59 protein-coding genes (1 of these 59 running past the window's edge) are annotated in these 57,671 nt (G+C 44.8%); 15 read left to right on the top strand and 44 right to left on the bottom strand.

What is annotated here, in order from left to right:
- The 4 genes from FFM78_RS01275 to FFM78_RS01260 all read right to left on the bottom strand — a co-directional run.
- Positions 1 to 589: the 5' portion of a response regulator transcription factor gene (locus FFM78_RS01275; protein ID WP_137636629.1), read on the bottom strand. It extends 98 nt beyond the left edge of the window; 589 of the gene's 687 nt are visible here — the first part of the coding sequence; the start codon lies at positions 587 to 589; its stop codon lies off the left edge, out of view.
- Positions 590 to 801: 212 nt separating this feature from the next.
- Positions 802 to 2,226 (bottom strand): NADP-dependent phosphogluconate dehydrogenase, encoded by a 1,425-nt coding sequence (gene gnd, locus FFM78_RS01270; RefSeq protein ID WP_137636628.1) that lies wholly within the window; start codon positions 2,224 to 2,226, stop codon positions 802 to 804.
- Positions 2,227 to 2,385: 159 nt separating this feature from the next.
- Complete coding sequence (gene rpmF, locus FFM78_RS01265; RefSeq protein WP_137636627.1) at positions 2,386 to 2,574, bottom strand: 50S ribosomal protein L32; 189 nt, start codon at positions 2,572 to 2,574, stop codon at positions 2,386 to 2,388.
- A 35-nt stretch (positions 2,575 to 2,609) separates the two neighbouring features.
- The gene (locus FFM78_RS01260) at positions 2,610 to 3,164 is read right to left on the bottom strand and encodes a YceD family protein (RefSeq protein ID WP_137636626.1); all 555 of its coding nucleotides are present in this window, start codon (positions 3,162 to 3,164) and stop codon (positions 2,610 to 2,612) included.
- 296 nt (positions 3,165 to 3,460) lie between these two features.
- Here FFM78_RS01260 and FFM78_RS01255 point away from each other — a divergent pair, with 296 nt between their 5' ends.
- Positions 3,461 to 3,835 carry an iron chaperone gene (locus FFM78_RS01255; RefSeq protein WP_137636625.1) on the top strand — a complete coding sequence of 125 codons (375 nt, stop codon included), beginning with the start codon at positions 3,461 to 3,463 and terminating at the stop codon, positions 3,833 to 3,835.
- 94 nt (positions 3,836 to 3,929) lie between these two features.
- On the opposite strand, the gene FFM78_RS01250 is transcribed toward FFM78_RS01255, so the two are convergent.
- The 8 genes from FFM78_RS01250 to FFM78_RS01215 all read right to left on the bottom strand — a co-directional run bounded on the left by FFM78_RS01250 (position 3,930) and on the right by FFM78_RS01215 (position 9,644).
- A complete protein-coding gene (locus FFM78_RS01250) occupies positions 3,930 to 5,087 on the bottom strand; it encodes a nucleotidyltransferase (protein ID WP_137636624.1) in 1,158 nt (385 codons plus the stop codon).
- 80 nt (positions 5,088 to 5,167) lie between these two features.
- The gene (locus tag FFM78_RS01245; protein ID WP_137636623.1) at positions 5,168 to 5,905 is read right to left on the bottom strand and encodes a class I SAM-dependent DNA methyltransferase; all 738 of its coding nucleotides are present in this window, start codon (positions 5,903 to 5,905) and stop codon (positions 5,168 to 5,170) included.
- Complete coding sequence (rsfS, locus tag FFM78_RS01240; RefSeq protein WP_171001810.1) at positions 5,902 to 6,261, bottom strand: ribosome silencing factor; 360 nt, start codon at positions 6,259 to 6,261, stop codon at positions 5,902 to 5,904. Before rsfS ends, FFM78_RS01245 begins: the two co-directional genes overlap by 4 nt.
- A gap of 53 nt (positions 6,262 to 6,314) precedes the next feature.
- On the bottom strand, positions 6,315 to 6,896 hold the full coding sequence (yqeK, locus tag FFM78_RS01235; RefSeq protein WP_373280659.1) for a bis(5'-nucleosyl)-tetraphosphatase (symmetrical) YqeK: 582 nt from the start codon (positions 6,894 to 6,896) through the stop codon (positions 6,315 to 6,317).
- A gap of 13 nt (positions 6,897 to 6,909) precedes the next feature.
- Entirely contained in the window at positions 6,910 to 7,524 is a 615-nt protein-coding gene (locus FFM78_RS01230; RefSeq protein WP_171001809.1) for a nicotinate-nucleotide adenylyltransferase, read from the bottom strand.
- A 126-nt stretch (positions 7,525 to 7,650) separates the two neighbouring features.
- Entirely contained in the window at positions 7,651 to 7,965 is a 315-nt protein-coding gene (locus FFM78_RS01225) for a YhbY family RNA-binding protein (RefSeq protein WP_137636619.1), read from the bottom strand.
- Positions 7,966 to 7,999: 34 nt separating this feature from the next.
- Complete coding sequence (gene yqeH / locus FFM78_RS01220) at positions 8,000 to 9,121, bottom strand: ribosome biogenesis GTPase YqeH (protein WP_137636618.1); 1,122 nt, start codon at positions 9,119 to 9,121, stop codon at positions 8,000 to 8,002.
- Entirely contained in the window at positions 9,114 to 9,644 is a 531-nt protein-coding gene (locus tag FFM78_RS01215; RefSeq protein ID WP_137636617.1) for a YqeG family HAD IIIA-type phosphatase, read from the bottom strand. Before FFM78_RS01215 ends, yqeH begins: the two co-directional genes overlap by 8 nt.
- A 301-nt stretch (positions 9,645 to 9,945) precedes the next feature.
- On the opposite strand from FFM78_RS01215, the gene FFM78_RS01210 reads away from it, so the two are divergent.
- Positions 9,946 to 10,860, top strand: a complete 915-nt coding sequence (locus FFM78_RS01210; RefSeq protein ID WP_137636616.1) for an NADP-dependent oxidoreductase — start codon at positions 9,946 to 9,948, stop codon at positions 10,858 to 10,860.
- Positions 10,861 to 10,939: 79 nt separating this feature from the next.
- On the opposite strand, the gene rplT is transcribed toward FFM78_RS01210, so the two are convergent.
- The 15 genes from rplT to FFM78_RS01135 form a co-directional block, all read right to left on the bottom strand.
- Entirely contained in the window at positions 10,940 to 11,299 is a 360-nt protein-coding gene (rplT, locus tag FFM78_RS01205) for a 50S ribosomal protein L20 (RefSeq protein WP_137636615.1), read from the bottom strand.
- A gap of 91 nt (positions 11,300 to 11,390) precedes the next feature.
- Entirely contained in the window at positions 11,391 to 11,591 is a 201-nt protein-coding gene (rpmI, locus tag FFM78_RS01200; protein ID WP_125548663.1) for a 50S ribosomal protein L35, read from the bottom strand.
- 93 nt (positions 11,592 to 11,684) lie between these two features.
- Complete coding sequence (infC, locus tag FFM78_RS01195) at positions 11,685 to 12,185, bottom strand: translation initiation factor IF-3 (protein WP_137636730.1); 501 nt, start codon at positions 12,183 to 12,185, stop codon at positions 11,685 to 11,687.
- Between the two features lie 235 nt (positions 12,186 to 12,420).
- Positions 12,421 to 14,376, bottom strand: coding sequence for a threonine--tRNA ligase (gene thrS, locus FFM78_RS01190; RefSeq protein WP_137636614.1), 1,956 nt, complete (start codon positions 14,374 to 14,376; stop codon positions 12,421 to 12,423).
- A gap of 363 nt (positions 14,377 to 14,739) precedes the next feature.
- Positions 14,740 to 15,669 carry a primosomal protein DnaI gene (gene dnaI, locus FFM78_RS01185; protein ID WP_137636613.1) on the bottom strand — a complete coding sequence of 310 codons (930 nt, stop codon included), beginning with the start codon at positions 15,667 to 15,669 and terminating at the stop codon, positions 14,740 to 14,742.
- Positions 15,669 to 17,042: a replication initiation and membrane attachment family protein gene (locus FFM78_RS01180; protein ID WP_137636612.1), complete on the bottom strand. Its 1,374-nt coding sequence runs from the start codon at positions 17,040 to 17,042 to the stop codon at positions 15,669 to 15,671. Before FFM78_RS01180 ends, dnaI begins: the two co-directional genes overlap by 1 nt.
- 44 nt (positions 17,043 to 17,086) lie before the next feature.
- A complete protein-coding gene (gene nrdR, locus FFM78_RS01175; RefSeq protein ID WP_137636611.1) occupies positions 17,087 to 17,578 on the bottom strand; it encodes a transcriptional regulator NrdR in 492 nt (163 codons plus the stop codon).
- Positions 17,579 to 17,715: 137 nt separating this feature from the next.
- The gene (coaE, locus tag FFM78_RS01170) at positions 17,716 to 18,318 is read right to left on the bottom strand and encodes a dephospho-CoA kinase (RefSeq protein ID WP_137636610.1); all 603 of its coding nucleotides are present in this window, start codon (positions 18,316 to 18,318) and stop codon (positions 17,716 to 17,718) included.
- Complete coding sequence (mutM, locus tag FFM78_RS01165) at positions 18,315 to 19,163, bottom strand: DNA-formamidopyrimidine glycosylase (RefSeq protein ID WP_137636609.1); 849 nt, start codon at positions 19,161 to 19,163, stop codon at positions 18,315 to 18,317. Before mutM ends, coaE begins: the two co-directional genes overlap by 4 nt.
- An 8-nt stretch (positions 19,164 to 19,171) precedes the next feature.
- Positions 19,172 to 21,838: a DNA polymerase I gene (polA, locus tag FFM78_RS01160; RefSeq protein ID WP_137636608.1), complete on the bottom strand. Its 2,667-nt coding sequence runs from the start codon at positions 21,836 to 21,838 to the stop codon at positions 19,172 to 19,174.
- Positions 21,839 to 22,124: 286 nt separating this feature from the next.
- Positions 22,125 to 22,832, bottom strand: coding sequence for a Bax inhibitor-1/YccA family protein (locus FFM78_RS01155; RefSeq protein WP_137636607.1), 708 nt, complete (start codon positions 22,830 to 22,832; stop codon positions 22,125 to 22,127).
- 163 nt (positions 22,833 to 22,995) lie between these two features.
- Positions 22,996 to 24,327 carry a UDP-N-acetylmuramate--L-alanine ligase gene (gene murC / locus FFM78_RS01150; RefSeq protein WP_137636606.1) on the bottom strand — a complete coding sequence of 444 codons (1,332 nt, stop codon included), beginning with the start codon at positions 24,325 to 24,327 and terminating at the stop codon, positions 22,996 to 22,998.
- A 44-nt stretch (positions 24,328 to 24,371) separates the two neighbouring features.
- The gene (locus FFM78_RS01145; RefSeq protein WP_137636605.1) at positions 24,372 to 26,693 is read right to left on the bottom strand and encodes a DNA translocase FtsK; all 2,322 of its coding nucleotides are present in this window, start codon (positions 26,691 to 26,693) and stop codon (positions 24,372 to 24,374) included.
- 20 nt (positions 26,694 to 26,713) lie between these two features.
- The gene (ytpR, locus tag FFM78_RS01140; protein ID WP_137636604.1) at positions 26,714 to 27,370 is read right to left on the bottom strand and encodes a YtpR family tRNA-binding protein; all 657 of its coding nucleotides are present in this window, start codon (positions 27,368 to 27,370) and stop codon (positions 26,714 to 26,716) included.
- A gap of 95 nt (positions 27,371 to 27,465) precedes the next feature.
- A complete protein-coding gene (locus tag FFM78_RS01135) occupies positions 27,466 to 27,903 on the bottom strand; it encodes a universal stress protein (RefSeq protein ID WP_137636603.1) in 438 nt (145 codons plus the stop codon).
- Between the two features lie 49 nt (positions 27,904 to 27,952).
- On the opposite strand from FFM78_RS01135, the gene FFM78_RS01130 reads away from it, so the two are divergent.
- Positions 27,953 to 28,264 (top strand): hypothetical protein, encoded by a 312-nt coding sequence (locus FFM78_RS01130; RefSeq protein WP_137636602.1) that lies wholly within the window; start codon positions 27,953 to 27,955, stop codon positions 28,262 to 28,264.
- On the opposite strand, the gene trmB is transcribed toward FFM78_RS01130, so the two are convergent.
- From trmB to FFM78_RS01110, 4 genes are all read right to left on the bottom strand, one after another.
- Positions 28,254 to 28,895 (bottom strand): tRNA (guanosine(46)-N7)-methyltransferase TrmB, encoded by a 642-nt coding sequence (gene trmB / locus FFM78_RS01125; RefSeq protein ID WP_137636601.1) that lies wholly within the window; start codon positions 28,893 to 28,895, stop codon positions 28,254 to 28,256. The genes FFM78_RS01130 and trmB overlap by 11 nt on opposite strands.
- Positions 28,896 to 29,073: 178 nt before the next feature.
- Positions 29,074 to 29,865, bottom strand: a complete 792-nt coding sequence (locus FFM78_RS01120) for a phosphotransferase family protein (protein ID WP_137636600.1) — start codon at positions 29,863 to 29,865, stop codon at positions 29,074 to 29,076.
- A gap of 91 nt (positions 29,866 to 29,956) precedes the next feature.
- Entirely contained in the window at positions 29,957 to 31,168 is a 1,212-nt protein-coding gene (locus FFM78_RS01115; protein WP_137636599.1) for an ABC transporter permease, read from the bottom strand.
- A complete protein-coding gene (locus tag FFM78_RS01110) occupies positions 31,165 to 31,899 on the bottom strand; it encodes an ABC transporter ATP-binding protein (protein WP_137636598.1) in 735 nt (244 codons plus the stop codon). Before FFM78_RS01110 ends, FFM78_RS01115 begins: the two co-directional genes overlap by 4 nt.
- A 268-nt stretch (positions 31,900 to 32,167) precedes the next feature.
- Between FFM78_RS01110 and FFM78_RS01105 the strand changes: the two genes are divergently transcribed.
- The 5 genes from FFM78_RS01105 to FFM78_RS01085 all read left to right on the top strand — a co-directional run bounded on the left by FFM78_RS01105 (position 32,168) and on the right by FFM78_RS01085 (position 35,610).
- Positions 32,168 to 32,599, top strand: a complete 432-nt coding sequence (locus FFM78_RS01105; protein ID WP_137636597.1) for an HIT family protein — start codon at positions 32,168 to 32,170, stop codon at positions 32,597 to 32,599.
- 66 nt (positions 32,600 to 32,665) lie between these two features.
- Positions 32,666 to 33,016 carry a YtxH domain-containing protein gene (locus FFM78_RS01100; RefSeq protein WP_137636596.1) on the top strand — a complete coding sequence of 117 codons (351 nt, stop codon included), beginning with the start codon at positions 32,666 to 32,668 and terminating at the stop codon, positions 33,014 to 33,016.
- A 292-nt stretch (positions 33,017 to 33,308) separates the two neighbouring features.
- Positions 33,309 to 34,343, top strand: coding sequence for a peptidylprolyl isomerase PrsA (locus tag FFM78_RS01095; RefSeq protein ID WP_137636595.1), 1,035 nt, complete (start codon positions 33,309 to 33,311; stop codon positions 34,341 to 34,343).
- A gap of 239 nt (positions 34,344 to 34,582) precedes the next feature.
- A complete protein-coding gene (locus FFM78_RS01090) occupies positions 34,583 to 35,287 on the top strand; it encodes an AzlC family ABC transporter permease (protein ID WP_137636594.1) in 705 nt (234 codons plus the stop codon).
- The gene (locus FFM78_RS01085; RefSeq protein WP_137636593.1) at positions 35,278 to 35,610 is read left to right on the top strand and encodes an AzlD domain-containing protein; all 333 of its coding nucleotides are present in this window, start codon (positions 35,278 to 35,280) and stop codon (positions 35,608 to 35,610) included. The genes FFM78_RS01090 and FFM78_RS01085 overlap by 10 nt, the downstream gene beginning before the upstream one ends.
- 57 nt (positions 35,611 to 35,667) lie before the next feature.
- On the opposite strand, the gene FFM78_RS01080 is transcribed toward FFM78_RS01085, so the two are convergent.
- From FFM78_RS01080 to FFM78_RS01060, 5 genes are all read right to left on the bottom strand, one after another.
- Positions 35,668 to 36,618, bottom strand: a complete 951-nt coding sequence (locus tag FFM78_RS01080; RefSeq protein WP_137636592.1) for a 3'-5' exoribonuclease YhaM family protein — start codon at positions 36,616 to 36,618, stop codon at positions 35,668 to 35,670.
- A 37-nt stretch (positions 36,619 to 36,655) separates the two neighbouring features.
- The gene (locus tag FFM78_RS01075; protein ID WP_137636591.1) at positions 36,656 to 39,334 is read right to left on the bottom strand and encodes an ATP-binding protein; all 2,679 of its coding nucleotides are present in this window, start codon (positions 39,332 to 39,334) and stop codon (positions 36,656 to 36,658) included.
- A complete protein-coding gene (locus FFM78_RS01070; protein ID WP_137636590.1) occupies positions 39,324 to 40,538 on the bottom strand; it encodes a metallophosphoesterase family protein in 1,215 nt (404 codons plus the stop codon). The genes FFM78_RS01075 and FFM78_RS01070 overlap by 11 nt, the downstream gene beginning before the upstream one ends.
- Before the next feature lie 106 nt (positions 40,539 to 40,644).
- Positions 40,645 to 40,989, bottom strand: coding sequence for a YlbF family regulator (locus FFM78_RS01065; protein ID WP_137636589.1), 345 nt, complete (start codon positions 40,987 to 40,989; stop codon positions 40,645 to 40,647).
- Between the two features lie 219 nt (positions 40,990 to 41,208).
- On the bottom strand, positions 41,209 to 43,347 hold the full coding sequence (locus FFM78_RS01060; RefSeq protein ID WP_137636588.1) for a PBP1A family penicillin-binding protein: 2,139 nt from the start codon (positions 43,345 to 43,347) through the stop codon (positions 41,209 to 41,211).
- Between the two features lie 350 nt (positions 43,348 to 43,697).
- Here FFM78_RS01060 and FFM78_RS01055 point away from each other — a divergent pair, with 350 nt between their 5' ends.
- Complete coding sequence (locus FFM78_RS01055) at positions 43,698 to 44,579, top strand: RluA family pseudouridine synthase (protein WP_137636587.1); 882 nt, start codon at positions 43,698 to 43,700, stop codon at positions 44,577 to 44,579.
- 151 nt (positions 44,580 to 44,730) lie between these two features.
- Here the strand turns inward: FFM78_RS01055 and argR are convergent, their stop codons facing one another.
- The 5 genes from argR to FFM78_RS01030 all read right to left on the bottom strand — a co-directional run bounded on the left by argR (position 44,731) and on the right by FFM78_RS01030 (position 49,708).
- A complete protein-coding gene (gene argR / locus FFM78_RS01050; protein ID WP_137636586.1) occupies positions 44,731 to 45,189 on the bottom strand; it encodes an arginine repressor in 459 nt (152 codons plus the stop codon).
- A 322-nt stretch (positions 45,190 to 45,511) separates the two neighbouring features.
- On the bottom strand, positions 45,512 to 45,811 hold the full coding sequence (locus FFM78_RS01045) for a hypothetical protein (protein WP_137636585.1): 300 nt from the start codon (positions 45,809 to 45,811) through the stop codon (positions 45,512 to 45,514).
- Between the two features lie 163 nt (positions 45,812 to 45,974).
- A complete protein-coding gene (argS, locus tag FFM78_RS01040) occupies positions 45,975 to 47,666 on the bottom strand; it encodes an arginine--tRNA ligase (protein ID WP_137636584.1) in 1,692 nt (563 codons plus the stop codon).
- Between the two features lie 387 nt (positions 47,667 to 48,053).
- Positions 48,054 to 48,764: a VIT1/CCC1 transporter family protein gene (locus tag FFM78_RS01035; protein ID WP_137636583.1), complete on the bottom strand. Its 711-nt coding sequence runs from the start codon at positions 48,762 to 48,764 to the stop codon at positions 48,054 to 48,056.
- Between the two features lie 152 nt (positions 48,765 to 48,916).
- Complete coding sequence (locus FFM78_RS01030; protein ID WP_137636582.1) at positions 48,917 to 49,708, bottom strand: hypothetical protein; 792 nt, start codon at positions 49,706 to 49,708, stop codon at positions 48,917 to 48,919.
- Between the two features lie 407 nt (positions 49,709 to 50,115).
- On the opposite strand from FFM78_RS01030, the gene FFM78_RS01025 reads away from it, so the two are divergent.
- Entirely contained in the window at positions 50,116 to 50,853 is a 738-nt protein-coding gene (locus FFM78_RS01025) for a MarR family winged helix-turn-helix transcriptional regulator (protein WP_137636581.1), read from the top strand.
- A 21-nt stretch (positions 50,854 to 50,874) separates the two neighbouring features.
- Entirely contained in the window at positions 50,875 to 52,638 is a 1,764-nt protein-coding gene (locus FFM78_RS01020) for an ABC transporter ATP-binding protein (protein ID WP_137636580.1), read from the top strand.
- 54 nt (positions 52,639 to 52,692) lie between these two features.
- On the opposite strand, the gene FFM78_RS01015 is transcribed toward FFM78_RS01020, so the two are convergent.
- Positions 52,693 to 53,289, bottom strand: a complete 597-nt coding sequence (locus FFM78_RS01015; RefSeq protein ID WP_223876975.1) for a type IV toxin-antitoxin system AbiEi family antitoxin domain-containing protein — start codon at positions 53,287 to 53,289, stop codon at positions 52,693 to 52,695.
- Between the two features lie 363 nt (positions 53,290 to 53,652).
- On the opposite strand from FFM78_RS01015, the gene FFM78_RS01010 reads away from it, so the two are divergent.
- The 4 genes from FFM78_RS01010 to FFM78_RS00995 all read left to right on the top strand — a co-directional run bounded on the left by FFM78_RS01010 (position 53,653) and on the right by FFM78_RS00995 (position 55,388).
- Positions 53,653 to 54,063, top strand: a complete 411-nt coding sequence (locus FFM78_RS01010) for a DUF1648 domain-containing protein (RefSeq protein ID WP_137636579.1) — start codon at positions 53,653 to 53,655, stop codon at positions 54,061 to 54,063.
- Between the two features lie 27 nt (positions 54,064 to 54,090).
- Positions 54,091 to 54,258, top strand: a complete 168-nt coding sequence (locus tag FFM78_RS01005) for an SdpI family protein (RefSeq protein WP_137636578.1) — start codon at positions 54,091 to 54,093, stop codon at positions 54,256 to 54,258.
- Between the two features lie 338 nt (positions 54,259 to 54,596).
- Positions 54,597 to 54,803: a helix-turn-helix transcriptional regulator gene (locus FFM78_RS01000; protein ID WP_137636577.1), complete on the top strand. Its 207-nt coding sequence runs from the start codon at positions 54,597 to 54,599 to the stop codon at positions 54,801 to 54,803.
- A gap of 111 nt (positions 54,804 to 54,914) precedes the next feature.
- On the top strand, positions 54,915 to 55,388 hold the full coding sequence (locus tag FFM78_RS00995) for a hypothetical protein (protein WP_137636576.1): 474 nt from the start codon (positions 54,915 to 54,917) through the stop codon (positions 55,386 to 55,388).
- 96 nt (positions 55,389 to 55,484) lie between these two features.
- On the opposite strand, the gene FFM78_RS00990 is transcribed toward FFM78_RS00995, so the two are convergent.
- Together FFM78_RS00990 and FFM78_RS00985 are read right to left on the bottom strand one after the other, a co-directional pair.
- Positions 55,485 to 55,817, bottom strand: coding sequence for a DUF1648 domain-containing protein (locus FFM78_RS00990; protein ID WP_137636575.1), 333 nt, complete (start codon positions 55,815 to 55,817; stop codon positions 55,485 to 55,487).
- A 128-nt stretch (positions 55,818 to 55,945) separates the two neighbouring features.
- On the bottom strand, positions 55,946 to 57,316 hold the full coding sequence (locus FFM78_RS00985) for an MFS transporter (protein ID WP_137636574.1): 1,371 nt from the start codon (positions 57,314 to 57,316) through the stop codon (positions 55,946 to 55,948).
- Positions 57,317 to 57,671: the final 355 nt, after the last annotated feature.

The raw sequence follows: 57,671 nt of genomic DNA, 5'->3' as shown, positions 1-57,671 counted from the left end.
CGACTACGTTGGTCTCAACTTCACTTTCGTAACCCCAAACTTTATTTAAGAGCACATCCCGACCTAAAACAACATTCACATTCTCCATTAAAGTCAGCAATAACTCATATTCACGTTTTGTCAGATCGATAGTTTCACTACCGCGCTTAACCACGCGATTTTCCTTTTCAATCTGTAGGTCACGATACGAAACCGTGGTTTGCTTAGCGTTATTCTGTTCGCCTTCGATGTCGATACGCCGCAATAATGCCCGTAGCCGCGCTAGTAATTCCTCAATAGCAAAAGGTTTAACAATGTAGTCGTCAGCCCCATGATCAAGACCCGAAACACGATCAATCACCGAATCACGCGCAGTCATCATAATGATCGGTGTGTTTTTGACCTGACGCACACGCCGGCAAACTTCTAAACCATTTAATTCAGGCAACATTAAATCAAGTAAAATGGCATCCCAGTCATTATTTAGCGCCGCATCTAACCCAGTTCGGCCATTGTAATGAACCGTTGTTTCATAGCCCTCATGTTTCAGTTCAAGTTCAACGAAGCGGGCTAGATTTTTTTCATCTTCAATAATTAGAACTTTACTCATCCAGTTTGACAACTCCTTGAAAAAACGTTATTTATTTCTCACTTTATTATATTTACACTTAAAGCTTGCTGATAAGCATACTCATACAGCTAAGTATTTTACCATTCTTTAGCCGAAAAAGCTACTACTGACTTCGATCAGCGCTTTTAGCAAAATCTCATAAATAAAAAAACACAAAGCTAAAACTAGCCTTGTGTTCAGTAAAAATTCACTTATTGTTCTTCATACCATGGATAATGGAAGCTGCCTTCACGGTCAGTCCGTTCATAGGTATGCGCACCAAAGTAATCCCGTTCTGCCTGAATGATGTTAGCCGGCAAACGTTCAGCGCGGTAGGAATCAAAGTAAGAAATAGCAGCAGCAAAACCAGGCACAGGAACCCCAGCCTTAACAGCCAAGCCAACTAAGTCACGAACTGATTCTTGATATTGTTTCGTAATATCCAAGAAATAGTCATCTAACATTAAGTTTTGTAACTTAGGATCCTTTTCGTAAGCATCCGTAATGTTCTGCAAGAACTGGGCCCGAATAATGCAACCGGCACGCCAGATCCGCGCAATATTAGCATAATCTAAATCCCAATCATAATGGGCCGAAGCAATCCGCATTTGTTCAAAGCCTTGCGCGTAACTCATGATCTTACTGAAATACAACGCTTTGCGGATCATTTCCACAACCGCTTTTTTATCAATTGCAACTTTACCAGCTGGCTTAGGTAAAACCTTGCTAGCCTTGACGCGTTCGTCCTTCATCATCGAAATATAACGGGCATAAACAGATTCAGTGATCAAAGACTGGGGGATCTCTAACTCTAAGGCGTTACCGGAACTCCATTTACCAGTTCCTTTATTAGCCGTCCGATCTAAAATCACGTCAACAATCGGTTTGCCAGTACCAAGATCATCCTTACGGGTCAAAATATCAGCCGTAATCTCGATCAAATAGCTATCTAGTTCACCTTTATTCCAATCAGCAAAGATATCAGCAATTTCGGCAACTGACAGCCCCACTAAATCATGCAATAAATGATAACTTTCAGCAATCAGTTCTTCATCGCCATATTCGATCCCGTTATGGATCATTTTAACGTAATGACCAGCACCATTGGCACCGATATAAGTAACACAAGGAGCACCATCTTGGGCCTTAGCAGCCATTTGTTCAAAGATCGGTGCAACTAAGTCGTAAGCTTCCTTCTGGCCACCAGGCATCATTGAAGGACCTTGTAAGGCACCTAGTTCACCGCCAGAAACACCCATCCCAATAAAGTTAATGCCTGATTTATCTAATTCAGCATTCCGCCGCATAGTGTCCTTAAAGAAGGTGTTACCACCATCGATCAGGACATCACCTTTATCCAATAATGGCAGTAATTCTTGGATCACCGCGTCAGTGCCAGCACCGGCTTTAACCATTAAAATAATCCGCCGTGGCTTTTCCAATGACGCAACGAAATCTTGAATACTATAACTTGGCACTAATTTTTTATCGGCATGTTCTTTAGCCACCGTTTCTGTCTTCGAACTTGTCCGATTGTAAATGGCGACGGTATAACCGCGGCTTTCGATGTTTAAGGCTAAGTTTTTGCCCATAACCGCCATACCGACGACACCAATTTGTGGTGTTTGCTTTTCCATATTTCTTTGTGCCCCCTTATCTATTTAACAACTTCTATCCTATCAAAAAAGCCTACTAAATAAAAGGTAAACTGCTTTTGAATTATTCTATGCAAACCGTTTTAAGTATACAAAAAGCATTAGCGCCATGGCCGCTAATGCTTTTAAAACAGGTCTGTTTTAGTTTTCACTTTTACCTGTATTGACAACTTGTTTGCCATCGTAGAAGCCACAGCTTGGGCAAACGTGATGAGATACGCGTAATTCACCACAGTTTGGGCATGGGCTTAAGTTAGGCGTTGCTAATTTAATGTGTCCCCGACGCATACGTTTCTTCGTCTTTGAGGTTTTTCTTGCTGGTACAGCCATTAAATTCCACCTCCTTAAAATATTATCGTTTTACATTACTTATCGGTTGATTCGTTGAATAAACCTTTTAGTTGAGCAAAACGTGGATCAACTTGTTGTTTACGCGCTTCCAGTAACTGATCATAGTCATCTTCAGAGATCACTTGCCAATCATTACCTTTAGGCATATCAGCTTCATCCTCACATTCATGAGGAGTCAACACCTGCATTGGGATATTCAGCAAGATATTATCCACTATCGCCGTATCTAGATCCAAAGTCTCATGCTCTAAAACGATCACGGTATCTTCACGATCAAGTTCTGCTTGTTTACGCTGGCTAGCTGGCACGTAGAATTCAGTAAAATCAAAATCTAGCGGCAGTGTCACTGGCTTTAACGAGCGAGTCGACGGTAGCGTCAAGCTCCCTTTTACCTTAACATAAGTTGTGATCGTCTGCTGATCTAATGAAATCAAACCAGTTACTTTGATCGGGCTTACATCAATAATTTGCGGATCACGTTCAATCAAAGTTGCCTTTAAATCAAGCGTTTCTGCTAATGGTAACGGTTCTTGCCGATACTTTTCTAATTCAAGTAAAGACCATTTCATTGAAGTTTCCTCCTAATGCAACGAGAATAATTATAACTTTCCCGAAAATCTTTGTCAACCTAATTTACTTTACAGAAGTCAACGCCGGTATTACGCGCTTTTTACGGTTTCGCAACCTCTGTTTAACCATCAATTCACCAAATTTAATTACCAAGGCGCAGATTTGATTATAGCTGATATAACCCGTAGTTGCTAGGAATTTGTTGAATTTTCTGAAATTAATATTAAGTCATAAAACTAGCCTGATTTGCCAAGTTTTTTTATAATAAACTTAAAACGAATAAGCGAGGTTACCTATGACAACTGCGATTTTTTCCGCTTATCTAGCTAAGATCCCATCACAACAACAAGACCGTACTGCTACAGTGCTTGACTGGGTCAGCACAACTTATCCGCAACTTGTGCCCAGAATCGCGTGGAATCAACCAATGTTCACGGCCCACGGCACCTTTATCATCGGTTTTAGCAACGCACAAAAACATTTAGCGATTGCACCTGAAGCTGCAGCAATTGAACATTTTTCCGCTGCAATTGTGGCGGCCGGCTACACGCATACCAAACAATTAATCCGTCTGCCATGGTCGCATGATGTGAATTACCAACTGTTACAACAAATAATTGATTTTAATTTGGCCACTAAGGAAGCGACTACAACTTTTTGGCGCAAATAATAATATCAAAATAGGCGGCTAGGACAATAGGTTCTCGCCGCCTATTTATTCCGCATATAACGCTAGAACTGCGTCCCAAGGCAGCACAGTTATTTTATTTTGCTCGTAATGGTGGCCGATTAAAGTTTTGTTCATGCCCATTTAACTGCGCATAAACATCATCGACCCGCACCTCTAAGCCAAGTAAGCCTGATTCACTACCACTTTTTTGACTGACCCGCGCGATCACTGGAAGCTCTAGCTGTGACTTGATCTGATGCAAATAAGCCTGACCACGCTGATTAAAACCTAATAAATGAATATAGGGATGAGCAAGTGTTTGCTGGATCGCTGCCCTTTGAATATTTAACAAAACGTATAAACATAAGCGCTGTAAACGGGTATACGTATAGCGTTTTGTTTTCAACGCCTGCAATAAACTAGTAAAATCATGAACCTGTTTGATCACGCTGTGGAAACGATATTCTAATCCTTCCGTCATTTGATAGATCTGCCCAAGTTCGGCCCGCGGCGTACTTAAGATCCGGTAACGCAAGTACGGATAAAAATCCGCCCAAGCTAATAATTTTTGCTGCCGCAATGCTTGCGCGCTTTCTGGTGGCACTACAGCAGCTAAGGATTGAACTGTACTAGTCTGACCTAAAGCCACACGCCGAATTGCGGTTGCACTGGCGATCGGACCACCATTTAACGTCGTATCTTGATACTGGGCGGCTTTGCGGGCCACCGGGATCAACTGTAACGGCTGCGTCAGTCGTGCGTTAGCAGTGGCATAGCTCAGTCCCAACAACTGATTTGGCGCGTTAATATTTAGCTGCAGCGTTTCCTGATAAAAATGATTCAACTGAGTCGCGTAGGTTTGCCGATAATCGCGAAAATACTCGTGGAGTTCCGGCAAGGCCGCCAGCTGCTGACCAACCTGCTGATAGTTGATGCTAGTATCCTCGGTGCCAAAAGCCAAACTGCGGCACTGCAACGCAGCCAATAGATTTAAAGCACCGTGCGCAAATTGATCCGCCGGCGCAACGGCCGTTGCAAAAGGTAGTTCCACTACTAGATCAACGCCGTGAGCTAAGGCCACCTGTGCCCGCGTCCATTTATCTAGTAGCGCTGGTTCGCCTCGTTGCACGTAATTACCACTCATCACTGCCACTACAACTTCAGCTCCAGAGCGCTTTCGAGCCTGTTGTAAATGATATAAATGGCCGTTGTGCAACGGATTATATTCCACCACTAACCCTACTGCTTGCATCCGCTACTCACCTCAATTTTCCATCTTAAATAGTTCTGAAATGTAAAAAAAGACAGGCTTACCCGTCTTTTTAACGCTGTTTAAGCTTTTTCGGCTGTAAAAAACCACCGTACGCTGTCGGCTGCAACGGCGCACTCACCGAAATCCGCGCTGACCTGTACGTTAGTAAAGCCGGCTTGTAACAAAGCTTGTTTGACTGTTGCCAAGGGATACGTCCGTTCACGGTGCAACTCACTTAAAGCCTGATAGCCACCGATTGCTTCATCCCAAACGAAAAAGGTTAGATCATGTTCGATCGAGTGTGGGTGCTCGCCAGGATAACTAGCCCACATAAAGGCCGTCGTTTCATTTTTATAGTTATACTGATAGCCGGGAAACAACTCGTCCATTTGGTACAACGAATGCATATCAAATAAAAAGCGGCCGCCGCTGGTCAAATGCTGCTGAACTTGCTGAAAAACCGTGGTGACTGCTGCCAAATCTGGCATATAGCATAATGAATCATCTAAACAAGTGACTAAATCATAAGTCCCTAACTCGTCAAGTTCCCGCATGTCCCCTTGCACAAGTGGGAAAGTAACGCCAGCTGTGGTAGCATGTTGCTGCGCCAAAGTCAGCATATCAGCGGATAGATCAAAACCAGTTACCGGGTAACCAGCTTGCACCAATTTAGTGGCCAAAATACCTGTTCCACAAGCAAGTTCTAGAGTTTGGGGGTGCTGGTGGCCCGCATTCTTTTCGACAAAACTCAGCCACCGTTCGTATAGCTCAGTGTCCATCATTTCGTCATATAATGTCGCAAAAGTCTGATAGATCATGCTTCCAGCCATGCCCCAACATTAACCGTTTTAGCATTAGCCCATAATTTTTCCAAATTATAATAAGCTCGTTCCTCAGGATTGAAAATGTTGACCACCACATCCCCAAGGTCGATCAAAACCCACTTATCGGAATTTTTGCCTTCAACGCGCTTAACTTCAACGCCAGCATCCTCTTCCTGTTCGGCAATTGCTTCTAAAATAGCATCCATTTGCCGCTTAGAAGTGCCTTGTAACACGACAAAATAATCAGCTAATAGGCTGACTTCGCGAACATCTAGCGCAATAATATCTTCTGCGCGTTTACTATCTGCCGCACGGACAGCGATTTCCAAAATTTCTTGACTGTTCAAAATAGGGCTCCTTTTCAATGTGCTCATTGGTTTCATTGTTAATATCAATAATTAAGTCATTTACCGGTGCTAGACTTGCCTGCCACCCACGCATTATACGTATCAATAGTTTTCGGGTAAATATTGACCTGTTTGGCCAACAAGAATTTCAGTGTGTTGCTGATCTCAAAGCGTACACCAGCATCCAAGCTTTCGTTTGCGGCAGCGCGAGCCTGTTCGATACCAGGAAAATCACGCCCGGGTTCAATAAAATCAGCCACAAAAATAATTTTATCTAGGGCCGTCATTTCCACAGCACCAATCGTGTGGCGCCGAACTGCGTTTAAAATTTGTGTATCATGAATGCCTAATTCTTGCTCGACCAAATAAGCACCAACGACACCATGCCAGATTCCATTATTAGCGGTTAATAAATCAGGATCCAACTGTTGCTGGCGAATGATTCGCTTGAATTCTTGATCTGGCCGCTGCTTGGCATAATCATGGACTAAACCGGCAATACTAGCGCGCTGGACATCCGCACCATACTTTTTCGCTAATTTGATCGCAGTTTGCTCGACACGTTGAACGTGAGCAAAACGACTGGCACTTAATTGTTCACTGATGCGGGTCAATAATTCAGCACGTGTCAGCGGCACTAATGGTAGCTGTTCAGTGTTGTTCGTGTTTTTCACGATATAAGCCTTCTTCTTCAATATAATCTAAAACCGCATCCGGCACCAAATAACGCACCGAACAGCCCTGGCTGACACGCTGACGGATCAGTGAGGAACTAATATCTAATAACGGTGCATCGACCCATAAAATAGGATAACGGCTAGTTGCCGGGAATTCTGGCCGCTTCACACCGACGAATTGGACTAACTTGATCAGCTCATCAATTCGATGCCAAGTCGGTAAATCAGCCACCATATCAGCACCGATAATGAAATAATAATCAGTATCCGGATGCTGCTGCTTTAAACTAACCATCGTATCGTACGTGTAACTAATACCACCACGATCAATTTCAGCACGTTCTAAACCGAAATGTGAATTACCATCGATCGCCCGTTCCACCATAGCTAGGCGATGTTTAGCCGCAATCGTGTGTTTAGCATGATGGTGCGGGGGTTGAGCATCCGGCATAAATAGCACTTTTTCCAAACCAAGTTGGGAGCCCACCGCTTCAGCCATCACTAAATGCCCTAAATGCGGCGGATTAAATGTTCCGCCCATAATTCCGACTTGTTTTTTATGCTTATTACCTAGAATTTCTTCTTTCATTTCTACCGTGATCACAGGTTGCGTTAATGTTCTCACCGTCTAAATGTCACCTCTACTTCACAATTAAAGTTAATAATACTGATTCAAGCTAATACTGGCAACTCACAAACAACCGCTAGCCAGTCACTACAAAGCCGCAACTTGTAGTGATAAACGTCGGTATTTTTCTTTTAACGCTGGCCGGTATAGTAACACAACCCGGCCGATGATCTGCGGAACTTCAAGATCCTGGATCTGACTGGTTAATTCGGCTGCCACTGCGGCTGGCGTTAAATCGGTATTTTGCAATAAATTAATTTTAATTAATTCATGCCGAGCTAAACTATCATCGATCTGCGTTAAAAATGTGGTGTTGATCCCATTTTTACCAACATGAAACTCTGGCCGTAAACGATTGGCCCGTGCACGTAAAAAGCGTTTTTGTTTTCCTGTTAAAGTCATAAAAATTCCTTTCTTTACGATCTAAACACTTAGTTTAGATCAATGCTGGCCGAATCGTAACGGCCACCCCTTCTGGTGCCCAACCGCTGACCGTCACGCCAGCCGGAACGGTGATCCAGCCTAGCCCAGCAAACACAAGATCACTTTTGACTTTCGGCGTGAACTGAATTCGTGCCAACGGTGGAAACTTAGCCAGTTCATTGGGCCGTGGTGGCTGCAGCAACTTACCGGCTTGACGTTCATAAAAGTCGTCAGCGTTGCTTAACTTGGTACGGTGGACCAACAAATTATTATCTAAATACAAGGTAAAGCCAGTGTGCGGTCCCCGTTCATAATCAAAACGAGCTAGGCCACCTAAAAATAGGGTTTGTTCACTATTTAGTTGGAACGTTTTTGGTTTGATCGGTTTTTGTGGGGCCACTAATCTTAAATCCTTAGGGCCTAAATAATAAGCCATTTGTTCTCGATGAATGATCCCTGGCGTATCCACCAATTCACGTCCATCATCCAAGGGAATTTCGATTTTATCCAAGGTGGTCCCAGGAAAGCGCGATGTGGTGATCAAATCTTGCGTGCCAGTGGTGCGCTTAATGATCTGATTGATCAAAGTTGATTTGCCGACATTGGTAACGCCGACAACATAAACATCACGGCCAGCACGGTATTTGTCAATTGCTGCCAATAAATCATCTAGCTCATAACCATTTTTGGCACTAGTCAGTAACACATCTAACGGCCGTAAACCAACCGCGTGAGCCTGTTCTTGTAACCACCGCCGAACCTTACTGCGTTTAACCGACCGCGGTAAAACATCGACCTTATTGCCGACTAACAAGACAGGATTCTTGCCGACAAAACGGTGAAGTCCAGGGATAATGCTACCAGAAAAATCAAAAATATCGATCACATTGACGATCAAGGCATCCGTTTCACCAATTTGGGTCAATAGTTTTAAGAAATCATCATCAGTTAAGCGGACATCCGAGATCTCGTTATAATGGCGCAAACGGAAACACCGTTGACAGTAAACCTCACCTGCTGCTAACCCCTTTTCTAACGCCGACGCTGGCGTGTAGCCAGCAGCATTAGGATCGGTTGTTTGAATCTGTGCCCCACAACCAATACAATATAATGGCTCAGTTTCTGTTTCAGCCATCTAAACGCTCCTTCCACTGTAACTCAGGATGGCGCCGACAAAGTCGACGCATTAAAAATTTTTCAAAAAACCGATTGATCCGCGTATTCCACGCATCCGTCTCGATCAGCGGCCGCACTAAAATAGCGCGCACGTGACTATTATTGGCTGCGATCATATCAGTCAACAATTGATCACCAACCATCACCAGTTCATGGTTAGTCAAATTTAGGCGCACTTTAGCCCGCCGAATACCAAAAGATAGTGGTTTTAATGCCCGTGAAACAAAAGGCACCCCGATTGGTTTAACCGCCCGACTGACCCGCGCCGCACTATTATTGGACACCACAACAACTTGAATACCAGCGGTCTGCATTTGTTGGACCCACTGATGTAGTTCTGGCGTTCCGTTTGGGTTATCCCAAGCGATCAGCGTATTATCTAAATCAGTTAAGATCGCCTTGATCCCCTGCTGATGCAGATCAGCCGCCGTTAACTGAGTGATTTGGTTGACCATCCAAGTCGGTTTATAGTCTAAAAACATAATAACCTCTCAACATTTATATCGTTTTACATCTCAACAATCCATTATAAGGTAAAGCTTGCTAAATTGCACCCGCCTAGCTTGGATTTGCCCATTATCTTTTAGTTAGTTTTGCCCACTAACTGAACCATTCATCATTTGAAAAAGCACCGCTAGACAAACCACAATCGGCACAACCGTGGCCATACAGCATGTGTAGCTTTCCCGGCTCCACCTTATACGTTTAGCCATGTCCGCCACGCCAATAACTTTGCCTGTTCTTTATTTTGCCGTATGCTAGAGGCAAGAAAGGACTGATTTTATGCAAAGTTTTGGTTTTAACCGCTTCGGTACAGCCGCTGTGTTTGAAAGTATCATACAACCTACTCCAGAACTCACACCGCGGCGGGTATTGATCAAAGTTGCAGGTTTTGCACTAAATCCTTACGATGCCGCGTTACGTCGCGGTGAGCATGTCCAAGACCGCCCACTACCATTTCCCATCGTACCGGGAACCGACGTGGTCGGTACCATTGCGGCCATTGGCGCGCAAGTCACCGACTACCAAGTTGGCGATGTGGTGATCGGTCATAGCTACTTAGGCGCTTACGCTGAAAAAATTGCGCTATCCCATAACAAAATCGCTAAAGTGCCGGCTGACACCCCACTAGACGCAGTAGTCGGCTTAACTTCTGTGGGTATTACCGCTTATAATCTACTTCTAGTTAAATTACAATTACGGGCCGAACAAACGGTACTTGTGCAAGGCGCTTCTGGTGGCGTCGGCAGCATGCTAGTGCAGCTCGCTAAAGCACGCGGTAGCCACGTTATTGGTGTCGCTAGCGCAACTAACGCCGCTTACGTCCGGCAGTTAGGCGTCGATCAATTCATTAGTACTGCTGCACTACCAACTACGCCACAAACCGCCGATATTGTGATCAACGCCGTCAATGGCGGTCGGGAACAAACTGCCGGTCTAGCCCACGTTGCCAAAAACGGGCGCTATGTTAGTTTAATGCCATTTTCTATAGCTACCTCGGTTCCAACCTTAGTCTTTCAACCTGAAAAACAATTCCGTGATCGGCCGGCACTAGCTTATTTGCTAAACTTATATGCACAACACCGGTTGCAACTGCCGGTAGCCGCAAAATTTGCTTTCACCGTAGCGGGAGTTCAAGCGGCTCATACCTTGTTAGAGCAGCGCCACCGTCCTGGTAAGATCATCGTCATGAAATGAAAAAAGTTGTGCTCGCCAATTGTGAGCACAACTTTTTATTTGCAGTACTAACGTTAAATCAAAGCGAATGCCGATCTAACTATTTAGCGATTGCAGCTTTTGCTTGTTCTGCTAAGTCAGAAAATGCTTTAGCGTCACTAACAGCAAGTTCAGCTAACATCTTGCGGTTAATGTCGATGCCAGCAAGTTTCAAACCGTGCATCAATTTGCTGTAGCTAACGTCATTTAAACGTGCCGCTGCGTTGATCCGCGCGATCCATAATTTACGGTAATCACGTTTAACTTGCCGACGATCACGGAAAGCATAACGGTACGAAACCATTACTTGCGTGTTTGCTGTTTTGAACAAACGATGCTTTGAACCGCGATAACCTTTAGCTAATTTTAAAACCTTTTTACGACGTTTGCGCGTCACTGTTCCACCTTTAACACGTGGCATTGAAATTCCTCCTCAAATACTTCGGCGTTTCACAATCTGTGAAAACTTTGGGGCACGAAGTTACCTAAAAAATTAAACGATTGATGCTATCTTACTTCATTTGGGATAGCATTTGTTTGATCCGCTTCATATCGCTAGCGGAAACCATGCCTGGTTTAGCTAAGAAACGACGTTGTTTCTTGGTTTTACCATGGAAACGGTGGCTCGTGTAAGCGTGATGACGTAGCAAGCTGCCGTTACCGGTCTTCTTGAAACGTTTAGCTGATGCACGATGTGTTTTTTGTTTTGGCATAATTAAATCTTCCTCCCTGCAGAAGACTGTGGTGAAAAACTGTCGCCACAGTCTTTCCAAACAATATTAGTGAGAATGCGTTTAAGCGCACGCCTACTTTTCTGCAATTGGTTGCAACATCATTGACATGCTGCGCCCGTCCATCTTAGGCTGAGCGATAACCGTTGCAATGTCCTTGGTCTCTGCGGCCAAATGTTTAAGCACTTCACGGCCAATTTCTTTATGCGTGATCGCACGACCGCGGAAACGAATCGATGCTTTGACCTTGTCACCCTTAGCCAAGAACTTACGTGCATTCTTCAACTTAGTGTTAAAGTCGTTTTCATCAATCGTTGGGCTTAACCGGACTTCTTTGATGCTAACGATTTTTTGTTTCTTACGGGCATCGCGTTGTTTCTTTTGCAATTCAAAACGATATTTACCGTAATCCATGATCCGCGCTACCGGTGGCTTAGCGTTTGGGGCAACGAGAACAACATCCAAATTAGCTTGGTCAGCAATCCGCAATGCTTCAGCTTTGCTCTGAACGCCTAATTGGTCACCATTTTCAGCGATCAAGCGAACCTCACGTGCGCGAATCCCATCATTGACCATCATGTCTTTTGCTATGGCTATTCACCTCCAAAAATTTCGAGAAATATGCAGAAAAAAACGGAGCCCGCTTCTGCAGACCCCGCCACAAACTAGTCAACTAGTTTGATCCGTTCATTATCTGCCCAGAGACATTTAGTCAACTTAGGCGAGAAGCGGGCTGCTTCTGCTTTAATTCTCAATACGCTAAAGTATACGGTTATTTCTGCTTCTTGTCAAGCTGTTGGGCGACATTTGCTTAGGTACCCTTTAATTTACCGGTGCGACTGTAGTTGCCCACTTCAGCGACCATCGCATCAATGTAAATATTAGCATCCTGAGCGATGCCTTTATCTTCACCATAATGCCGAACTGAAACACTGGCGTGCGTCATTTCCTCATCACCAAGAACTAAGGTATACGGAATCTTCTGCGTCTGTGCTTCACGGATCTTATAACCCATTTTTTCATTACGATCATCAATTTCTACTCGTAACCCGCGAGCGACCATCCGCGATTTGATCTGTTTTGCATAGGCCAAATGCAGATCATTTTTAACTGGAATGATCACCGCTTGGATCGGTGCCAACCAAGTTGGGAAGGCGCCTTTGTACATTTCCGTCAAATAAGCGGTGAACCGTTCCATGGTGGATACTAGTCCCCGGTGGATCATGACTGGCCGATGTTCTTCACCATCACTACCAACATACTTCAAATCGAAGCGTTCCGGCAGCATAAAGTCCAATTGGATCGTCGACAAAGTTTCTTCATTACCTAAAGCCGTCTTGGTTTGCACATCCAACTTAGGACCATAGAAAGCCGCTTCACCTTCTGCTTCAGTATAATCTAAGCCCATATCGTCCATCGCCGCTTTCAACATGGTTTGTGCCCGGTTCCACATTTCGTTATCGTCAAAATACTTTGCGGTATTGTTAGGGTCACGATAGCTTAACCGGAAGGAGTAATCACTGATGTCGAAGTCAGCGTAAACGGAGATCATCAATTTCAAAATAGCTTTGAATTCGTCCTCGATTTGATCCAAGGTGACGAAAGTATGACCATCGTTTAACGTCATTTCCCGTACCCGCTGTAAGCCGGATAAAGCGCCGGATTTTTCGTAACGGTGCATCATTCCTAATTCAGCGATCCGCAATGGTAATTCCCGGTAGCTACGAATATGATGATTGTAGATCTGAATATGACTTGGGCAGTTCATTGGCCGTAATTCTAATTGTTCGCCTTCACCCATATCCATTGGCGGAAACATATCTTCACGATAATGTTCCCAATGACCTGACGTCTTGTAAGCATTTAGGTTCATTAAAACGGGCGTGTAAACATGCTGGTAGCCGTTGGCAACTTCTTTGTCGATGATATAACGTTCGATCGTCCGCCGAATTGTTGCTCCTTTTGGCATCCAGTAAGGTAAGCCCGCCCCAACTTTAGGATCAACGAAGAACAGATCTAATTGATTACCGATCACCCGGTGATCACGATCGTGTGCCTCTTGGCGCCGTGCATCGTCAGCCGTCATTTCCTTTTGACTGAAGAAGGCGGTGCCGTAAACCCGTTGCAACATCTTATTGCTAGATTTACCTTGCCAATAAGCGCCGGCCACGGATAATAACTTAGAAACTTTCAATAATTTTGTGTTTGGTAGCACCCCTTGTTCACCAAAGTCGGTGAAGCTGCCTAAATGATAAAGCACAACTTCATCAGCAGCTAAATCATTTAATAAGCTGGTCTTATAAGGATCGGCGGCAAACTTGGCCAGGGCGTCAGCCTTAGAAACGACTTCGCGGTCGATAGCATCCCCATCAGCAACGATCTTAGCCAAATGGTCATTGATCGCGACTAAATCATCTACGGAAACTGGCTTAGCTTCGTTATCAGTATCGTAATAGAAGCCATGCTCAGTTAAAGCGTGTTCGCCAAAAGTCATTGCTGGGAATAAATCGTGTAAAGCGGCACCTAAGGCCAGGCTAGCAGTGTTCCAAAGCACCTGCAGGCCTGCTTCATCCTTAGCGGTAACGATCTCGATTTGACCATCTTTAGCTAAAGGTGCAGTCAGATCAACCAATTGACCGTCTAATTTACCAGCAATTGCTTTCTTACCTAAACTTGTGCTGATTGATTTTGCCACATCAGCAACAGTTGTTCCCGCGGCGAAGTTTTTGACTGCACCATCGGGGAACGTTAACTTGAGTTCTGCCATGAATTTGGCCTCCTTAAAATATTAACCGCAAATAAAAAAGTCCCTGAGATCAAATAGACCTCAGGGACGAATGATTTCGCGGTTCCACCCAGTTTTGAAGCACACTTAAAATGTACTTCCTCATTAGCGTTGTTAACGGTAACGAACCGACACTACATTACATAGCGTTGCTTGGAAAGTGGTCAGCAGTTAAATTGCTTAGCAAGTTACAGCACCCTTGCCTCTCTGAAAAGTTCGTTTAACTGCAGGTATCTTTCTGCTTCAATAATCCAATTGAACCATACCTCTACTTAAATTTCAAGTCATTGACGTAAATTTTACGGGTCTAGCTAGCAAGTCGTATCAGCTGACCGTTAATTAATCCTATGGGGCCAAGCGCCGATTTTTGCCCAATAATTCTACTTCGCGGCTTAAAAAGCGAATGCGTTCCATGATCCGCTTCGCCTTCAAGGGTTCCCGTTCCCCACGTTGGCTCACGCTTAAATGTTCGTGTTCCAATTGTGCCATCGAAAAATTAGAGGAGAAAAAAGTCGCCAGTTCTTCTTGCATCCGGTATTGTAAAATCACGCCGAGCACATCATCCCGGATCCAACTGGACATTGAATCAGCACCAATATCATCGATCATTAAAACTCGTGATCGTTTGATCGCCTCTAATTTAGGCGTTAAATCATTTTGGCCAATGGCGTTTTTCATTTCCACCGCAAACGTTGGAAAATGAACCAACGTCGTTTGGAAACCTCGCACCGCCAATTCGTGCGCTAATGCCCCTAAAAGATACGTTTTACCCACACCAAAATTGCCGTACAAATACAAACCTTGGTGAAATTTATGCGGTGCTTTAGCATAATCATCTAAAAATAGCGTGACGGCATCTAGAGCCGCAAAACGATCATCATCTTGATAAAATTGACTAAGGCGCGCTTCACGAATATTTTTCGGCATACTGATCGAACGCACCCGCGCCTGTAAAGCGCGCGCTTCATCTGCCGCCTTTAATTCCGCGGTCGGTTCATAAGTCACATCAATAAAATGATGATTCAAAAGTAGGCGTGGCTGATAGCCTGGAGCCAGTGAAGTTTGCTTCGCTTGAAATTTATTTTTTTCGGTAACGAATTCGTACAATTTAGCTGCTGACCGATCGATCATCGCTTGGTCGATCTCCGTTCGGTGAGCCGCAATGAAAGCCTGGACCGCAGGATCACGCATGACCTTCGCCATCAAAGCTGCATAGTGCTGATTTAAATTCTTCTTATTCATGAAAATACGCAGGTTTTTGCCCATATCTTCCATTACGACTCACCATCCTTATTCGCTTGCAACGCAGCTAAGCGTTTCTGAACCGCCGCTCGCTGTTCTGCGGTCACTTGTTTCTTTGGTGCTTGATAACCATCTTGGGCCCAATCAGGCAAAGTTTCTTTGCGCACCGTTGCCTTATTACTACGGCGTGTCCGGGTTGGTGCTTGCTTCTGCCGATAAAATGACTTTACTTCCTGCATGGCTGCTTCTGGAGTAGTCACTTTGTGCTGAAGCCAACCATTGGCCACCCCATCCACATAAGCCTGTGTCAATGTCGGCATTTGTCGCACATTGATCACATAATGCGTCAAAATATTGATAATACTGGGATCAGCAAACACGTGACGTTCCATTAACCGGGCCAAGACATGTTGTTCACTATTAGTAACGTACCCACCTTGCTGCTGCTTTAACTGGGTCAGGAAAGTTACCGGTGCCAGTTGACGACTGACCGCGATCAATTGTTGATCATTTTTTGATAATCCTTTAGCCGGAGTTGCCATCGCTGGATCCGCCGCACCTGTGCCTGTAGTCGGCGCCACCTTAGTCGGTTGCCGCGCCACTAAGCGCTTCAAAGCCGGCAAGTCTAATTTATTTGTATTGAGATCAACACTTTCATTAACGTATTGGGCTAATTCCAGTTCATTTAAACCATATAAAGCGTGGAGCGTTAATAATTGATCATGATACTGGTCCAATTCTCGCGCTGAAATATAGCTGGCCTGTAATTGCTGTTTGAAAAATGGCCAATCAAAATCACCAGTTGCCCGCTGATCCAATTGCGGTTGTGTGGTAGTCGCTGGCGTTTTAAATTCAGACTTAGCCTCCGCAATCGTAGCCGGTAACTGCTGTAGAAGCTGTGAATTAACGTGAAAGACATCAAGAAAACTCAAACTAACTTCTTCCAGATCAGCACTAGGTTTTACCGGGTGCAGCCGGAATTGCGCTTTTAGCTGGTCAAAACGATCTTCGCCCACCACATCGTACAATAATAAACTTAATAAATCATCGCTAAAAAATGCATTCGGTGCTTGCGGTGCGTACAATTCATAAGTGAAAGTTCGTTCCGCCACTTTCACCTGTTGATAAGACTTGATCAAACCTAACGCTTCTAGGCGTGTCCGACTTTGATAAAGCGTCGGCAGATCAATATTTAGTAATGCTAATAAGGTGCTGTGCGGCTGACTGGTTTGGACCGACGTCTGCGTCTGCTGGGTCCACAATAATAAATAAAGGCTGTAGGCAGAGGTGCCCATCAGTGGTTGATACAAATAAGTCAACACTTGCCGATCAAAATCAGATAGATAGTTTGCAGCAGTGACCACAAAGCCATCCCGGGGCGCTAACTTAAAAAACACGTCTTGCATCAGCGACACCTCCTTTGTTTAATTTGAATAACCTCAACCGGCAGTTAAGCCGGTGGTTGCGTCCCATTTTTGTCAGCCTGCTTATCGCGATCAACCATTTCGTTTAATTCCTTTAAAAAGACATTCACATCCTTAAATTGGCGATAAACACTGGCAAACCGAATATAAGTAATTTCATCTACATCAGCCAATAGGGTCATCACGTATTCGCCGATCACTTGTGAAGCCACTTCATTTTCACCTAAGGCCCGAATTTTATTTTCCACTTCATCAACGATCTGGGTCATTTGTTCCATAGTCACAGGGCGCTTTTCAGCCGAACGAATCAACCCGCGCAGAATTTTTTCGCGATTAAATTCTTCCCGAGTGCCATTTTTTTTGATCACTAATAATGGTGTCTGTTCCACTCGTTCAAAAGTGGTGAAGCGAAAGTTACAATTCTCGCATTCACGGCGCCGGCGGATCACCCGGCCTTCATCGGTGGGCCGTGAATCAACGACCCGGGAACCATTATGATGGCAACGCGGACATTGCATATTGGACACTCCTTCGTTTAACTTGCTCATTTTAACTTGACGATGTTCACTTTATGAAAATTATACCATTCAATGACTTAAAAGCGCGTTTTAACCGCTGGTCTGCTAAAGAAAAAAGGTCAGGACTAGGCCTCACCTTATTTCAGTAAGTCATATTGCGTTAAAAAGTTTACCACTTGTTGCTTAGTGACTGCAAGGGGGCCATTATTGTCGATTACAATATCCGCCAACCGTTTTTTAGCGGTTAGCGACCACTGACTCGCAATTCGTTGCTGGGCAGCTGTTTTGTCTAATTGATCGCGGGTCATTAACCGCTGCAATTGCGTTGCTGCATCCACGTAAACCACCATGGTCAGATCACAAAGCAATTGATATTTAGCTTCAAACAACAACGGAATATCCAACACGATCAGGGGGACTTGTTGCTGCTTCAAAGTCGCTAACTTGGCCAGAATTGCTTGGTGAACTAGGGGCCCAGTGATCGCCGTTAATTGTGCTAGCTTAGCTTGATCAGCAAAAACGATCCGGCCTAATTTTTTCCGATCCAAGGCCCCGCTAGCCGTTAAAATTGCTGGTGAAAACTGCTGCACGATTTGGTGTAGGCCGGTGGTACCTGGCGCGACAACTTGCCGGGCGATCACATCGCCATCAATGATCGGATAGCCATAGTCACTTAACCACTGACTGACAGTTGATTTACCACTGGCGATACCGCCAGTTAAGCCTAGCACTAAAGTCATGAGGCGTTGACCTGACTTTCGGGTAAGATTTGACAGTGCGGGCAAAAATGAGTGCCACGCTGTGCAACCTTGATTTTTTCTATGGTCACCCCACACCGTTCACACGGTTCGCCTTCTCGTCCGTAAACATGTAAGGAGAGTTGAAAACCACCGGTGGCCCCATAAGCATCCGTATAACTTCGAATCGTGGTTCCTTTGGCTTGGATAGCCTTAGCAATTTCGGCAATAATATTATCGTGGAGGACTTGGATCTGTTGATCACTAAGTGTATTGGCTGGCTGCAATGGGTGGATCTGGCTCAACCATAACACTTCATCCACGTAAATATTGCCTAGACCAGCCACCACGTTTTGATCAAGTAACGTTGGTTTAAGCGGCTTTTTGTGTTTGCGCAAACGCTGAGCAAAATCAGTCACATTAAAATCAGTTGCCGTGGGTTCCGGGCCTAATTTGTTAAGTCCACTTACTTGTGCTTCACTACCTGTTTTGATCAAAGTCATGCGGCCAAACTTACGGGTATCTAAATAGCGCAAAGCCGTACCATCAGTAAAATTAAAGATCACGTGGATATGCTTGGTGATCTCCTGATCTTGCGGAGTGACCCGGTACTTACCCTCCATTCGTAAATGGGAAACCAACGTTAAGCCAGCACTAAGCCGAAATAACAAATACTTGCCCCGCCGATCAACTTCTTTAAAGGTTTCCCCAACTAGATCGTTGGCAAATTGGGCGCTATCACCGTTAATGATTTTGCCCCAGCGGACCTCAACGTTAGCAATGGTTTTATTTAAAATTAAACCGCGCAATCCTTGACGCACAGTTTCAACTTCTGGTAATTCTGGCATCTGCTCACCTAACCTTTTTTAACATCGTACCAAGTTGGACCGCTACCATAACCGACCTTCATTGGGACTTCTAATTTAACGGCCGCATCCATCACTTGGGGCACTAATTGCGCTAACGTTGCAATTTCCGCTTCCGGCGCTTCAAAGATCAATTCATCATGGACCTGCAACAACATGGTGGCCTGAAGTTGATGCTCCCGCAACGCCGTTTGCATATTCAACATTGCCACTTTAATAATATCCGCCGCGCTCCCTTGAATTGGGGTGTTCATAGCGGTGCGTTCAGCAAACGACCGCAAATTAAAGTTTTTCGAGTGAATATCTGGCAAATAACGGCGCCGATGGAACAACGTTTCTACGTAACCATATTTTTTAGCCGCCGCGACGATGTCTGCCATATATTGCTTAACGTTAGGATATTCATGGAAATAACTATCAATATAAGCCTTTGCCTGCTTACGCGTAATACCTAGATTCTGGGACAAGCCGTAATCACTGATCCCATAGACGATCCCAAAATTAACTGCCTTGGCCTGACGGCGCATATTAGGTGTCACCTCATTGGCATCATCTAGGCCAAAGATCCGCATGGCAGTACTGGCATGAATATCGGCGCCTTCCGTAAAGGCCGCCTGTAAGTTGGTATCGTGCGAAATATGGGCCAACACCCGCAATTCGATTTGTGAGTAATCAGCGGCAAAAATCTGCCAACCCTTTTCCCGTGGTACAAAAGCCTGGCGAATTTGGCGCCCATCTTCATCACGTACCGGAATGTTTTGCAAATTAGGATCAATGGAAGATAGGCGGCCAGTCGCCGTCAATGTCTGCAAATAAGTGGTATGGATCTTGCCATCTTCAGGGTGGATCACTTTTAACAGACCATCAATATAAGTTGATTGTAACTTAGTCAAGCCGCGATAATCCAAAACATCACTGGCGATCGGTGCGATCGCCTTTAATTGTTCCAACACTCCGACTGCTGTTGAATAGCCTGTTTTGGTTTTCTTGATCACCGGTAAATTCATTTTTTCAAATAAGATTTTGCCTAATTGTTGGGAAGAATTAATATTGAATTCTTCTTCAGCTTCTGTATAAATCTTCTTTGTCAAAGTGGTGATCCGAGCGGCAAAGTCCTTACGCAGTTCCCCTAATTTAGTTTGGTCGACCCGAATACCTGCGATCTCCATTTGCGCCAAAACGATGGCCAACGGGAGTTCCATTTCCTTGAACAGCCCATCTTGTTCATTTTCAACTAGCTGCTGATCTAACTGCATCTGTAATTTTTCGATGGCCTGGGCTTTTTGCGCTAAATGCCGATACAACACTTGTGGATCTTCTGGCAATGCGCGTTTAGCGCCTTTTCCGTAAACTTCTTCGTCAGTTGCCACATCGTGGTATTGGTGTAACTGCGCAATTTTGCCTAGATCATTACCGCTATCATTGGGATTTAACAAGTAAGATACTAGTAACAAGTCAAAACTGATTCCCGCCAACGTGATCGCTAAGCGATTCAACCCAACATAGGTCCGTTTGGCATCAAAAACTAATTTAGCCTGTTGCGGATCAGCTAAAAACTGTGCAAACGCTGGCAATTGCAAAAGCTTGACATCCCGACTGACATACCATTGCCCTTTTTGTCCGATCACAAAACCAGCAAAGTCCGCCGTATGATAATTCGGTGCCAACATTTCCAGATAAAAAGTGACTGGCCCAGTAAAACTTGCCAAAACCGCCGGCACCGCCGCAGCCGTTAATTCTTGAAATTCGATTGCCGCACGCTTTTGCTCCGCTTCTGGATCCGCTAATTTACTCAAAAATGAATTGAAATCCATTTCTTGATAGAAGCGGCGCAAAGCGGTGAGATCACGGCCTTGATACACTAAATCGGCTAAACCGATCGTCAACGGTGCATCCTGGCGAATCGTTGCTAAGTCTTTACTTAAGAAAGCCTGCTCCCGATCAGCTTCCAAATGTTCTTTCATTTTGCTAGGCTTCATTTGGGCCAAATTTTCATAAATACCTTCAACGCTAGCATACTGTTTGAGCAATTTGATCGCTGTTTTTTCACCAATTTTAGTGACGCCAGGATAATTATCCGATGTATCACCAGCTAACCCCTTCATATCAATGATCTGCCGCGGCGTTAACTCATATTTTTCTGCCACGTGCGCCGGCGTGTACGCCTCCAACTGATTGACCCCTTTGATCGTAACGTTCACGGTTACATCAGCCGTTGCCAATTGGGTCAAGTCACGGTCACCAGTCACAATATCAACTTTAAATCCTTGCGCTGCCGCTTCTTGAGCTAAAGTTCCAATAATATCATCGGCTTCAAAATCAGTTAGCTCATAAGAACAGATACCATAGGCCGCCAGTAAATCACGTAAATGCGGTAGCTGTTCGGACAATTCACTAGGCGTTTTATCCCGCTGCCCCTTATAATCACTAAATTTGGCGGTACGGAAAGTTGTCCGCCCCGCATCAAAAGCCACCAGTACATGAGTTGGCGCAAATGATTTCAGCACCACGTCCAACATCGTATTAAAAGCGTAGATCGCATTAGTGTGCAAACCGTTGTGATTAATAAACGTATTGATCTGTGAGTGTAAGGCAAAAAAAGCGCGGAAGGCAACGCTGTTACCATCAATTAATAATAAATGTTTATCACTGGCCATATTAAGCTCCTTAAAATTTCAGCAGTAACTCACTTATGTGTAGTCGCAGAATCTGGTGGAACCGAAACTAATTTCAAGCCACACTCTAAGCAAATTTTCACGTACTTAACGTTTCATCCACTTATATTTTAACAAAAAAAGTCGTTCTTTGCTGTAAATGAAAGATGATATCACCGGAAAATGATCATTTATGCTGACGCCGTCTTATCTTAGGTTTAAACGTAAAAAAATTCCGCCTGAAATTAAATTCAAGCGGAATGATTGCTGCAGCGTTTTTACAACTCACTCAGTTATCGCTACTCCCACCAATACCAAAGATACGTAAGAAGAATAGGAATAAGTTAATAAAGTCAAGGTACAATTGTAATGCACCCATGATCGCTAAGCCGTTTAAATTAGTTTGCCCAGCATTTTGCAGGTACATTGTTTTGATTCGTTGGCTATCCCAAGCAGTTAAGCCAATAAAAATGATCACACCGATAAAGGAAAAGATATAATCGACCATCGGGTTACGCAAGAAAATATTGACTACCGTGGCAACTAACAAACCGATCAAAGCGGCAAAAGCCATCTGACCGATCCCCGCCAAATTACGTTTAGTCAACGAGCCATACAAGGCCATTGCCGCAAAGGTCGCGGTCGCCGCCACAAAGGCAGTGGTAATATTAGCGACACTGTAAAAAGACAGTGTTAGAGCTAAGGTCAAGCCGTTGACCACCGCAAATGCCATAAATAAGACAAACGATAAGGCACCGCCACGACTTGCACGAAAACTAGTCCCCATCACAAAGGCTAATTCGAGAAAAATCAGGGCGTACAACATAAGCGGATTATTACCGATCAAAGTAGCGAACTGCACCCGATAAAGCGTTAATGCTAAAAATGAAACTAAGGCAGAAACAGCCACACCTAAGCTCATATAACCATAAACTTTAGTCAAATACTGGCCCAAGCCGGCTTCATTCACGATCACATTTCTTGGTTGTTCTTGCATGCTATACTTCCTTTCTACTTCACATCATAGGTTGCTGATTAGTACGACGGTTACGGTTGCTGGCCATTCAACTAACGGCGCAATCCGCCGAAACAGGACGCCATTTCACAACAGCGATCATCTTACTCCGTATTGTAACAAATCACTGCGACTGCGCAACTATTTAGTTGTTTTTCAAACTTGAATCACTGAGCAATGCTTCGTACGCTTTTTCATATTTCTGAACATCGCCAGCACCCATGAAAACGACCACGTCATTATGATATTCCAATAAGGCCGACATATTGTTTAAATGTAAAACGGTGCCGCCTTTACTAATTTTAGCGCCAAGATCAGCACTGGAAACTTTACCGTCATGTTCCCGTGCCGAACTGAAAATTTCGGTTAAATAAACGACGTCAGCTAAACTTAAACTTTTAGCAAAGTCATCCATGTACGCGATCGTCCGCGAGAATGTATGTGGCTGGAATACAGCAATAATCGTTTTATCTGGATATTTCTGCCGGGCAGCATCTAATGTTGCTTTAATCTCAGATGGATGATGCGCGTAATCGTCAATAATGGTCATATCCGCCATTTTCCGTTCGGAGAAGCGCCGTTTGACCCCTTGGAAGGTTAACAGTTCACGGGCAACTTCAGCATGGGGAATTTTTTCCATATGGCTGACGGCGATCACCGCTAAACTATTGAGCACATTATGTTCCCCAAATAAATGGATCACATAATGGCCTAAGTTTTCATCATGATAGTAAACATCAAATTCGGAACCATTCACAGTCCGCAGAATATTCCGCGCTTGAAAATCGTCACGATCACTAGTGCCGTAATAGTAAACGGGCACGTTAGTTTTCAATTGGCGCAATTCAGGATCATCACCCCAGGCGAAGATACCTTTCTTGACTTGATCAGCCTCAGTTTGAAAAGCGCTAAAAACGTCATCAATGCCGTGATAATAATCAGGATGATCAAAATCAATGTTAGTCATGATCATATAATCCGGCGCTTGCGCCAAAAAATGACGACGATATTCGTCGGCTTCAAAAACGAAAAATTGAGAATTTTTAATACCTTTACCAGTACCGTCACCCACTAAAAAGCTGGTTGGGGCAATACCCCCTAAAACATGTGCTAATAAGCCTGTAGTACTGGTTTTACCATGGGCACCAGCAACACCAATGCTGGTATGGCCGGCTAATAATTCGCCAAGTAATTCAGGATAATGAATAATCTTTAAATTCAATGCTTTAGCAGCTTTAATTTCTGGATGGGTGTCTTCAAACGAATTTCCGGCGACGATCGTCAAACCAGCATGAATATTTTCCGCCGCAAAAGGCATGATCTTGACACCAGCCTTTTCTAAACCGCGCTGGGTAAACGTATATTGATCAATATCGGAGCCTTGGACTTGATACCCTTCGTCGTGCAAAATCAACGCTAATGCACTCATTCCTGAACCTTTGATACCAACAAAATGATAAATCGTATGACTATCCACTACAAAAATCCCCTTTTTCATTATGATCGGCTTTGCGATCACCTTTAATTCATATGCTCTTGATACTGGGCTAAATCTTCTGGCGTAAAGTAAACGTCACGTGGCTTGGAACCACTGGCCGGTGAAATTAGCTTACGCTGCTCCAGACTATCAATCAAATTAGCCGCGCGATTATAACCAATGGAAAAAACACGCTGCAATTTGGAAGTGGAAACTTGGGCTTCATTCGCGATGTAGTCCAAAACTTCCGGGAAAATCTCATCTTGATTTTCCGTTGCTTCAACCTTTTCCAACAGACCTTCCGGCTCAAATAAATAATGGGGCGGCAATTGCTGCTTCACAAACGCAACAATTGGATCGATTTCACTTTCCGCGTAGGTCCCCTGGATACGAAGTGGCTGACTTTGACCATTGCCAAGATATAGCATATCCCCACGGCCTAACAGTCGCTCGGCGCCACCTTGATCAATGATCGTACGCGAATCGATTTGGCTGGAAACCATAAAGGCGATCCGCGTAGGAATGTTATTCTTGATCGTCCCGGTGATCACGTCAACACTAGGCCGTTGGGTCGCCACTAACAGATGGATTCCAGCCGCCCGTGCCTTTTGGGTAATTCGCACAATATAATCCTGTACTTCACTAGAAGCCACCATCATTAAATCAGCTAATTCGTCAATGATGATCACGATATAGGGCATTTTCTGGCCATAATCGTGGTGACTACTTGCTTTAGCGTTAAATTGTTCCAAATTACGTACTCCGGCGGCCGCTAATTTCTGATAGCGATTCTCCATTTCGTCTACCGCCCACTTCAAAGCTGCTGCCGCCGCCTTGGGATCCGAGATCACCGGCGACAACAAATGGGGCAGCCCGTTATAAGGCGCTAACTCAACAGCCTTAGGATCAATCAGCAACAACTTGACCTCACTGGGTTTTGCTTTAAATAAAATTGATAAAAGCAAACTGTTAATGAAGACACTTTTACCAGAACCTGTTGCACCTGCGATTAAACCGTGGGGCATTTTAGCGACATTGGTGACCATCGGTTGCCCAAATAAATCGACCCCTAACGCTACTGTCAATGGTGATTTACTTTCCTGAAACTTAGTAGACGCCACCACTTCAGATAGCATAACCGGCCGCGATTTCAAGTTTGGAATCTCAATGCCCACCGTTGATTTACCAGGAATCGGTGCTTCGATCCTAATGTCTTTGGCAGCTAGCGCCAATTTTAGATCGTCACTAAGGTTCGTAATTTTACTAACTTTGACGCCACGTGCAAGACTAACTTCAAATTGGGTTACCGCTGGACCGATACTCCAACGACTGACGGTTGCTTGAACATTAAAGGCCTTCAATGTTTCATTTAACACCGTCCGCTGTTGCTCGACCCACGCCTTCATTGCACTGCTATTGTCTTTTACCGGCTCCGGTAAAAGTGAAAACGGTGGCAACTGATAATGCTGATCATCTAATGGTGCTTGTTGTTTTAACTTTAGCTGGGCTTTAGCATCATGCGTATCACCCACGGTATTAACCGCCTGGTGTAGCGGCGCTGATTCTTGCGGTCGTTGTACCGCTGCTGTTTCCTGACTATCTGGCGCAACGGAAGAAGGGGTATTAGCGGTAACCGCGGCAATAACCTGACGCCAAGATGGCAAGTCACTGTCAGGTGCAGTTGTAGCAACTGATTTTGCAGCTGCCGACTGACTGGTAGGTGCCGCAGATTGTGGTGGTACCGTTTCCGCAACTATTGACGATTCAGCTGACGCAACAGGGGCCACTGTGCTGGACGGTTGCCTTATTGCTGCTGGCGCCGCGGATTCAGAAGTTGCTGCTACTGCGCTTATTGGCGCTACACTTTCTGCCACCGCAGTGTTAGCACCGACTGCTTCCGCTGATTGGGTACTTGTGGGTTCTGTAGCTTCAAAGCGATCCATTGCGGGTTCACTAGTTGCCGCAGCCGAAACGGCAACTGCGGGCGACGTAACCGTGGCTGTTGCTGCCGTAATGGTCTGCTCACTGGCCAAAACAAAAGTTGGTTCTGCAGGATCACTTTCCGCCACCGTCGGCGGTGTCGCATCACCAAATAACAAATAACTAGCGGCAGGTTTGGTTAAAACGGTCACCAAATGGGCTAAATAAATTTGCTCGTCAGTTTGTGGCCGTTGTTGCCGCGACTGCGGTATATATTTAGGCGTGAAGCGATGATTACGATTACCTAGTGTACGCTGAGCTGGTAATGGCTGCCGTGACCGCCGTTTAACTGCAGCAACGGGAGTAACCGGCTGCGGTGCCGTTTCTTTTGCGGTTGCCACACTAGCTTGGCGCCGTAAGAACGCTGGTCCATCATAATGTTCCACACAACTACCCCCTTCTTGATTTATTCTGCTGCATTTTGCGCAGCAACAACCGCTGCTGCTTGTTCAAAGTTAAACGGCGTACCTGCAGCAGTGGCGGCTGGCATCACTAAAATACCGTGACGTTTAGGCGCATGCGGTAATGCAAGTTCCCGCGCGGCACAGATCATACCGTCACTGGTCACACCGCGTAAAGCCCCAGGCCAAATAATTTGCCCATTCGGCATCATCGCCCCAATTTTAGCCACGATCACTTTTTGTCCTTGCGCCACATTAGGCGCACCGCAAACGATCTGCAACGTTGCTCCATGATCGACTTCGACTTGGGTCACTGATAAATGATCAGAATCAGGATGAGCCACAAGTTCCTTAACGTATCCGATCACAAATTTAGGACTGAGATCCGCCACTAATTCAGCAGCAAAACTAGTAGCCGTCAATAATTGATTCAACTGGGCCACTTGCGCTTCGGTTAAGAAAACCTGTCCATTACCAGTTAAATCTGGTAAATACTGACTGATATGAAAAATATTATAACCTAGCGTTTGCTTATTAATTGCATCATAAATACGGACTACATCTCCTTGTTGCTTAGTCGCTTGGCGATTGGCACTATCTGGCGCCACCAATAAAATTAATGTGTCCGCAAATGCTGCCGAATTTAAACTTGAAATTAACATGATTCTCCCTTTCCTATTCCGAACTAGAACGTGGCATAAAAGGCGCGCCCCTTACCGGCATTGCCCTTTTGAGCCACGTTTGATCAAGCCATTGCTTACTGGTTTTCTGGTTGGCTCCGAATCACCAACACATCAGTCGGCGCTTCACGTACAATTGTTTCTGCAAATGAGCCTAACATGAAACGATCAAGTGCTGATTGGCCTGACTGACCGACAACGATCAAATCAGCCTTTTGCGTCTGCAGCAGCGTTCGCGCCGTACCCGTTAAAATCGTGGTCGTCACGTTAAGCACACCAGCCGCTAACGCTTGGTGGCGCGCCGCAGCCAGCTTTTCTGTAAATGTTGCCTGTTCTTTAGCGTGGGCTTGTGCCACCAATTCTGCGGTGCTACCCACTTGTGGTGAATACTCGATCACATGGATCAAACGCAATTCCGCCTGATCACGCTGTGCTAAACTGATTGCCTTTTGTAGGGCCTTGGCTGCGGGACGGCTACCATCGATCCCAATGATAATGACATGATATTGTTGCACCTATTTCATCTCCAGCCTATACTTTGACTTAAAACTAGGAGGTCAGCATATGTCTCATCAAACAACTGTGAAATTTACTAGTGGTACCTTATTATTACTTGCTAGTGGTGTCTTAAGTCAACAATTATGGCGCACCTACCGTGGCGCCCAACCGCAACGTTTACTTAAGCAACTAAAACATGAGCTTCGGCAGCAAGGAACGATCACAGGTGCTTGGATCGAATTTACCCCGCGGCGTTACCGCCGGCACTGGGTTTACCGTGGTGGCATTACCCAAGCTGGTCAGCCCCGTCGTGAATACCGTTTTCTGATCACACCCACGGGTCACCATATTGGCTACTGGCGAACACTTAATGCGTAAAATGAGCAACTAATAAATAAATAGGGTGGCCCAGTTGACTAAAACGTTGCTCGTACTCAGTTTCAATATTTTCAGTCACTTCACTGTGATGTAGATCAAGTGATAACTCATCAAACTGCATACCAAACTGATTGAAACTGATCACTGAAAATTCAAACAAACCACGGTTATCGGTTTTAAATTGTAAGGCGCCATTAGGTTGTAAAATCGTTTGGTACATGGTCAAAAATAATTGATGCGTCAACCGCCGTTTAGCGTGGCGATTTTTGGGCCAAGGATCAGAAAAGTTTAAATAAATTTGCGCGACTTCATTAGCTGCAAAGAAATCAGTTAGCTCACCACCGTCAGCCTGGATCAAATATAAATTAGGTAGCTGCGCCACCAATTGTTTTTCCAAGATCATGATCACCACAGACGGCTGTAATTCAATTCCGATAAAATTGCGCTCAGGATGGGCCTTAGCCATTTCTACAATGAACCGCCCTTTTCCAGAACCAACTTCAATACTGATCGGCTGGGCACTGGCAAATTTACTTTGCCAGTGCCCCTTAAATTCTGCCGGCGTTGTGGTGATGTATTGCGGGTTAGCGGCAATTTCGCCGGCAGCCCGGGGTTTGTTTCTTAAACGCATGTGTAACCTCATTTTCTTTTTATCCAGCGCTGGTTCTTTGTGCAAAATTACAGCGCCTAGTTTGTTTTGCTGTATAACCGCTTAACTGTAGAAACGCATTTTTTAAAACGCGCGCCGCTATTTCTCATAAAAAAGGGCTGGAACGTAACGCCTGTTACCGCTCCGGCCCCATCTATCCCTATTGTCCTGACCGCGTGGTAAACAACGCACGTAGTTGGAGTAGTGCTTGATTCATTTCATGATAGCGTTGTTCATTGTAGAAACGCTTAACTCCTAATAGTAGGTTTAAAAAACCATACCATTCGATCCGCTGAATAATGTTGGCATCACTGGCAATACCGTAGTCGCATAACCACCGGTTCCACTGCGTTCGCGGTACATACTGGCATAAGATCGTACTCAGATCAAAGGCCGCATCAGCAAACATCGCATCATCCCAATCGACAATGTACAATCGTTGTTGCTCGGATAATAACCAATTTTTGTGATTTAAATCCCCATGGCAGACTTCCAATTGTTCTGGATCAAACACTGGCTTGTTCTGGATCAAAAAGGTCAAAACCTGTTTTAATAACGGGTGCCGACGAAGATCCGAGGATAAATTTAAATAATACTGTTGTAAGAAATGGTCTGAATTAACGGTCAAGCCACCTACACGCTGTAACATTTTCTTCAGTAGCTTTGAGCGGTGCACACGTGCAAGTAGCTTAGCCACTGCAGTATCCGCCATTTCGGCACGCGTCAATGTCCGGCCGTTCAACCATTCTTGGGCCGTTAACACATCCCCGCTGGAGATCCGTTTGGTCCAGATCAGCCGCGGCGAAATACCTTCCATTGACAAGGCAGCCAAAAAAGGCGAGGTGTTGCGCTTGAGAAATATTTTCTCCTGTGCCCGCATCCCCACGAAGGCGGCTCCGGTACTGCCACCTGCTGGTTGGATCTGCCACCCAGCATCTAAATCAAAGTCCATCGCCACACCCCCTTTTTCCAATAAAACCCACACTTCGTTTCAATCACTATTTTACTGGTCAACAAAACTAACGTCAAGCCACTGAGCAGCCTTATTTTGTTTGCCGCAAACGTTGCGGAAAATAAACTTGCGTCAGCAGGAAAACCGCTGCTAATTCAACGATGACAAATAGTCCCCACTGACTTAATGTGTGATTAAATACGATCACGGCCGCAAAGACAACGGCCTGTAGCAATAATAACCCCTGCACTAAATGCTGAAATGAACGCAATTTTTGTATCGGCGCCACTGGATATAAATGAACCAGTAAGTTTTCATTAAATATTTGGTAAAACGGTAATAATTGAAACCCGACTAAATAGAGAAAAATAGCGCCGGTCAAAGCAGCGACCCACCATACTGGGATAAACCATAAGATCACGGCACCTAACACTAATAGGCGTAAATATAGGCCAATATATTCGCTACCCCGAAGAAACTCCCGCAAGTACAAATAACTAAAAGTTTTAGCTTGGCCACCTTTTGTCCACCGCAATAATGGGTCCAAATAGACCCGGCGATGAACCTTCCCACTTAATTGCGGTACATCAGTGAATAAATTGATCAGCCGGTACAACTGTAACATACGCGAATTTTCATTTTTCACCGCGAACTGCCACTGAAAAACCGCAGTTGCCAAAATACGGGGGATCAACCAGCGCAAGCCCACTTCACCGACCGCCACCAACACGATCCCGGCCCAAGGACTCACCCACAAACTAACCGCTAAGATCACAGTTGCCGTACCATAAAACAAACCGCGCCGAATATTGACCTGTTGCGGTATGGCCGTATAACTGGCTAATAATTGCAGCCACAACTGTCCATCCTTCAACGCCAACAATACGGCGAATAAGCCTAGACTATTAGCTGGCGTCAGCGTCGTCGCCACCGCTTGAAACGGTAATAGCGCGCCTAAACAAAGCGCAAATACGGCGGCCGGTAACCACAGACTATACCGCCGTGCCGCCAATAAATAAGCTAGCAGCGCACGTTCCTTAGGCAGTAGAAACAATGTATCGGCATCTTGTAGTAAAGTCGCCCACCGACCAAAACTGAGTAAAACTAACAATACCACTAAGATCAGTGGCTTAGCCCACCAAAGCGGCCCCTGCAATGTATCTAAAAGATTGGAATAACTGTAAGCCAACGCACCAATAAAAATAAAAACGGCGATCATAAAGAATTCATTAAAAACATAACGCGAGTACTTAAGCATTTCTTTATGGTGTTGTCGTAACCGCTGTTGCCATAATTGTTTCATTGTGCCGCCTCGTCGATCATTTTGAAGTAAATATCATCCAGATTAGCATCATTCATACCGAACTTCTGCTTCAATTGCGGCAAAGTTCCTTGCGCGCGAATCGTACCCTCGCTAAGCAAAATAAAAGAATCGGCGTACTGCTGTGCGGTGGCCAGGACATGGGTCGACATTAACACCGCTGCGCCGCGGGCCTTTTGCTGCTTGATCACATTTAATAGATCCCGGATCGCCAACGGATCTAATCCTGTAAAGGGCTCATCAATAATGTAAAGCTCTGCCGGAACAATGAAGGCGCACACGATCATCACCTTTTGCTGCATCCCCTTAGAAAAGTTAGCTGGAAACCAATCTAACCGTTTATCCAAACGGAAACGAACTAACAGATCACTGGCTTGCTGCCAGGCCTGCTTAGCATCCAGATCGTAAGCCATGATCGTTAACTCGATATGCTCCCGCAAAGTCAATGCCGGGTACAACACCGGTGTTTCAGGAACAAAAGCCAGCGCTTTGCGGTAAGCTTCTGGGTCACTGGCCAAGCTTACACCATTTAATTTGATCGTCCCTTTTTGCGGGGTCAAAATACCGATAATATGCTTGATCGTCGTCGATTTACCAGCACCGTTTAAGCCGATCAAGCCGACGATCGTTTGTTCGGGAATCGTAAAATTAAGGTCTTTTAAAACGGGAACATGTGAATAGCCCCCGGTTAAATGTTCAACTTCTAAGCTCATAGATCAGGTTGACTCCTTTTTAAGTTCGGCCAAATACTACCACCAAACGTTTATTGATTTGCTTATAATTATAGCATGAACTACAGGCGCACTAAAAGTAACGCGGCGCATTTACTAAGACTAAGGGCTGATTTAAAACACCACCCGTGCTTTTGTTTGCAGGCTTGTACGGAACGTTTTTTCCCGGCAACACGCCTACCAATACTAGTTCAATTTAGCGGCCAAATATGGTAGCATGAAGACAACTCCAGAAAGAAGGCTTTCCCTTATGGCATACGATGCAGATTGTATTTTTTGTAAAATTATTCGCAACGAAATTCCTAATACCTTGGTCTACGAAGACGATGTTGTCAAGGCCTTTCTCGATATCACGCAAGGAACACCCGGCCATACATTAGTGGTTCCTAAAACCCACGTTCCCGATATTTTTGCGTATGATGCTGAATTAGCGGCGGCCGTTTTTAGTCGGATTCCTAAGATTGCGCGCGCCATCAAGGCTAGCGATCCAGCGATCAGCGGTATGAACATTGTGAACAATAATGGGCAGATCGCCTACCAGTCAGTATTTCATTCTCATTTCCATTTGATTCCCCGGTACAGTGCCGCCGATGGCTTTGGAATGACCTTTGCGGACAATAGCGCGGCCTATACCCCAGAAAAGTTACAAGCCATTGCGGCTAAGATCAGTGCTCAGTTCTAACTAGCAAAAATAGGTTTACTGCTCGGATTCAATTGTAACCGATTAATAATTTAAGGAGGTACGGCGATGAAACATTTTAGTAGTGGCTTATTGCTTGGCGCAGTTGCTGGTGGACTTTACGCTTTGTTCACCGCTAAACGTAGCGGTCGGGAAACACAGGCCCAGATCAAACACTACATTGACGGTGTTACCGAAGGCGCTTTAGCTGTCAACGATAGCATCACTAAATTACGTCAGGCCGCTACCGTTTTAGCCAAAGAAGGTAGCGGCAATGCGACCGCCACTGTCCAAGAACTACAACAATTATTTACTGATTTTAATTTTCAAACGGCAGCACCGCTCAAACGCGCCAAAGACGCTAGTGAAAAGTTACAGCATGATCTTGGCCCGATCATGCCCCAAGATACAAAAGACTAACGCGGGGCTTGAACTTAGTTTAGTTTTTTAGCATGCCCACATTTTCTGAACAAACAACAAGGTTGTGCCCTAATAATTGAGGTCACAACCTTTTTTTGAACTGGACATCTCCGTAAGGCTACCTGATCCCATATTCTCGCTTTCATTGACGAATTTATTGAGATCCTGCAACTATCAGCGTGATTTATTGAAGTTTTCATGAAGAAATCAATCGATATTTTAAATCTAGGTGTGGTTATGGTATATTAAGGCTTGTGAGTTTCAGAAAAAATTTTATAAGGATGTGCTATGCATGCGGAAAAAATGGCTATTGTCCATTGTGGGCGTTTTACTAGCCGTTACTCTAGCCGGCTGTGGTAACAAAACTGTTGCAACAACCTCTGGCGGTAATGTGACCCAAAATGATTACTACGATGAGATGAAGAAATCTTCTAGTGGTAAGCAAGTCTTACAGCAATTGATTTTGAATAAAGTTTTGGAAAAGGAATACGGCGACAAGGTCTCCAAGGCTAAAGTCACTAAACAATACAATGCTTATAAGAGCCAATACGGTTCATCATTTAGCTCAGTCTTATCCCAAAACGATATGACCGCTTCCAGCTTTAAACAAAATCTGCGCTCTAACTTATTGTTGGAACAAGCTGTTAAGGACAACGTTAAGATCACCAACGCACAGTTGAAGAAGCAATGGAAGTCTTATCAACCAAAGGTTACCGTTCAACATATCTTAGTTGCTAAGAAATCAACTGCTGAAACGATTATTGCTGAACTGAAGAAAGATAACTCAGCTGCTAATTTCAAGAAATTAGCTAAGAAGTATTCAACTGATACCAGCACTAAGTCCGACGCCGGTAAGTTACCTGCCTTTGATTCTACTGATACTAGCTTGGATTCAACCTTCAAAAAGGCCGCATTCAAACTTAAAACTGACCAGTACACAACTACCCCAGTTAAAACACAATACGGTTACCACGTTATTCGGATGATCAAGAACCCAGGTAAAGGCACAATGAAGTCACATGAAGCAACTTTGAAAGCACAAATCTATTCTGCTGATATGCAAGATAGCACAGTGTTGCATAATGTGATCGTTAAGGTCTTGAAGAAGGGTAATGTTGAAATCAAGGATAGCGACTTGAAGAACGTCTTGTCTGGTTACACTAAAGAAACAAAAGCTAGCTCAAGTAGCTCGTCAGCTACTTCAAGCAGTGAATCAAGTTCAAGTGATTCTAGCTCAAGTTCTAGCGATTCCAGTTCTAGTGCTTCAAGCTCCAGTGCATCGAGCTCATCAAGTTCAAGCGCTGCTAGCTCATCATCATCTAACTAAAACTGATTTAAAAAGCGTTTAGCATCCAATTGCTAAGCGCTTTTTATGTGCCCTTTTATCATTGGCCGTTATTTAACGGCTGGTTAGCTCGCTTAAACTAACCTTGGTGATCATTTTTTCATTTCCGCTGCTAACCACGAGCGACTTTTATTCATTAAATTTTAAATTACGGCTTTAATCGTTTTCTAATTTAGTTTAAACTAGAACTTAACTATTTATTCTTGTTAGGGAGTGAGCGCTTGGGTCCAGAATTAACTTTTCGCAGTGGCTTGCACGATGTTGTACCAACGACCTTTGGTTATATTGGTGTTGGCTTAGCTTTTGGCGTGGTCAGCCGCACCAGTCATTTATCTTTGTGGACGGTTTTATTAATGTCATTAGTGGTCTATGCCGGGTCCGCCCAATTTATTATCACCAGCATGCTACTGGCCGGCAGCCCGATCTCCGCGATTGTTTTCTCCGCCTTTTTGGTCAACTCCCGGATGATCCTAATGAGTACCTCAATGGCGCAATATTTTAAGCGCTACTCATTAGCTACTAATGTCGGTATTGGTTCCTTATTGACAGACGAAACGTTTGCCTTGGGGATGAATAAACTAAACGATACCGGCCATAAACTTACCCCTGTTTGGTTCAACACCGCGAATGTGGTTGCCTATTTGGTTTGGGCGGCGGCAACTGTGGCTGGTGCCTTGATCGGTAATCTGATCACCGATCCCAAAGCATTCGGGTTGGATTTTGCTTTAGTCGCCATGTTTCTCGGTTTACTTTATTTACAAATGATCAGTGATCGTAGTAAAAAACTTGGTTTACAATTAGCAGTCGTTGCTTTTGTCGCTGTGGCCGTTTATGGCCTATTAATTTTTTTGTCGGCTAATTTTGCCCTACTAGGTGGCACATTACTAGGCTGTCTGTTCGGAATGGTGGTGGCACGATGGCGTTAACAGGTTATGTTTTTTGGACGATCATTGGCTGTGGCGTAGTGACTTGGCTGTCACGCGTGATCCCCTTTGTTTTAGTCAAACAATTTGAACTACCGCGTTGGTTGGTGGAATTTCTATCTTTTGTGCCGGTGGCGATCATGACTGCCTTGGTGGTGGAAAATCTATTTGTCGCTCACCCAGGCCACCTGCCAACTTTAAACCTCGGTAATACTTTGGCCACCTTGCCAGCATTAGTCACGGCGATCATCACTAAAAGTCTATTGGCGATCGTTGTGGTCGGTATTGCCGCAATGGCACTGGTTCGCGCATTGGGTTGGGGCTGAGCACCGGCAAGACTTCACGTTAAATAATAAAAAGGTTCCAGCTATGCTGGAACCTTTTTATTTATCCTTAGGCTGATAAAAATTACGATTATTCATGCCGAAAACACGTTCAGAAAAGCTACCAGGTTCAGTATGGCGTAATGTCGTCGTCATCATCTGCATCGAAGCGTCTAAATTATCGATTTGGTGCAAAACTTCAGCCTCGATCACTTCAGGCTCCACTGGCGAACCGTATTCACGTAAACCATGGTGCGCTAAAATAACGTGGCGCAATAACAGCATATCCTCGCTAGCTGCATCGATTTTCAGCGCCGTACAAGCGCGGACGATTTCTTCATCAACGATCACAATATGCCCTAATAAGTTTCCGGCCACCGTGTATTGCGTCGCCACTGGTCCAGTCAATTCCACCGTTTTGCCGATATCGTGCAGGATCACGCCGGCATACAATAGTGGCCGCTTGAGCTCGGCGTATTCATCACAAATAGCCTTAGCTAAATGCAACATCGTGATGGTATGGAAAGCTAACCCACCTTTGAAAGCATGGTGATTGGTTTTAGCCGCCGGATATTCTAGGAACTCTTCCTGGTGCCGCGCCATGACCCAGCGGACCACTCGATTCCAATTGGCATTGGTGATCGCAAAAATAGCTTGGTTCAATTCTTCACGCAATGTGCTGGCACTAACCGGTGCTTTAGGTAAATAATCTGCTACCTGCTCATTTTCATCTGGCGTGGCCACCCGTAATTTATGAATCTTGATCTGCGGCTTCCCCTGATATAGTTCACGCTTACCACTTAAAAAGATCACTTCACCGGCTTGATACAATTCGATATCGGCATCACTGGCATCCCAAAATTTACCGGTGATCGTTCCCGAAGTATCTTGAAAAGTGAAGGCAATAAACTTTTTACCATTTTTAGCCACTCGTACATCTGCTGTTTTAACCAAAACGAATAACGCGACTTCTTCATTATTTTGGTAATCATATAACTGTTTATCGGCCACAGTGAGGGCCTCCTTTACATTAACTTAAAACTACCGCTTATTGTGCTTGGAGCACAGTCACTTGACCCACTGTTGGTTGCACTGTCTGTGCGGTAAAATAAATGACTTGATTAGTTTGACTTAATTTCGCCAACAACGTCAGTACTTGCTGTTGCCGGTGCGAATCAAAATTGACGAAACTGTCGTCGATCACCAGTGGCATCTGCTGGACATCGCTGATCGTCTGGGCAAAAGCCAGCCGCAGTGCCACGTACAACTGTTCCGCCGTTCCCTGTGATAATTCCCCAACGGCAAACACCTGATGATCCTGACGCATCACGGTGATCTGATCAGCCGTTAATTTTATTTTAACATATCGTTGCTGCGTTAAAATGGCAAAATAATTTTCCGCTAACGTTAACATTGCTGGCAAACGCTGCCGCGAAGTTTGGCTCAGTGTGCGCTCGATCCATTGAGCGGCTAATTGATAGCTGAGCCAGCGTTGGGTCAACGCGGTGATCTCCGCTTCCTGCTGAGCCACTTGTTGCCGTAAAATACGATAACTGCCATCACTGGCCAGTTGCTCTAACTGGGTTTGCAAGGTGGTCAATTCACGTTGCCCGGCATCTAATTGAGTTTGCTTTTGCTGTAATTCATTTTGGCGCGTCGTTAATTCTGTTTGTAAACTGGCCAAGTCAGCATATTTTTGCAAGGTCGTTAGTAACGGGCCGAGTTGATTCGCCAAAATTGTTTGCCGTTCCCGTAATTGTTGTTGACTCTGATCGGCCTGTTGGCGCTGTTGTAATTCATGCTCGCTTACCAAATGGTGGCGGGTCAATAAATCATGGCGGGCTTGGTCAGTTGCCGCGATCTCCTGCTGCACCCGGGTCGTCTGTTGCTGATAATAAGCATAGTCCTGATCACCTGCCCGTAAATTAGTCAATTGTGTCTGCTGTGCGGCCACAAAATCGCTGATCTGGCTGATCGCTGCTGCAGGTTCAACATTGGCTAACGGTAACCAGGCGCGCGCAAAATCAAAACCAGCTAACCACTGGTGCAACTGATAAGTGGTCTCATTTTGCCGTTCCGTTAGTTGCGCCTGTTGCTGCTGACAAGCCAATAAACGGGTAAAATCGTGCTGATGATTCAAGATCACATCATCACTTAAGGACCCATAATTATACCGGCCCTTTAATGACTCCCAGGCCGCGGTGGCTGCTGCTAAGTTGGCTTTGGCTTTATTGAGTTGTTGCGTTAAACCCACTAATCGTGCTTGCTGCTGATCTAATTTAGCTAAGGCCTGCTGCCATTGCTGTTGTGTCGCAGTAGTCGTTGGCGTAACTGATTGCTGCCGCCACTGCCAGATCAATCCTGCTACACCACCAACCGCCACTAATTTAAGCCACTTCGGCAGTAATAAACCGATCACCAGCACCAAGCCCCAGACCAAATAACTTTGCTGCTTACCATGCCGTTGACTGCGGCTTTGGGGTGATTGTAACTGATTTTCCAGTTGTGCAACCTGTTGTTCCGCTGTTTGGTTTTGCTGCGTTTGTTGCTGTAAAACGGCTTGTTGTTGCTGAATTTGCTGCTGTAATTGTTGCCGCTGTTCCTGATTATGGCGTGCCTGGGTCAGATCTAATTGACTAAGCGGTTGCTGGGCGGTTGTGACCCCTAATTCCGTCTGCAATTGTTGTTGTTCTTGTTGCAATACCTGTTGCTGTTGCCGCAACTCGGCACTGACCTGTAACGCCGTTTGCATCGTGGTCACCTGCACCATTTGCTCAGTAAACTCAGCCTGATGCTGTTGATAAAATAAAAAGGCCGGTGTCAACTGTTGTTCGCCAGTAGCCGCATTTAACTTGGCCGTCAATTGTTGCAATTCCGCTTGCTGACTATGGTGTTGTTGCTGTAAAGCTTGAAAAGCTTGATAAACCTGCGGCGCCAAACTTGCTGGTTGCTGCGCTAATTTTCGCTGTAAGGCCTGCCAATTCTGATAATTTGGCCAACTGCGTTGTAATTGACTCAAAGTATTGATGGTTGGGCGGGTAGTTGCGATCTGCTGATCTAATGTGGTCACCAGTGCTTGTTGCCGCTGAACCTTTTGCTGCTGGGCCAAATAAGTCGGTAAAGTTGCTTGAGCATTAGCCAATTTGGCCTTTAAAGTGGTCAATTGATTGAACGCTTGATTTAGCGGCCACACGCGTCCGCGTGGCTTGTATAAGCGAGCGGCCTCACGGCGGTATTTTTGCGCTAAATGCAGCCATTCTTGACTACCTGCCGCGCCAACAGTTAATAACTGGCGGCTAATATCAGTTTGCTGCAACTGAAAGATTGCCGTTAAGGCTTGCTGATCAAACCGAAAGATCTGGCGAAATAGCTGACCATTGATTGGCGCTAATAGTTGCTGTAAAAAGGCTTCATCATGGTGCTGGCCGTCAGCTGTAGTCACCGTCACTTCACCGCCGGCCCGGCCAGCCACACGTTTGACAATGTATCGTTGCTTATTTTGCACCAAGGTTAACTGACCACCATAGCTGTGGCCACTTTTAGGAATATATTGGGCATAAGGTTGTTTTTTCGTGGCAAAGCCAAATAAAACGCCATCAATAAAAGCGCTAAGGGTAGATTTACCCGTTTCATTATCCCCCTGAAAAACCTGGAGCTGCGGATCAAAATCAAAATGCTGCTCGTACCATTTACCAAAGCCATAAATATCGACCGCTTCAATCCGCATCAGCTTCACCTGTTCCTGCACTTTCTTGCAATAGATTCAGCACCTGGGCTTGTAAGGTTGCCGGTAAATCGGCCTGACGTAAAGCCGCCATTAAGAAATCAGGCTGCGTCAGCGGCCGCGCCACTTGCGCAATATTATGCGCATTAAAAACCGCTTGCGCACTGGCCTGCCAGTTACTTTGATCCAGCTGGTTAAAGCGGCTACCGGCTGCGACTTGCGCTTTTAATGCGTAGATCCAACGCCAAGGCTGCGCCAATGGTTGCTTTTGTAAATAGCCTAATAATTCGCCATTTGTAATTCGTTGTAAAAGCGCGGCACTTAATTGTTCGGCATCGGTTAAAGTTACTTGTAACAGTAAGGCTTGCGGTTGCTTAAAGTTAGCCACTGCCTGTTCAATGGCATTGATGATCGTTGTCAAGCGCACCGCACCAGCAACAGAAACCGCACACGTTTGCCACTGGATCGGTGCTACTTCCTGAAATTCAGGCTGTAATTGCTGACCGTGTTGGCGGACTAAATAATAACCGCGCGCACCGGCTTCATTAGGATTACGTCCTTGTGGATTACCTGCGTAGACGATCGGTGGTTCGGCTTGCAAAATTTGATGCTGATGGATGTGGCCTAAAGCCCAATAATCGTAATGCTTTTGGTTGAGCTCCGCCACACTAAAAGGGGCGTAAACCGCATGTTGACTAGCTACCCCACTTTGACTGCCGTGCAACAAACCAATTTGAAAATCAGCCGTTGTTTTAACGGGAAATTGAGCAGTCATATCCTTTTCCACCCAGCGTTGAGCATAACTAAAGCCGCTTAATGCCACGGTTTGACCGTCTTTTGTGGTTAAATGATAGGTTGTGCCGGCGCTGGGAAAAATATGGGTATTAGGTGGCAATGGTAATTCCGCCGCCGCGTCGGCAACGTAATCGTGGTTGCCATAACTTAAATACACAGGAATTTGTGCTGTAGCTAAGCGCTGTAACTGCTTTTGTAAAAACAACTGCGCCTGAATACTGCGTTCGGCCCGATCATATAAGTCCCCGACTAGACAGACAAAATCCACTTGTTGCGCCAAGGCCGCATCGACAATTTTAGCAAAGGCCGTGAACGTGGCCGCGTAGATCTGCTGCCACAAGGCTTCTGGCGCTGTCCGCAAACCTAAAAACGGCGTGTCTAAATGTAGATCCGCTGCATGAATGAATTTCATTGTTGTGGCCTTCCTTCCGTAAAAATAAAAAAACGGCCCGCGAGCGTCTAGTCAGTGTGTTGCCCCCCGACCATTCGTCCCGCGCGACCGACTTGAATTGCGCTAATTAATTTGCATAAAGCTCTTGTACTGGTTTAGTGATGATCTGGTTTAAATCATCCATAATTTGACTCATTGCTTTTTCTTTTTCCATCAAGGCCTGAACTTCTTTGAACTGGCCGACCTTTTCAGCTAAATCATGCGCTTGCTTGATTTCCGCATCGCCTAATTCTTGGCCTTGCATTTGTTTTTGTTGTAGTTCAATGTTGATTTTCTGAAATTGCTTGAACATATCGTAAGCTGGCTTATTTTGCTTCATTGCATTGTAAGCTGCCTGTAATGCAGCAAATTCATCGATCTGCCGTAATTCGCCTTCTAATTTGTTTGCTGTATCGTATACATTGACTGCCATGTTGGGCCTCCGTTAATTTAATTTATGCCTCAGCTACGTGCTTAAACAGGTAACGACCGTTAGCAAAAACGAACTGCAGTCCTGCTCAAAACACAAGCTGACTGCCACCAGTTTTAAAAATCCTCTAAAAGCTAGTTTGCAAAGCTGATCTAAGCATTATAGCTATTAGTATAACATGTTTTATAGCGTTTTCCTAGTAAGAAACGAACATCTGTACGCTTAATTACCAAACAACCCCTTAACTGAATCAAACCAACTTTTGGCCTTAGTCGTTGCTGAATCAAGGTTGGACTTCGCCTTAGCGGCACCGTTTTTCACTTGATCCCAAACATCAGAAGAATTGGTAGTTTGTTCTGCACTAGCCCGTGTCTTTGCGTCCTTGGTGCTAAATTTGGTCTGCGCAGTGTTCGGTAAAATATTTTCCATCTCGGACTTCCAAACTTTGGCTACCCCTTCTTCACTGATTCCTTGCAAGAAATGACTGCTATCGGTACTGTCAAAACCGATCCACGTTGCCACCACCACGTCTGGCGTGTAACCGACGACCCACTGATCTTTAGTGCCAAAGCCATAACTATCTGGTACTTCAGTGCTCCCAGTTTTACCAGCAACGTCATAACCACTTGGCTTAGCCGAAGTCCCCGTTCCGTAGTCAAAGACGCCAAGCATCATGCTCGTCATTTCCTTAGCCGTTTTCGCTGACATGACCCGTTTGGTCTTCGTGGCCGTATTATCGACGATCACGTTACCACTAGCATCAACGATCTTCGTAATAAAATGACTGGTTGGTCGCTTGCCTTGATTGGCAAACGTAGCGTAAGCACCAGCCATCTGGTACGGTGACACCCCGATATTCAATCCACCTAAAGCCATCGCTAAATTCTGATCACTTTTTGGTAAACTGATCCCGAAATTCTTAACTGACTGGACCCCTTTTTGAACACCGATTTGATCCAGCAACCACACTGCCGGTGCATTTAAACTTTGGGCTAGCGCACTATACATAGAAACCTTGCCGGCATAATTATTACCATAGTCAGTTGGCGTATAATGATTCGACCCGTAGGAAAGTTTCTTATCAGTTAATTGGGAATCATAATGGTAACCATTTTCCAATGCTGGCGTGTATACCGCTAGTGGCTTCATGGTCGAACCAGGTTGGCGCTTGATTTGCGTGGCCCGGTTATAACCACGAAAAACCGGCTCACTGTTACGCCCACCAACCACGGCGGCCACCCCGCCGGTTTGTGGATCCATGGCGACTGAGGCACCTTCAACTTGCGTACCGTCCGTTGCACTGGCCGGAAAAACACTGCTATCCGAAAAAGTATTGGTCATCTGTTTTTGGTAGGTTTGGTTTAGCGCAGTGTAGATCTTATAACCTTTGTTCATGATTTCTTCTTCAGTCAAACCATAACGACTGATGGCCTCATTGATCACCGCGTCAAAATAATAGGGATAGCGGTAACCATTTGTCGAATTATAATTATCCTGTAAGTTTAAGCTCGCTTGCTTCGCCGTCGCGGCCTGGCTAGTTGTTAATTTATTATTAGTCACCATCAAGCTTAAAATCAGGTTGCGCCGGGCAACATTATTTTTCGGATGGTCGATGGGATTATAAAAGCTGGGGTTACGCAACATTGCCACCATGCTTGCGGCCTCTGCGGTATTGATCTCAGCAGCACTTTTACCAAAATATTTTTCCGCAGCGTCTTGTACCCCCCAAACCCCGTTACCAAAATAAGCATTGTTCAGGTACATGGTGATAATGTCTTTTTTGCTATAAACTTTATTGATCTCAATGGCCAAAAATAATTCTTCAGCCTTACGTGTCAGCGTCTGTTGTTGGGTCAACAAAGCGTTTTTAGCTAACTGCTGAGTCAGTGTACTCCCACCACCGCTGATCTGACCGTGGTGGATCACGTAGCTGACTGCCGCCCGGGCGTACCCTTTGATACTAAAACCGGGATTAGTCCAAAAGGTGCGATCCTCCGTCGAGGTTACCGCATTTTGAATCTGGGTGGAGATTTTATTGTACCCGACATAGGTACCTTTCTGCGCGTATAGCGAACCAGCCTTTTGATCCTTGTAATCATAGATCGTAGTGGTGGTTTGCAAATTAGTCTTCAGATGTTCCACATCGGATGTTTTAGCCAAAAAAGTCAGGTAGGTGCTAAAAACTAGAAAAATTAGCAGTAGCACTAATAATACCCAGCGTGTGAGTAAAAAGCGCCGCCAAAAATGGCGCAACGCATGCCAAAAGCCGTGCCAATAGGGCGCTAAAAATTGCGTGACCGGAGCGAAAGCCCGACCTAGCGCAGTTAAAAAACGGCGAATATTAGTTAAAAATTTTTGCATATCAATCCTCATTTACTAAAGTGTTCTATACTCAAGTAGGTTGCAAAACAAGCTGATTGCTCGGCGGCGCCAAACTCAGAATAAACCAGTCACCGCTACGGGCCAAGCCAAAGCGATTTTGGTATAACCCGTAACTCAAGGTCTAGCCACTTTTTGAATCACGTGCACAAGCACTGATCGCTGAATTGCCATTACATTGTAGCATATTTACCGCACTAGAAACTTAAGCCTGGTTTAAGTTTAGGTGAAGCCGTGCACCAACACCACCGACTTTAGTCGCAACTATCATTTGGCAAGGCGGATTTTTTTGGTTAAAATAAGAACAGTCAAAAAAACGAAGGAAGTATTTCATGCAAAAATGGCAATATCATTGCACCGTCACTGCGGCCCAAACCGGCGAGCGGCTCAAGCAATACGTCCGCGGCGATCTTTTAGTTCCCAAAACGATTTATCATGAATTACGGATCCAGCGTGCGATCACGATCAACGGTCAGTATCAATCCGTTCATACGTTAGTTCACTCCGGTGATGATGTTGGTCTCACTTTTTCTAGTACGGATTTCAGCACGCCGGTGCCAGATTATCATGGTGGTGACGCGCGCCAAGTAGCCGTGTTATACGAAAACGCCGATTTATTAGTCGTTAACAAACCGATCGGAACCAAAACACACCCTAACCGGCCGGATGAGCAAGACAGTCTGATGAATCACGTCACCGCTTATTTACATTCACCAGCTTACGTCGTCCACCGCCTAGATCGCGATACTAGCGGTGCGATTGTGGTGGCTAAAAATCCAGTGGTACTGCCGATTCTGAATCGTCTGATCAGCAGTAAGCGGATCACCCGGCAATATCGCGCTTGGGTCCACGGTCATTTACCGGCCAGTGGAACCATCAGTTTACCGATCGGCCGTGATCCTTTGGATAAGCGTAAACGCCAAGTCGATGGTCCGAACGCCTTAGCCGCCATCACGCACTACAGCGTACTACAAGAAACACCGACGAAGTCGTTATTAGCGATTCAACTAGAAACTGGCCGCACCCACCAGATCCGTGTCCATTTTAGTTATTTAGGTCACCCTTTGGTCGGCGATGTTTTATATGATCCTGAAGCTACGAAGTATCCACGACTATTTTTGCATTCCGCAAAAATGCGGCTACTGCTGCCTTTTAGTTTTAAACCTGTGACGGTGACGGCACCGCTACCAGCCAGCTTCCTACAAGTGGATTGACCCGTAGGCCAAACAACAAGTTGCTAGGTGCCCAGCGATCCTGTCCTTTTAATGGCTCAATTTGCTTGAAAATCACACTTCAAGCCCGGAAGTTCTGGACTGATCATAAAAAGCTACCCACCAAAGTGAGTAGCTTTTATTGTTGTCTATTTCATTCCACAACCATCCGCTGTGTAAAGTAATCATGCACATATTGGGCCCCAGTACGATCAGGACTAATGATCAAAATCGTGTCGTGACCCGCTAAAGTCCCGGTAACTTGAGGAAACGCCAAATCGTCGATGATCGCTGCCAACGAGTTTCCATTCCCTGGTGCAGTATGGATCACATTGACAAATTCCACCTGTTTAACGGCCACAACTACTTCTGCAATGGACTCATCCAGACGCTCTGCTTCCGTTTTCTCACCACTGTGATAAATCGTATACCGTAATAGGCCATCAGTGTCGCGTTCCTTGACCACTTGCATTTCGCGGATGTCCCGGGAAATCGTGGCCTGCGTTGCGGGAATTCCTTCCGCCTCTAAGGCCGCCAATAACGCTTCTTGTGTGGCGATCGTATGCTGTTTGATGATCTCTTCAATTTTTGCTTGCCGAACTGCTTTTTTCAAAAATAGTCACCTCTGCTCCACAATAGCGGATAATTTTCATACTAAAAATTGGGAATGTTGCGGACGATGACCCTTCAGCTAGACCCAATGCCCCTAGTTGAACTACGGCTCTGTTCCGCAATAGCGGATAATTCTACTATCAAAAAAACTTGGCTTGATCACGAATCACTGCTCGGCTGAACTTGGACGCACGCGCAAATGCGTGAGCCTTCTCGTTCACCCGTTACTGATTAGCTTGATTATACCAAAAAATTCAAAACTTTACTCACTTTTACGAATAAAAATACGTTTTGGCGGTTTGACGTGCTGCTAGCTTCCTTGGTCAAAATACATATTGTCTGAGCCGCTGCTGTAGTTGCTGCTTAACAAGCGGTGGTAAAACCTTGATCTGACAATCATCACCTAAAAATAGCAACCAACTCACAGCCGCCGTAACGGTCTGTGGATCAGTCACATCAATATACCCGCTGACTTGTGCCGCCGTTTGAAAGGGGGATGTGTAAGCTAACAGTAGGCGAAACGGATGAAATTTTTTAAACTGGCCGATCGCAGCAACCCCTAATACTAAGGTAAAATTGGTCGGCGGTGTTTGCGCCCAAACACCGTAGTGGTCACCGCACAAAACACCACCCAAGTAAGGGGTGAAAGCTTGATTCCACTGGTCAAACAATAGAAAAAAGAGTTGTGCCGGAAGTCATTCACTTCAGCACAACTCTTTTTTGTACGCATAATATAGTCAAAACGTGGTTCACAAGACGGCTTATGTCGCACTCACTTTTTTATGATTACATTTCTGCTGGTGCTTCCACGCCTAACAAGGCCAAGCTTTGGGTCAAAACTTGGCTAACACTAGCAACCATGGCCAGCCGTGCCGTTTTTTCATTATCAGCAACTAAAACTTTAGTATTAGCGTAATATTTATTAAAATTCTTAGCTAAACGTAAAGCATATTTGGCAATGATCGAAGGCTCGTACGCTTTGCTGGCGCGAACGATCATATCGGGGAATTCCGCTAATTGCTTCAAAACATCCCACGCTGCAGGGTCAGTGATCGTATAATCGGCACGCGCGTTTAATTCAACTGCCGCCTTACGCAAAATACTTTGCGCCCGAGCGTTGGTATATTGCACATAAGGGCCAGTTTCGCCTTCAAACCGCACCACTTCTTCTAAATTAAAATCAAAATTATTCAAGCGTTCATTTTTCAAATCATGGAAAATAACCGCACCGATCCCGACTTGTTTAGCCACTTGTTGCTTATTGGCCAAAGCCGGGTTCTTCGCATCGATTTCTTTTTGTGCTAAGTCAACGGCATCATTCAGAACGTTCTCCAATAAAATAACGTGACCTTGCCGGGTCGATAATTTTTTACCACCTTGAGTGATCAAACCAAACGGAATATGGTGAATATCATCGGACCAAGCAAAGCCCATTTCTTTCAAAACAGCCTTTAATTGCTTGAAATGATCACGCTGCTCGTTACCGACAACGTATAAGGATTGTACAAAATGATACGTCCGTTTCCGGTAGATCGCCGCCGCAAGATCACGGGTGATGTATAAAGTTGCGCCATCACTTTTCTTGATTAAAGCCGGATTTAAATCATAGGCCGTCAAATCAACGATCTCAGCGCCCCGACTTTCTTTCAACAGCTTTTTGTCCGTCAACATTTGAACAACTTCGGCCATTTTATCATTATAAAAAGCTTCACCGTTAAAAGAATCAAATTTAATCCCTAGCATATTGTAGATCTTCATGAATTCTTTTAATGAAACCTCACGGAACCAAGACCACAGTTTAGTGGCTTCCTCATCGCCAGCTTCCAGCTTAACGAACCATTCGCGGGCCTCTTCATCTAATTCCGGATGTTCGACATCTTCCTGATGGAATTTAACGTAATATTTCAACAAATTAGTGATCGGATCAGCTTTAACTGCCGCTTCACTACCCCATTTCTTGTAACCAACGATCAATTTACCAAATTGCGTGCCCCAGTCACCTAAGTGATTGATTTTAACCGGTTTGTAGCCAACTTTAGCCAAAATATTAGCAATCGCGTTGCCGATGACCGTCGAGCGCAAATGACCCATTGAGATCGGCTTGGCGATATTCGGGCTAGACATATCAATCGGTACTTGACCTTGGTGACCCAAATCAGCGTCACCATACTGGTCTGCCTGCTGGAGAATTGTCTGGAGTAAGTCGTGACTAAATTGCGGTTTATCTAGAAAAAAATTAATGTAAGGACCAACTGCGACTACTTTTTCAAAGCCGGCTTGATTGATCTGTGCCACTAAATCAGCGGCGATTTGTTGGGGTGCTTTATGGAAAATTTTAGCGAGTTGAAACACAGGAAAAGCATAGTCCCCTAAATCAGAAGTTTTCGGGGTCTCGATTAATTTTGCCAGCGTTGCGTCATCTAGATGATCAGCCAACAGCGGCTTTAGCGCAGCAATAACACGGTTTTGTTCGTTCATAAGTAAACTCCTTTGTTTGAATGTCTTCAGTAAACACGTGATTTAAACGGCGGTCCAGTGCCAAGGTTCTGCCCCACGAATGGTCAATGATCAATCACGATTGTGTAATAATAACTAGCACCCTTTTAAAGCAGAGGCAAAAATAAAAACCGCAGGTTAAGCCCACCTCTTCCAGTTAAACTGTAAGAGACGAGATTTCCCCGCGGTACCACTCTTTTAGATAAAATATCCACTCATTATTTAATTGCTCCTCCAAAGGACGACTCAACTCGAAAATTACCTAGCTCCCACCAAATCTAGGCTCGCTGCGTATTCGCAGAGTTGATTATTTTTTTCACCGGAGCGACTTCGCTAGTTACTATACCCGATTTCCAATTAAAATTCAAGTCAAATAACGAACAAATGACCCATGGCGTAAGTCACAATCATGGTCAACAAACCAACCAACAAATTGCGCAATACGGCTTTGGTTCGGTTAGTATGCCCTAACGTTGCACTGCTATAGCCTGTCAAGATCAAGGCCAACGCGACTGCGATCACCGTCACTTGCACTTTCCAGCGCACCGGCACCAACGTGATCGTCAATAACGGCAAAACTGCCCCGGCGCTAAATGAAAGAAATGACGATAACGCGGCGTGCCAGGGGTTAAAATAATTACCTAACTCAATATTATATTTTTCCTGACAAGTGGCGCCTAGACCATCTTTCAGCATAAGCTCAGTGGCTACCTGCTGCGCCAATGCTGGCGAAATCCCTTTATCCAAATAGACTTGTGTCAAATCAGCTAGCTCCTCAGGATAATGATCGGCGATCGCCTGACGTTGCTTTTGTGCAGCTGTTTTTTGCATATCTCGTTGCTGACTGACCGATACAAATTCACCGCCACCCATGGAAAAAGCGCCGGCGATCAAACCAGAAATGCCAGCAATGAATAACGCAAACGAACTCTGTTGTGCACCGGCAACCCCGAGAACGATCCCAGCCGTTGAAATAATACCATCATTCATGCCTAGAACACCTGCACGTAAAACATTGAGCCACTCAGTTAACTTTAAGGATGGCTTAGCCGCCGAACGGTGAATATGTAAATCAATCATGTGATCGTTCCTTTCTTTGCTTGTTCTCATCTAACTGATATTTCTTCTCAATTATAACACGCTTTGTAACCGAATACAGTTAAATTAGAAATAACTTATGCTATCAGTTATAATAGTTGATTTAAAAACCGCTAAATCAATAAAATACCGCTTCAACTTAAAATAGCCTGGTATTTTCCCGCCCAAAATTGTGTGCGGACAAAAAGTGCCAATTGATCGTAGGCCTGGGCACTGGTAATAATATTACGTTCCACAGGTACGCCCCGGTTTAACCACAGCACCTTGTTCATCGCCAGTGCCCCGATTGCTTCTAATTGGTCCAAGGTTCTAGCCACCGAATACCGACTAACACCATAAATACCGCCCAGTATTTCTTGCGTCTGATAACAAACTTTTAACGCGTCAGCGTGGTAATAAATATTTTGTTGAACGGCTAAATAAGCCGCGTAACCTTTAATTTTCTCACTAGGTTTTTTCAATTTTAATTTGATCTGTTGCCAATCCGCAACATCAATTCGGGTAAACCCTTGCTGGTAACTTTCCCCAGTAAAATTAAGCGGTAATCGACAACAAAACCAGCCCTGAGTCCAATCCTGATTCGCAGTAAGCGGGGTAACACTGATGATCTGCTGCGTCACTAAATCAAGCAAGCTTTGCCGTAGTAACTTCTTCTTACGTGAATCTAGGCCTAGACTAAGCTGCAATAATTCGACTGAGATCGCCTGAGTTCGCATAAATTTAATTTCGGCAGTAACGATCCCAGGAAGCTGAAAAAGTGCTAAACCACCATAAACGGCCAAAGTTAAGGCATTTAAATTGGGAACCATAAAAATCGTGCGCGGTAAATTAACCGTTCCCAATTCAAGGGGTTGCTTCCCCAAATATTTGTCCCAACAATGAGCTTCGCGGTCGGTCATTTTTCTCAATTGCTGTTGTGGCATCAATGTTCACCTTCCTAATAAAAAATTAACGCTGCTTTAAATGCGTAGTACATTAAGTGCTTATTACTTAAGTTCTTAATACTTAAATACTTACTGTGGCGTTTTAAACAAAAACTTGTAAAAAAATATTTTAAAAACAACAATTTCAGTGATTTTTGCTATACAAAAGCACTCCTTTCTGTATATAAGTTACGCAAAAAATACGAGAAGTGTTTTTTTAACTTTTCAAAAGCTTATAAAAAAAACACTTTCGTACTGATATCCTTGCCAAACTAGGTAGCCGCAACACGACTTTCAAAAAGTTTTAACAAAACAGTTGACAGTTCATTCGGTACCGAACTATAATCATAAACGAAATAAAGTTAGGTACCGAACTGTTTCCCAAACAAAATGAAATGAGGCAACTATTTATGAGTGAATTTACCGATGAATTAATGAAGCAACTGCGTTTTATCAGTCAGGCCAGTAACGCTTTTATGCGCGACAATAAGCAAAAATTGACCGGCCAACAACGGGTGCTGGCGGTGCTGGCCCACACGGATAACTTGAATCAAAGTTATTTGGCGGAAATTTTAGACTTGCGCCCCAGCTCACTGGCCGAATTATTGAAGAAAATGGAATTAAACGGCGATATTGTGCGTACCGAAGACGCCAACGACAAACGAATCAAGCAGGTGGCCTTAACTGAGCAAGGCCGGCAAAAGGCGCAAAAAAACGCCGCCCAAAAAACAGCCGACGCCAGTGAAACCTTTTTTAATGGTTTAAACGAAACCCAGCAGCAAGAATTCGCCGACTATTTAGCCAAGATCACCGCTGGCTGGCCGGAAGATTTCCAACATGAGTCGCGGCGTTTCGTGGACCCGCTGGACCGTCTGCAAGCGATGCAAGACCTGCACGACGCCTTTACCGCGCAATACGGCGAGCGCCAGAACCTATCGGCGGAAGAAATGAAAGATCTGAAAGCGCAAATGCGGCGGGCGATGCACGAGATGCCGTTTATGGGACACCGCGGTATGCCTGGTTTTAGTGGCGGCCCCCGCGGTGACCGTAGTCATCATCATGGCTTCCGCCGCGATCCCCGCGCCGGTTTCTGGGATCAACGCCCTGACGGTGAAAAGCCCAACGAAGATGATTGGAAAGATTTTTAGAGACGGAAGAAGGCAGTTAACATGCGTAATCCAACATTAGCGGCGGAACTACCGGCCGCTAAAGGCAAATTTAAATTAAACGATTTTCTCCATTTGATCAATAGCGTTAACCCGAAAAAAGTGCTGTTCGCCGTTGGGATCTTGTTCAGCCTAGTCACCAGTGGCGCCAGCTTGATCGTGCCGCAATTGACTAAAGGGCTGATCGACACCAGCAGCCTGAGCAAAATCAACGGGCCGATGATCGCCGTTTTAGTCGTTGCTTTTTTGGCCCAATTAGGTTTCGGTACTTTAGGCGGCTTCTTACTCCGTTATGTCGGTGAAAGTGCCGTTAAAACACTGCGCGAACGCTTGTGGACCCACCTGCTAAAATTACCTGTCGATTACTTTGACGAGCACAAATCAGGTGAAAGTAGTTCGCGCTTAGTGAATGATACTAGCGTGATCAAGGATCTGGTCACCCAGCAGTTCCCCAACTTCATCACCGGTGCGATCCAATTAGTCGGCGCGATGGTCATTTTATTCGTGATGGATTGGAAAATGGCGCTGTTGATGTTTAGCGCCGTGCCAATTATCGCTTTGATCCTATTGCCGATCGGTCGGTTCATGGCACGGATCGGCCGCCAGTTACAGGCCGCTACCGCCGACTTCAACGCTGACGCCAGTGAAAAACTGGCCGATGTGCGCCTGATCAAAGCCAGCAACGGCGAAACCTTTGAAAAGGTCACTGGTGGTCATTTTATTGACCGCATCTTCACTTTAGGCGTTAAAGACGCCAAAATCGAAGCCGTGCTGCAACCGATCATGATGACGGCGATGTTAGGCCTGTTTGTCGGTATCCTCGGCTACGGCGCCGTCCGTGTCCAATCGGGCACACTGACTAGCGGCTCATTGGTTGCTTTCCTACTCTATTTGTTCAACATTATTGCGCCAGTGACCACCTTTGCCACTTTCTTCTCCCAAGTGCAAAAAGCCATGGGCTCCACCGAACGGATCCAGGAAATTTTGGCCACGGAACCAGAACCAGCCGATCAGGCCACCGCCGTTGACGTTGTCGGCCAAACCATGACTGTGAACGACCTATCCTTTGGCTACACCGCTGATCAACCAATTTTGCACAACGTTAATTTTACCGCCAAACCGAATACAGTGGTCGCCTTCGCTGGCCCTAGTGGCGGCGGTAAATCAACGATCTTCGCGTTGCTGGAACGCTTTTATCAACCAGATACCGGCACGATCAAAATTGGTACCCAAAATATTCAGGATATTGATCTGGCCAACTGGCGCCGCCAAATCGGTTACGTTTCCCAAGACAGCGGCGTTTTTGCCGGTACGATCCGCGAGAACCTACAATACGGCCTCGACAAAACGTTGACCGACGCTGAATTATGGCACGGCTTAGAACTCGCTTACGCCGACCAATTTGTCCACGACTTTACTGCTCAATTGGACACCCAGATCGGCGAACGCGGCGTCAAGCTGTCCGGCGGCCAAAAACAACGCCTCGCCATCGCCCGCGCCTTTCTCCGTGATCCGAAGATCTTGATGCTGGACGAAGCCACCGCCAGCCTGGATTCACAATCCGAAGAAAAAGTTCAGCGCGCCCTCGACCAGCTAATGGTCGGCCGCACCACGCTGGTGATCGCCCACCGGCTTTCCACCATCGTCGACGCCGATCAGATCTACTTTATCGAACACGGCGCCGTCACTGGTCATGGCACCCATAGCGAATTGATGCAGAGCCACGCCCTGTATGCACAGTATGTGAATGAACAAGTCGTGAATTAAGCAGCAGACCTATCTGGAACTCAGCAGATAGGTCTGTTTTTTGTACGAGCTACGCTATAATAGAATCGCCATATATGTTTCGATCTCCTTTCGCACTTTAAATAGCTTGGCATATTCGATCAAACGGTCTAAATTCTTATTTGATTGCCGGGCATATGCCGTCATAGCCTGCTTGATTGTTTCCACATCAGAACGGTCACGCTTGCGTAAAATGTCGCATAAAGTTCGCTCAAGATCATAGGTCCACAAATTATTTCCACCAGGTCCCACAACCTCAATGAGTCCAACACCATACAGATGTTGTACCTGACGATAGGTTTTTAAAGGTGCGCTCAGATCTCCTTGAAGTGAACAATTGATTGGAAAATTCATTTCATACGTATCTGGCGTTCGATCAAGCATGCCATGCAGAAATAAAGCCGTATCCTTAAAAAAAATACCGCGTGAATACCTAAATTGAAGCGCAAATAAATCATCACCAAACTCGTTAGGATCAATATAAATACCCCGACCAAGTTTCGCTAAAGTGCCACGTTGATGCATTAAGCTCAATATTTTTGCGGAAACACCAAATTGCGCCGCATCTTTAGTTGTTATTTGACCATTATTTCTTTTTAAGAATTCAATTACTTTATCAAATTGCGTCAACATAAAATCCACCTACTTCCGTTATATATGCAAATTATATCACAGCATGCATATATAACGGAAAAATGGTCTTTAACAAGATCATAAACTATTTTTAGTGAACAACTCTGGCCTGTGTACTATCCCCCCTCCGATTAAACTTTAGTTACAGGCTCATTTCTGTTACTTGCACACTGAACAATACGGCGTACTTCAGTGTATAAGTAACAAGAATAACCCAGCATTTTGCGCACCTAATAATTAATATACGCAAATTAAGGCAATAATATTTTAACTAAAAAATATGGTTGTTCAGACTAACGTAAGCGCTATAATTAAATCAAAAAATACTAACACGTCCATTTACCAATACGGGGAGTTGAGCGCATGCAGCCACGTAAAAAATTAGCCGCGATTGTTGGCGGCAACACCCTGATTCAAATTTTGTTGATCGTTATTTTTCAACGTTTATTACCGGCACAGATCCCCACCCACTTCGGCTTTACCGGACAAACCGATAGTTATAGTTTCACTGGTAATCCGTTACTAGCAAGTCTCGTTTTGATCTTAATATTTAATCTCGGCGTGTTTCTACTGAATTACGCTAACTTTTTGATTCCACATCTATTCCAAGTTTTTAGTCTTTTTTTGGCGGCCAGTTTGTGGGTGATTTTGTTACGCCTGCTATTGCACGTCACTTGGCTGGTTGCTTTGCAGTTCGGACTCAATATTGTGGTAACGGTAGCACTGAGTTACTTAGTGTTGCGCTATGTCGTAACCTATTTACGGTTTAAATAACTACTAATTGAAAGGCTGGTGGCGGTCATGCTTATTTATGGCGTAGGTATTCTTTTTCTAGTCCTCTTTGGCTTTTTTGCAGTGGTTAAAATTCCGATCAATCACTGGTTTGGCTACCGTACGCCAGCATCGATGCGCGATGAAAAAAGTTGGCGTCTTGCCAATCGTTACATGGGTAAAGTCAGCATCATTTGAACTTTACTGTACCTACTGTTTTATTTTATTTTGACTCAGTTGCACATTAGCACCACCGATTCTGATAATTGGGTGTTCGGCTACATCGTGATTCCTTTTGTTGGCATTGGATTGACCGAGTTGAAGTTACGTCGATAGCCAAAAACGCCGTACTGAATTGTAAGTACGGCATTAAGTGTCCTACAGTCATTAGACCTCTTGTCTAACAATTGTAGGGCACTTTAATTACGTATTCTCTTTTTATATACATTATTTATCAATAAGTAATTGACACATTTTGTAAAACATGTTTTACTTTAAATGTAAAAAGTATTTTACTTTTTGCTGGAGGTGTGAGCTTGGAAAATACCATTCGCGTTCGGCGGAAACAACTTAAATTGTCACAAGCGGAACTAAGTGAACTAACCGCAGTGACGCGACAAACAATTAATGCAATCGAAAACGCAAAATATGATCCTTCATTAGAATTAGCATTTAAACTGGCTAGTGTATTACACACCACCGTGGATAATTTATTTGATCACGGGGTTGAAAAGCATGAGTAGCACAATAAGTAAATAATGACGCCATTTAGGGTACTTTTATTGAGCTCAATTTGAAATATTACCAACTTAGAATAAATATAATGGCGCATGAAATCTACGGGGGGATTTATGATGAATACTAAAAAACATATTTTGCAGGTTGCAGTTGGGGCAACATTGATGTTTGGAGTCATATATTTACTTAGTATACTTGGTATTATTTACGGTTCGCTGAGTAATATTTCATCTACAGTCAGTCTCCTTATTGTGTTACTCATTTTAATAGCTGTTTTTACTTCATTTAAATTAACAGGCAAACAAAGTCGGAAAGCAAAATGGTTGGATCTTAATGAAGACAGCTACCCCGCCGATATGGAACATAATGACGAACGCGAATGGCGTATGATGCTAACCGCTACTTATATTTCTCTACGTATTTTGATCGGTTTTATTTCTTTAGCTTTGGTCCCAATTATCATTGTGGCCTATGCAGGTATTAGCGTCAATGGAAGTTTAGTTTTATTATATGCACTATCAGTATTAACATTGGCACTTTTAATTCAAGAATGGTGTTATGTACTGGTCTATTGGCACCTGGATCGCTAATATACTTTCCGAGTAACAAAAGCCACTTTATAGATAAAATCAATTTATCTGTAAAGTGGCTTTTTATTTTTTGTTGATCAATATCCAAAAACAGGTTCACAACGTGATTTGCTGGTACATCGCACCTGCAAAGACCACTAAAACAATGATTGCTATAACGATATATTGCTGTTCATTCGGCAGCAAAAAATTTAGTTCTACACAATCATTGTCTACTCGCTGCCGCTTTGCTTTAAAAATCAGCAATTCATTCACCAACAACTGTAACACCGGTAAGATAAAAATTTGCCAAGCTGGTCCCACCGCATCCACTTTATCATTATCCGCAATATGCGTTGCAATTGTGCTAGGCGCAATGATGAAACAGATAAGCCCGAATAAAACACTTAGCAGTGAAATCAACCTAATAATAAATTTAAATTTTTGCATCCCCTATCCCTCCAGGCCATATTATACGCTTCGAAGGATATGATCAGTACTAAATAATGCCGATGTTAAGTAAAATTAGGTAGCGTGTGCCAGCTTATTTTCAATGAACCTAGTGAATACTGCCGCGTTTATTTCCCCAGTCTAGCCTTAAAACTAAGCGCAAAACCGATCCCCAAAAATGAAATCAGCGCCGTGCTTAACATAACCGCCTTGAAGCCGGCGGTAAACATTGACGCACTAAGCGTACTGCCAAACTGATAAAATACGCTCACCGCAACCGTGGTGCCAACCGCGCCGCCTAGCAAACGAAACACGTTATAAATTCCGGAGGCTTTACCGATCGATTGACCGTCGACGGCGCCTAACACAGCCTTTTGCAGAGCTGGCCCCGCCATTGACAGTCCGGCGCCAGCGATCACTAACGGCACGATCATTTGCCAGTACTGAGCTTGTCCGTTTAAAATGAGCATGATCAACAAATAGCCTAGCCCCTGCAAAAATAAGCCTAGCACCGCGATCGCTTTTTCACCAAAATGATCAACGGTGGAACCGGCAAATGGCGCGATCACAACTAAAGTGCCTGTCCACGGCAACATTTCTAGGCCCGCCTTAAGCGCATTCGCCGAACCCGCAATTTGCAAAAACTGCGGCAAGAAAAAGACAACGCCATACATTGAAGCGTACAGGAGAAAAGTCGCCATATTGCCACCAGTAAAAGTCCGCGATTTAAAGAACTTAAGCGGAATCATCGGTGTGGCCTCTTTGTGTTGGCGGTAAATAAACCACACGCCTAATAACACACTGAGCAACCCTAAACTTAGCGGTAAGGTTGCGTTGGTGCTTGAAGTCAGCGCCGATAAAGACCAGATGAGCCCTGCAAACGCCAGCGTGATCAAGCTGGCATCGAGCCAGCTCAACCGATCACTACTGCCTTTACTTTCTGGCAAGTGCCGCTTAGACAAATAAATTGCCCCAATGCCGATCGGTACGTTGATCCAAAAAATCCATTGCCACGCCAGTTTAGCAACGATCAAACCACCTAGTGATGGCCCAACGATCAAGGCTAAGCCACCAATACCGCTCCAGATACCCAACGCTTTGCCCCGTTTTGCGGCCGGCAATGCATGGGATAAAATTGCCATCGACATCGGCGTCATCACCGATGCGCCGATTCCCTCAATGATGCGCGCACTCACTAAGAGCGTAATATTAGGCGCCAACGCACACAAAATGGAACCGAAGGTAAAAATCAGAATCCCCCAATTATAAATTTTTCTGCGCCCGCTCCGCTCGCCTAAGGATACCCCGACCAACAACACCGCCGCGATCGTGATGTTATAGGCATTTAACGCCCATTGCAACGTACTAACCGAAATTTGGAAATCATTTCTGATCGCCGTCGTTGCCGTTGTGACGATCATTGAGTCCATCATCGACATGAAAAAACCTAGCGATGTTAAAACCAAGATCCAAGTGGTGCTACTGCATTTATTTTGCATGATTAATGATGTGCTCCTTTCAAGGTCAAAATAAATAGTTAAAAAGTTTTCGAACTATTCAACAGTAGCACTTCCACTTTTTCCTGACAAGGTGATTTTTCCAAAATAAAAAGACAAGCTTCTGAGTATAGTACCTCAGCACTTGCCTATCGCGACACTGATTCAAATTTAAATGGCTCTATACTTTTTCCTGTTGATCGTTTACAAAGTGGTAAGCTATTAACAGGATTTTTTGTGCAAAAAAGAGCCCACAGCCCCCATCCAAAAAATCCACCCACAACAGTATCATTTAAAAGGATATGAGAAAACCGTGAACCCTATAGACCATCATATAAAATTTGCGCTCAATATTAAA

It is taken from the genome of Loigolactobacillus binensis (genome assembly GCF_005405165.1).
Lineage (GTDB): Bacteria > Bacillota > Bacilli > Lactobacillales > Lactobacillaceae > Loigolactobacillus > Loigolactobacillus binensis.
This window is presented reverse-complemented; position numbering and strand designations above follow the sequence as displayed.

Bases quoted from the DNA above. Each gene is read 5' to 3' on its own strand.
- FFM78_RS01245 (WP_137636623.1), bottom strand. From the start codon at position 5,905: ATGATCTATCAGACTTTTGCGACATTATATGACGAAATGATGGACACT.
- FFM78_RS01130 (WP_137636602.1), top strand. From the start codon at position 27,953: ATGTCTCATCAAACAACTGTGAAATTTACTAGTGGTACCTTATTATTA.
- mutM (WP_137636609.1), bottom strand. From the start codon at position 19,163: ATGCCAGAATTACCAGAAGTTGAAACTGTGCGTCAAGGATTGCGCGGT.
- FFM78_RS01225 (WP_137636619.1), bottom strand. From the start codon at position 7,965: ATGACTTTAACAGGAAAACAAAAACGCTTTTTACGTGCACGGGCCAAT.
- FFM78_RS01070 (WP_137636590.1), bottom strand. From the start codon at position 40,538: ATGAAATTCATTCATGCAGCGGATCTACATTTAGACACGCCGTTTTTA.
- FFM78_RS00990 (WP_137636575.1), bottom strand. From the start codon at position 55,817: ATGCAAAAATTTAAATTTATTATTAGGTTGATTTCACTGCTAAGTGTT.
- FFM78_RS00985 (WP_137636574.1), bottom strand. From the start codon at position 57,316: ATGCAAAATAAATGCAGTAGCACCACTTGGATCTTGGTTTTAACATCG.
- dnaI (WP_137636613.1), bottom strand. From the start codon at position 15,669: ATGGAAGATATGGGCAAAAACCTGCGTATTTTCATGAATAAGAAGAAT.
- FFM78_RS01255 (WP_137636625.1), top strand. From the start codon at position 3,461: ATGACAACTGCGATTTTTTCCGCTTATCTAGCTAAGATCCCATCACAA.
- FFM78_RS01215 (WP_137636617.1), bottom strand. From the start codon at position 9,644: ATGTTTTTAGACTATAAACCGACTTGGATGGTCAACCAAATCACTCAG.
- FFM78_RS01055 (WP_137636587.1), top strand. From the start codon at position 43,698: ATGCAAAAATGGCAATATCATTGCACCGTCACTGCGGCCCAAACCGGC.
- yqeH (WP_137636618.1), bottom strand. From the start codon at position 9,121: ATGGCTGAAACAGAAACTGAGCCATTATATTGTATTGGTTGTGGGGCA.
- FFM78_RS00995 (WP_137636576.1), top strand. From the start codon at position 54,915: ATGAATACTAAAAAACATATTTTGCAGGTTGCAGTTGGGGCAACATTG.
- FFM78_RS01155 (WP_137636607.1), bottom strand. From the start codon at position 22,832: ATGCAAGAACAACCAAGAAATGTGATCGTGAATGAAGCCGGCTTGGGC.
- FFM78_RS01110 (WP_137636598.1), bottom strand. From the start codon at position 31,899: ATGAGCTTAGAAGTTGAACATTTAACCGGGGGCTATTCACATGTTCCC.
- FFM78_RS01005 (WP_137636578.1), top strand. From the start codon at position 54,091: ATGCTTATTTATGGCGTAGGTATTCTTTTTCTAGTCCTCTTTGGCTTT.
- FFM78_RS01075 (WP_137636591.1), bottom strand. From the start codon at position 39,334: ATGCGGATTGAAGCGGTCGATATTTATGGCTTTGGTAAATGGTACGAG.
- FFM78_RS01115 (WP_137636599.1), bottom strand. From the start codon at position 31,168: ATGAAACAATTATGGCAACAGCGGTTACGACAACACCATAAAGAAATG.
- FFM78_RS01015 (WP_223876975.1), bottom strand. From the start codon at position 53,289: ATGTTGACGCAATTTGATAAAGTAATTGAATTCTTAAAAAGAAATAAT.
- FFM78_RS01035 (WP_137636583.1), bottom strand. From the start codon at position 48,764: ATGATTGATTTACATATTCACCGTTCGGCGGCTAAGCCATCCTTAAAG.
- FFM78_RS01250 (WP_137636624.1), bottom strand. From the start codon at position 5,087: ATGCAAGCAGTAGGGTTAGTGGTGGAATATAATCCGTTGCACAACGGC.
- FFM78_RS01105 (WP_137636597.1), top strand. From the start codon at position 32,168: ATGGCATACGATGCAGATTGTATTTTTTGTAAAATTATTCGCAACGAA.
- rpmI (WP_125548663.1), bottom strand. From the start codon at position 11,591: ATGCCAAAACAAAAAACACATCGTGCATCAGCTAAACGTTTCAAGAAG.
- ytpR (WP_137636604.1), bottom strand. From the start codon at position 27,370: ATGTTAATTTCAAGTTTAAATTCGGCAGCATTTGCGGACACATTAATT.
- rplT (WP_137636615.1), bottom strand. From the start codon at position 11,299: ATGCCACGTGTTAAAGGTGGAACAGTGACGCGCAAACGTCGTAAAAAG.
- FFM78_RS01025 (WP_137636581.1), top strand. From the start codon at position 50,116: ATGAGTGAATTTACCGATGAATTAATGAAGCAACTGCGTTTTATCAGT.
- FFM78_RS01085 (WP_137636593.1), top strand. From the start codon at position 35,278: ATGGCGTTAACAGGTTATGTTTTTTGGACGATCATTGGCTGTGGCGTA.
- polA (WP_137636608.1), bottom strand. From the start codon at position 21,838: ATGGCCAGTGATAAACATTTATTATTAATTGATGGTAACAGCGTTGCC.
- infC (WP_137636730.1), bottom strand. From the start codon at position 12,185: ATGGTCAATGATGGGATTCGCGCACGTGAGGTTCGCTTGATCGCTGAA.
- FFM78_RS01180 (WP_137636612.1), bottom strand. From the start codon at position 17,042: ATGCAAGACGTGTTTTTTAAGTTAGCGCCCCGGGATGGCTTTGTGGTC.
- gnd (WP_137636628.1), bottom strand. From the start codon at position 2,226: ATGGAAAAGCAAACACCACAAATTGGTGTCGTCGGTATGGCGGTTATG.
- FFM78_RS01095 (WP_137636595.1), top strand. From the start codon at position 33,309: ATGCGGAAAAAATGGCTATTGTCCATTGTGGGCGTTTTACTAGCCGTT.
- trmB (WP_137636601.1), bottom strand. From the start codon at position 28,895: ATGCGTTTAAGAAACAAACCCCGGGCTGCCGGCGAAATTGCCGCTAAC.
- FFM78_RS01260 (WP_137636626.1), bottom strand. From the start codon at position 3,164: ATGAAATGGTCTTTACTTGAATTAGAAAAGTATCGGCAAGAACCGTTA.
- FFM78_RS01210 (WP_137636616.1), top strand. From the start codon at position 9,946: ATGCAAAGTTTTGGTTTTAACCGCTTCGGTACAGCCGCTGTGTTTGAA.
- FFM78_RS01100 (WP_137636596.1), top strand. From the start codon at position 32,666: ATGAAACATTTTAGTAGTGGCTTATTGCTTGGCGCAGTTGCTGGTGGA.
- FFM78_RS01060 (WP_137636588.1), bottom strand. From the start codon at position 43,347: ATGCAAAAATTTTTAACTAATATTCGCCGTTTTTTAACTGCGCTAGGT.
- argS (WP_137636584.1), bottom strand. From the start codon at position 47,666: ATGAACGAACAAAACCGTGTTATTGCTGCGCTAAAGCCGCTGTTGGCT.
- rpmF (WP_137636627.1), bottom strand. From the start codon at position 2,574: ATGGCTGTACCAGCAAGAAAAACCTCAAAGACGAAGAAACGTATGCGT.
- FFM78_RS01010 (WP_137636579.1), top strand. From the start codon at position 53,653: ATGCAGCCACGTAAAAAATTAGCCGCGATTGTTGGCGGCAACACCCTG.
- FFM78_RS01020 (WP_137636580.1), top strand. From the start codon at position 50,875: ATGCGTAATCCAACATTAGCGGCGGAACTACCGGCCGCTAAAGGCAAA.
- FFM78_RS01065 (WP_137636589.1), bottom strand. From the start codon at position 40,989: ATGGCAGTCAATGTATACGATACAGCAAACAAATTAGAAGGCGAATTA.
- nrdR (WP_137636611.1), bottom strand. From the start codon at position 17,578: ATGCAATGTCCGCGTTGCCATCATAATGGTTCCCGGGTCGTTGATTCA.
- FFM78_RS01230 (WP_171001809.1), bottom strand. From the start codon at position 7,524: ATGAAAGAAGAAATTCTAGGTAATAAGCATAAAAAACAAGTCGGAATT.
- FFM78_RS01120 (WP_137636600.1), bottom strand. From the start codon at position 29,865: ATGGACTTTGATTTAGATGCTGGGTGGCAGATCCAACCAGCAGGTGGC.
- coaE (WP_137636610.1), bottom strand. From the start codon at position 18,318: ATGACTTTAGTGCTAGGCTTAACTGGCGGTATCGCCAGTGGTAAATCA.
- thrS (WP_137636614.1), bottom strand. From the start codon at position 14,376: ATGGCAGAACTCAAGTTAACGTTCCCCGATGGTGCAGTCAAAAACTTC.